Genomic DNA, 57,671 nt, shown 5'->3' with positions numbered 1-57,671 from the left:
GGTGGCGGCGTCGATGGCGCCGCGGTAGGCGTTCCACCAGGTCGTGTTGGCCACGGTGTGAGTGTTGATGGGCAGCCGGACGGTGTTGACTCCCATGGTGTAGGCCACGTGGTCGTAGAACGCGTTGGCCTTGGCTCGAACTGTCGCGTTGCTGTCGGACTGGCTCAGGCCCTGCACGACGAGCGGGCCGGTGCTGAAGTTGTCACCCAGCACGGCCCAGTTCATGCCTCGGAATTGGCCGGTGTCGGCATTGGCCGACGGCGCGGAGACGACGATGCTTGTCGCTGTGATGAGCGCGGTCACCACAAGGGTGATCAGTAATCGGCGCAACGACCGAGTGCTCCGCGATGGTCCTGATGAGTGACCATCAGGCGCCGTGATCAGTGCCATGAAATGTCCAATCACTAGATCTGAATTCCTGGGTCGGGCCCTCGGCCGGCGTGACGACCGGGTCGTTCTGGTTCAGGGGCATCCAGATGGGGCCATCGGAGTTCACCGCCAGGTGGAGGGCGTGGTCGTCACCGGACCGGTTCGGCGACCCTTCGAAGTAGCCCATGACGTGGACCGAATACGTGGCCGCCGACGCTGACGGCGCCGCGGCGATGTGGACGACACTGCCCAGCACGGCCGTCGACTACCTGACGGTGGCGACGATCTTTTGACGCGGGGACACCGCGGGCGTCCTTTCCGGGAATCGGTGAGGAGACGGCGAGGGGCGACGCCACAGCTGCGCACTCACGGCGAGGCCTCAGGGGCAATAAGGGTGGCATCGACGGGCGCACGAAGAACTGTTAACGCTAACGTTTATGCACAAACCTCGTCCCTGTGAGCTTTTCAATGGGGCGATTGATTCCCGATGGAGGGCCGACGATCAGGTCACATTAACGTTTCTATTGCATTTCCGTAAAGTGTTAGGGTTCGCAGGCGGGATGTCAACATCTCGCTACAAATACGGCTGCGTAATCCCGGGAATCTGGACATGCTGCGGATCTGCGAGAAGCTCGTCGCAGAGGAACCGATCAGGCAAATGACCGTGCACCATCCGTAAGCGAGGCGGCGCCCCGCGTGCGTTTGAGAGGTGAGGGCCCATGGCCCGTGTGGGACGCGACCGGGAACCGACGCCACTGCGCCGGGCCCGCCAGGCGCGGAACTGGACGCTGGAAGACGTCGTCGAGCAGATGGATCTCCACACCTGCGGCGGGCACTCGGGGGTGACGCCGGCCCGAGCGGCGGGGGTTTTCTACGGCGGTCCGGGCAAGGCGAGGCAGAGGGCTTCCAGGGCGGCCGTGATCGCGTGCTCGGGTGGTGTGCCGTATCCGAGGACCAGGCCGTCGCGTGGCGGCATCATGCTGTCGGGGTGCAGATACGAGCCCAAGCCGTCCAGGGCGAGGCCGAGGCGGCGTGCGGCGCGGAGGGTGGCTTGCTCAGTGTCCGGGGGAAGCTCGAGCACGGCGTGCAGGCCCGCGGCGATGCCGTTGACGCTGACGTGCGGGGCGCGTTCGGCGAGCGTGGCCGTGAGCAGGTCACGGCGGCGCTGGTAGATCCTGCGCATGCGGCGCAACTGGCGGTCGTAGGCGCCGCCGGTGACGAAGTCGGCGAGGGTGAGCTGGTCCATGACGCCCGACCAGAGTTCGCGCGGGCCCTTGGCGGCGACGATGTCGTCCACCAGCCGGCCGGGTACTGCCATCCAGCCGAGCCGGAGCGCGGGGGACAGACTCTTGCTCGTCGATCCGAAGTAGACGACGCGGTCCGGATCGAGACCCTGCACGGCGCCGACCGGTTCGCGGTCGTAGCGGAACTCGCCGTCGTAGTCGTCCTCAAGCAGCAGGCCGCCTGTGGCGCGTGCCCAGTCGATCACCGCGGCCCGGCGCTGTGGGTGCAGTGCGCCTCCAGTGGGGTATTGATGCGCGGGTGTCAGCAGGACGGCTTGCGCGCCTGTGGCCGGAAGTTCCCTGATTCGTGCGCCGTGGGTGTCCACGGTGAGCGGCACGGTCTTCAGGCCCGCCTCGGTGATGATGGAGCGGTGGAAGTCGAGTCCGTAGGACTCGACAGCGACGAGGCCGCGCAGCACATGACACACCAGCCGCAGCCCGTGCGCGAAGCCCGAGCAGATCACGATGTGGTCCGCCTTGGTGCGCACACCTCTGGTACGAGCCAAGTACTCCACCAGCGCCTGGCGTAACTCCGGCCGGCCACGGGGGTCGCCGACGCCGAAGGCGTCGTTGGGTGCGGCGGCCAGCGCGCGCCGGGCCGAGGCGATCCAGGACGAGCGCGGGAAGGCGGCGGCGTCAGGGGAACTGGGCATCAGGTCGTAGATGATCCGTTGGCGGGACGGGCGCGCGGGTGAGCGCCGACGGCTGGGTTCCAGAGGCGCGGCGCGGTGTGCGACGTGCGTGCCGGAACCTTGACGAGACGTGAGCCAGCCCTCCTCGGCGAGCTCCGAATACGCGGCGGCGACGGTGTTGCGGGCGATTCCCAGGTCGAGGGCGAGGGTGCGATAGGGCGGAAGCCGGGTACCGGGTGCCAGCCGTCCCGAGTGGATCGCCTCGCGCAGGGCCCGCATCAACCGCACGCGCGCGCCGCCGCCACCGGTGAGATCCAGGTGCAGGTCGCTGCCGCTTTCCGGACGGAGGCCGCTCATCGCCTCGCCCTGCGCCGGCCCTGGCCGTCGTGCCCGAAATTGGCCCACAGAATATCCACGAGAATGCACCATATCTTGGGTCGATCGTGTCCTTAGGGTCATGAGCATGACGAACGTTGCTATTCCCGCACGTATGAACTTGTCGCTTGTCGCTCCCAAGGTTTTCAAGGCCGTGCTGGCTCTGGACGCTGTGGCCCGCGAGGGACTGGACCCGGTCCTGATCGAGCTGGTGCAGATCCGCGCCTCCCAGATCAACCGGTGTGCGTACTGCATCGACTATCACACCGGCGACGCCCGCCGGACGGGTGAGAGCGAGGCGCGCATCTACCAGCTGAGCGCCTGGCAGGAGTCCAGCCTCTACACCGCCAAGGAGCGCGCGGCCCTCGCCCTGACCGAGGCGATGACCCTGCTTCCCCAGGGGGTCGCCGACGTGGTGTACGACGAGGCCACGCGGTACTTCGACGACGAAGAACTCGCCCAGCTCATCGCGATGATCTTCACGGTCAACGCCTGGAACCGCATGAACGTGACCACGCGCAAGACCCCCGGAACCGAGTAGCCACACCTGCGCCCTCGTTCTCCTCCACCCACGGGCGGTGGCCCGCGTCCCCGCGGCCACCGCCCTTCGCATGACTTCCAGGAAAGGCCGACAGCGTGACATCCGTCGACTTCCCGCCACCGGACGTGGCCCAGGACGCGAGCCCCTCACCGGTCCGGGGCTGGCTCGCGATCCTCGCCGTGACGCTGGGAATCTTCGCCCTGATGACCTCCGAACTGCTGCCCGTCGGACTCCTCACCCCGATCGGCACCGCGCTGGACGTCTCCGAGGGCACCACCGCGCTCATGGTCACCGTGCCTGGGCTGGTCGCCGCCGTCGCGGCACCATTGGTCACCGTGGCCACCGCCAGGATCGACCGCCGGCTGGTGCTGGCCGTGCTGATCGGGATGATGGGCGCGGCCAACCTAGCCTCCGCCTTCGCCACGAGTTTCGCAGTCGTCCTGCTGGCCCGCTTTCTGATCGGCATCAGCGTCGGCGGCTTCTGGTCCCTGGCCGGCGCCATCGCCCTGCGTCTGGTCCCGAAGCACCACGTCGTGCGGGCCACCGCCGTCGTCTTCGGCGGCGTCGAGACCGCCTCCGTGCTGGGTGTGCCTGCGGGCACCCTGGTCGGCGGCCTCAGCGGCTGGCGAACCGCGTTCGCGGTCGTGGGTGTGCTCGGTCTGATCTCGTTGGTCTGCATGGTCGTCGTGATGCCGAAGGTGGCGCCGGAGCGCACGATGACCTTCGGGGACCTGCCGCGGGTGTTCCGGACGCACATCGCGGTACGCGTCGGCATCGCCATGACCTTCCTGGTTATCACCGGGCACTTCACCGCCTACACCTTCGTCCGGCCGATCCTCCAGCACGACGGTGTGGCGGACGGCATGATCAGTGTGCTGCTGCTGGTCTTCGGCATCGCCGGCATCTGCGGCAACTTCATCGCAGGTGCCCTGATCACCAAGCGTCTCCGGCAGACCGTGTGCGGCATCTCCGTACTCCTCACCGCGGCCATGGCCGCCCTCGCGGTGACCGACCACAACACCTTCTCGGTGGCCGCGATACTCATCGTCTGGGGGCTGGGCTACGGCGCCGTCCCGGTCACCTTCCAGACCTGGATCCTGAACGCCGCGCCGACGGCCACCGAGGCCGCGTCCTCCCTGTACGTGTCGATGTTCAACCTGTCCATCGCCCTGGGCGCCCTCGTCGGCGGCCTGGTGGTCGACACCGCCTCAACGGTGAGCGTGTTGTGGATCGGTGGCGTGCTGGCCATTCTGGTGCTCCCGATCGTCGGTGCCATGCCTCGCCACAGGGTTCCCCGCCCGGGTCTGCCCGAGTAAGCGCCGCGTCTACCGTGAGATCCCCGGCGATGGCGTGCACGATGCGCAGCCGCCGTACCAAGTGCAGCAGGTTGAGGGTGAGGTGGACCTCGTGGGTGTCGGGGTCGCCGTCGACGATCTCGCACCAGCTGGGGGTGCCGTCCAGACTGAGGACACGCAGCTCGTACTACGTCAACAGCTACGATCCTCCCAAGCAATCACGTGAGGCTGCTGCTGGATGAGAACGTGTCCCGGCCCCTCCACCAGGCCATCACCGCCTTCGTTCTGGGGCATGAGATCGTCCATTGGTTGGCGGTAAGACGTACATCACCATGTGGACGTCTTGGTCATCACTGTCTATCGGTCTGAGGCGCGGAATGACGACTACCGGGCGATCATGGTGAAGGCCCTCGCCGACCGGCTGGCGGAGGCGTTCGCCGAGTACATCCACCTGGAGGCGCGGCGGGCTGATCTTCGCCCACCCGGCGTCGCGGTACTTCACCGTGGGGCGCCTCGACAGGGACCAGGTCGAGGACTACGCCCTGCGGCGCGGCCTGGACCTCGCCGAGGTCGAGCGCTGGCTGCGCCCCAACCTGGCCTACGACCCGGAGTGATCTGATCCGTCGGCCGGTGCCGAGGGCCGCTGACGGCCCCGGCCGACGGGATTCACAAGGTTCAACGGATCGGCCCGGTGCCTCCACCTGAGTGGCGGGACGCTCGCCGGGACGGTTCCTGGCTGGAGCGGATGAGTGGCCCTTTACCAGGGGCGGCGCGACGAGCCCGGAGTGGTCCCGCGAGACGGCCGTAACGGCAGGCGGTTCTCCTTGATGACGGCCGTCTGCGGCCAGGCCGTCCCATGACTTACAAGTCGTTCTCCAGCGCCGGTCTCTAGCGTCATCGTCGACCCTCCTGTCCGAAGCGGCCGAGGAAGGGCCGGAGACCGGTATGGCGCAGGGGCGAGCCCAGGCGCGTGAGCGACAGGGAGAAGAGAGATCATGCTGGACTCCGAGGCAGGCCAGGCGATCGCCGTCACCCGGATCGCCGAGTGCTTGGAGGATGGATCGACCTACCTCGACCTGTCCCGTCTCCGGCTGAGCAGGGTGCCCGGGTCACTCACCCAGCTCACCGCCCTCAAACGGCTCGACCTGCGCGGCAATCGGTTGACCGCGCTGCCCGAGTGCCTGAGGAACCTCACCGCCCTCGAAAAGCTAGACCTGTTCTGCAACCAGTTGACCGTGCTGCCCGAGTGGCTGGGGAACCTCACTGCTCTCGCCTGGCTTGACCTGGGCGGCAATCGGTTGACCGTGCTGCCCGAGTGCCTGGGGAACCTCACCGCCCTCACCTGGCTCGACCTGTATGACAACGGGCTGACCGCTCTACCCGAGTCGCTGGGGAACCTCACCGCCCTCGAAGAGCTCGACCTGGGCGGCAATGAGTTGACCGTGCTGCCCGAGTCCTTGAGGAACCTCACCGCCCTCACCTGGCTCGACCTGGGCCGTAACCAGTTGACCGCGCTACCCGAGTCCTTGAGGAACCTCACCGATGCTGCCTGGCTCGGCCCCGGTCGTTAACCGATTGCGGTCCCGCACTTCCTGTGCGCCTTAGAACTCCTGGTGTCTCGCTCGCCGCCGAGAGCATGGGACGTCGTGGTCGCCTGTCCGGAATCTGCTGGGCGCCTCAGGGCCCGATGCCGGGCGGATACGGGAGTGTGTCCGCACTGCGGCGTTGTCTCGGGCCGGGTGCATGACCGCTACGTTCGGCGACTGGCCGACGCCGCGGTCGGCGGTGTGAAGACGGTGCCGGCGGTGACGGTACGGCGTTTCAAGTGCGCGAACGCCACGTGTGCGGCGGCGACGTTCGTCGAGCAGGTGGACGGGTTGACCCGTCCGCACACCCGCTACACGCCGCTGCTGCGGAGAATGCTGACCTCGGTCGCGGTAGGGATGGCGGCTCGGGCAGGTGCTCGCCTGGCGGCTCGGCTCGGGATGCCGGTCGCCAAGGACACCCTGTTGCGGCTGGTGCGGTCGGTCCCTGAACCGCCGGTCGGCGCGGTGCGGGCCGTCACGGTGGACGACTTCGCCCTGAGGCACCTCAACACAAGGCGCCGACCCGTGTCTCCTTCCTCATGCCGGGCGTCGTGCAGCCGGGCGTCTCCGAGCCCTGCCGCCGCGAGTAGAACTTTCCATTGGTGGTAGTCGGTGTTCGGATTGAGCGGCCCGCCCGTCGCGGTCGCGAACACCCATCCCCCGTCTTCCCAAAGCTGCCGGGCGTTCGCCCGGTCCGCTTCCCGTTCCTCGCGATGCCTGCGGGCAGGGTCACGAGCCGGCTGGGCAGGCTGATGCTGCGCCATCCGGCCCTGAATCTGGTATCCGCGGTTTCCTGGTTGCTCCGCCTGCGCTCCGAGCACTCTCGATTGACCACGGCGGCGCTGCGGGGTCTGCTACATGCTCGCTGCAAGGGCAGGCCGAGTGACCCACAAGTGCGACCGGGCACGATCGGCGGCGGAAATTCCCTGGCCGTGCCCGGAAGGCACGGCCATAGTCATGGAGTCACTCCCTTGCACTGGTTATTCAGTCGTGCCTCTGCTCCTCTGATCGCCGTGGTGACCGGCTTGGCCACCGTGGTGGCCGGCTCCCTCGCCATGCCCTTGCCCGCGCTGGCCGCGTCCGGCTCGGCACCGTCTCGGGACGCGAAACCAGCGGCCGCGGAGCCCGAAGTCGAGCTCATCCACCTGGCCGACCTTCAGAGCTCCTCGGGCCTACTTCGCAAGTTGAACAACAGGGGGCAGGTCATTGGGACGCTCCCGAACCCTGCTTCCCCCAGCGGGAAAAATCCCAAAGCTGTGCTGTTTGCTCGTGAATCCGTCACGGATCTTCACGCGAGCCTCGGCGGCGACTTCCACGTGAGCGATCCCAGGGACATCAACAACCACGGCGCCGTGCTTGTCGGTACTGACGACACGAGCAGCTTCCTCGTCAAAGATGGCAAAGCGACTCGCCTAAACTCTACGGCAACGGCTATCAACGACAGCGGTCAAATCGCGGGCCCCGGCGGGGTACACGATCCCGACGGTTCTGTATTGAAGCTCCAAGCGTTCGAGGATCAGTACTTGGAGCCTACCGCGCTGGCCAATGACGGTACGGTCGTCGGTTTCGCCGACATGGACCCTGGTCCGCTCAACGGTTTTTCCGCCTTCCGGACCAAGCCCGGCGAGCCCCTCATCATGAGCCGAGACCGTCTGACGTTCGGCACTGCCAAAACCCAGGCCACCGACGTCAATGACCATGGCCAGGTCGCCGGCTACGTGGACAACCCGGGGAACACCAATGACATCCCCATCATCTGGGATAGGAGTGGCACACCCCAGGAACAGGGCACCACCCCTTCCGGGGAGACGGTGTACGGCAAGGTGGCTGCGATCAACAACTCCGGCATCGGCGTGGGAGTGATGTATGACGCTAATGACGCGCCACAAGCCGCTATGTATTTGCCGGGTGAGGCAATCAACCTGAGCACCCTGGTGCGGGCGGAGGGCTGGGACGTGAACCTCAGCCGTGCCACCGGCATCAACGACCACGGCCAGGTCGCCGTTATCGGCCGCTACCCCGCCGACGAGAACGATCACGCCTTCCTGCTCGACCTGGGTTTCGCCGAACCCGAGATCCGCTCGATCGACTTGTTGACGCAGCTTCCTCCTTCCACGGCGTGGGTCCCGGTGCCGGAGGGAGGGGTATACGAGGGCAACAAGATCCGCGTCAACCTCCAGGCCAGCAACCCCGGTGACCTGCCTCAGCGTAGGACGCTACAGGTGATCGAGGAAGGGACCGGTAAACCCCTGCCGGGTGGGACGTTCAATCTGACCATCCAACCTGGCGAGACGGTCGAGCGGTCATTTATCTGGGATACCAAGGGCTACTCCTGGCTTGATCACAGGCCGCGCTCGAATCGCTCCTTGAGCGTCCGGCTCTTCAGCGGCAACACATATATCGCTACTGTGGACAAAGAATTGAAGCGGCCGATCATGGTCAAGCCGATGCCCCTGGTTCTGGTTCACGGCTTCAGAAGCACAGCGGATCGATGGGACGCGTTCGAAGCGATCGCGAAGGGCGAAAACCCGCTGCAGGAGGTATACCGGGTCAACACCATGAACACTGGCGATCCGGATGACCGGACAAAGCCGACCAAACCCATGCTGGAGAACTCCTCCGCGCTGCACCATTTTGTTCAGGGGTTGCGTGAAGAAAAGGGCTTCGACAAGGTCGTGGTGGTCGCCCATTCCATGGGCGGAAACATAATCAAATACTATATGTCTCACTTTATGGCGACCGGGCTGGACCGCAAGCCCGTGGTGCATCGCGTTCTGCAGATGGGCACTCCCAACACGGGATCTAAATGCGCGGACTTGGCGGCCAGGGCCTCAACGGCCCTTAATTGGTGGGCGCCGGCGTTGCGTGAGAACACCAGCGCCTTCGTGGGGGGGTTGAACCGCATATTAGAAAAGGACGGCTATTCACATGGCAACTTCAGGGGTGTGCGGATCTCCAACCTGGTAGGTGTGGGCCGAAAACTGGTGTGCTCCCTCTCCCCGGCTCCGGTTCACTACTTCGAAGACAGCAGTGACGGAGTCGTTGAAACCCTTAGTGCCCGCTGGAAAACCGATAGTGGCTGGAACTTGCGGGACATTGTGCTCACCAAAAGCGAACACACCGCGATGACCGAGAAGACTTCGGATTACCGCAACTACATCGCGCCGCGACTTTCGGCTGATTCTTCCACCAGCCCCGAGTACGAGGGGCCCTCACCGGTCGCGCCTGAATCGGCGCCGGAAAAGCCGCTGGCCGGTGAAGCGAGTGGGCCGGGTAAGTCCGGTGTGAGCGCCGAGACCGCGGCCGAGGCCGAGGCTGTGGCTGATTCGGTGTTCGCGTTTCCTTCGGCGACGGTGGGTGCGGGCGCGACGGTGACCGTGCCGGTGGAGGTGCCGCAGGGTGCGGCGTTCGGCGTCGTGACGGCGCTGCCGTCGACGGTGGGGATGCTGCTGCGTGACCCGTCGGGTGCTGTGGCCGCTTCCTACGCCCCGGGCAGTGACGCGGCCAAGGAGCCGTTCCAGGGACTGCGTGTGGACAACCCGCAGACGGGGGGGTGGAAGCTGGAGATCACCAACGCCGGGTCCGGGCCGGTCGAGGCTCTTGCGAGCGCGTGGATCGCGGGCAACCCGCTGACCGTGACGGCCAAGTCCGAGCAGTCGTCGGCGGATGGCAGGGTGACGGTGTCGGCCACGGTGACCGATGCCGGTCGGCCGGTTACCGGGGCGCAGGTGCGGGCCACCGTGACCGGTGACGACGGCGTTGCGCGCGAGCTGACCCTGAACGACGATGGCGCCGGCGAGGCCGGTGACGGTGTGTACGGCGCCACCAGCGAGGCGCTGGCCGATGGCTTCTACATCGTCACGGTCACGGCCGATACCGCTCAGGGCATGCGGGTCACGGGTGCCGACATCACGGTCGAGCAGATCGACACCCGTGAGTTCGCGTTGACGTTGTCGGCCGGGCCGGGGGGTTCGGTGGCGGCATCGCCGGCGCGGGAGGTCTACCGGGCCGGCAGCACGGTGAAGGTGATCGCGACGCCGGAGGCCGGGCGTGTCCCGATCGGCTGGACGGTCGACGGCAAGGAGCGGGGCCCGGGTCCGCTGACGCTGACCATGAACGAGGCGCACACGGTGCAGGCCCGGTTCGGCACCTACACGGTGACCGAGATCGGCGCGCTGTCCGGCGGGGACGCCTCGAAAACCGTGGCGCACACGCTGAACGATCGCGGTCAGGTCGCGGCCACGATGACCGGCCAGGACGGCAAGGCGCACGCGGTGCGCTGGCAGGACGGGACCATCACCGAGCTGGGCGGCCTGGCCTGCACCGACGGCGAGACCAAGTGCGAGACCGGCGCATACGGCATCAACGAGGCCGGGGAGGTGGCCGGCTCTGCTGTGGCGTCGGTGAACGGCGGCAACTCCCGGCACGCCGTCATCTGGCGCAACGACGGTTCGGTCACCGATCTGCACGCGGGCGACAGCTCGGCGAACCTGTGGGGCGACGCTTTTGCGGTGAACGACAACGGTCAGGTGCTCGGGGAGACGGCTGGGCCCAGGTACGTGATGTGGGATCGGGGGGCCGCGGTTGCGATGCCCGCCGACTACGACCCGGGCTGGAGCGGCTACGACAACGAGTGGCACCAGCTCCGGTACTCGCGGATCAACGGTCACGGCGCGGTCACGGGCGGCTACGAGCTGGGCGGCCGGGACGGCAACGGTCTTCCCCGGGACACGGGTCCGGCGGTCTACGCCGATGGAGTGCTCACCAAACTGGCGGGCACGGTCGAGGGCTGCGCCCGAACGGCCGGCAGAACCTCCGACCTCAACAACACCGGCCTGGTGGTCGGCACTCTGCGGTGCGGCCGCTACGAGAACACAACGACCAAGCGCGCCTATGTGTGGAAGGACGGCAAGCCGACCGATCTGGGGGCGGGTGAGGCGACCGCGGTCAACGACAACGAGCTGATCGTCGGTTCCGAGCCGGGATCTTATCTCAACGTGTATAAGCCGCCGGTGATGTGGGTGGACGGCACCAAGCACCCACTGGCCAATGCGCTGTCTCGGCCGTGGTGCCCGGAGGACGCCGCGAAGACGACCCAGCCGTGCGTGGGCATAGGGCACGTGCTGGACGTCAACGCCTCGGGCCAGATCCTGGTGAAGGGTTTCCTGCGTGACCGCGCGCCGGACCGCGACGGCTTCATCCAGCAGGACCGGGCGCTGCTGCTGAGCCCGACCACGGCGCGGGCTGATCTGGCGGTCACCACAGAGGTGTCGGCGAGTGAGCCGGGGCCGGGTTCGACGGTGACCTGGACGGCCACGGTGACCAACAAGGGCGACGACGCGGCCACCGATGTGCGGCTGGACGTGTTCATCCCTCAGAGCGTCACCGGGGCGACCTGTGACACCTGGCGGGGCCAGTGCGCGCCGATCAAGGGCGGGTTCCGCAACACGGTCAAGGTGTTGGAGCCGGGCTGGAGCGCCACGGTGGAGGTGAGTGCGACCGTGCCGGCCGGCACCGCCGGCGGCACCGAGCTGAAGGCCTCGGCGCACGGCTACAGCCTGGCGGTGACCGATCCCGAACCGGCCAACAACACCGCCTCGGCCACCGCGACGGTTCGTCCGCTGTTGAGTACCACCGGGATCGTCTGGCCGGACCCGGTGCAGGTCGGTCAGGTCAGCTACGCGAGTACGGTGACGTTGACCAACCGGCTCAACGCGCCGATCCCGTTGAGGGTGATCGCGGTCAGTGGGGCGTTCACCCAGGCCAACGACTGCCCCGTCGAACTCGCCGTGGGGAAGGTGTGCACGGTCCAGGTGAGGTTCGCTCCGACTGGTGAGGGTCCGGCCAGCGGTGCGCTGACGTTCACCACCGCCGACGGCGCCGAGCCGGCGTTCACCGTGTCGTTGACGGGTCAGGGCGCTAAGGCCGGCGGCACGCCGGTCGTGCAGGCGCCGGCCGCGCCGGTGCGGGGCACGGTGGGCAAGCCGTTCACCCTGAAGATCCCCTTCACCGACGGCGACGCCGGTGACACCCACACCGCGAAAGTGGCCTGGGGCGACGGGCCCCCGGTGGAGGCCGTGGTGACCCAGCGGCCCGGTGGCGGCACCCTCGAAGTGACCCGCACGTTCACCGCCCCGCGCACCGGCACCGCGCTGGTGATGGTCTACGACAGCGGCGGCGCCCTCGGGACGGCCAGCGTGCCGTATGTCATCGAGGAGGCGGCGCCGAACACCGCCCCGGTGCTGAGCGCCGGAGGCGACGTCGAGCTGACCGCAGGGGAGAGGCTGCGGCGCATCGTGACCTTCGCCGACCCCGATTCCACCTCCTGGACCGCGAGCGTGGACTACGGCGACGGGGCCGGCCCTCGGCCGGTCACCCCTGACACGGCCAGGCAGATCACGCTGGAGCATCAGTGGGCCACTGCGGGGACGTATCCGGTCACCGTGACGGTCAAGGACGACGGCGCCCTGGAGGCCACGGCCACCTTCACCGCCACCGTGGTGACCGCCGACACCCCCAACCAGGCGCCGATCGTGACACTGGAGACGCCTTTCGACACCATCGAGACCGGAACCGGCTGGGTCGGCATCGGTTCCTTCACCGACCCCGACTCCACCTCCTGGACCTACACCGCCGACTACGGGGACGGGGCCGGCCCACAACCGCTGCCCCTGACCGCGGGGCAGTTGAAGCTCCAGCACGTGTATCAGTCGGCCGGTGACCACACCGTCGTGCTCACCGTCACCGACGACAAGGGCGCCACGGGCAGCGCCCAGGTCACCGTCCATGTCACCAACGCCGCCCCCGAGGTGACCCTGACCGCGCCGGCGGTGGCCAAGGTCGTGCCGGTGGGCAAGGCGGTGGCGCTCAGCGCCACCTTCACCGATGCGGGCAGCACCGACACTCACACCGCCACCTGGAGCATCGGCGGCAAGCCGGTGCCCGGAGCGGTGACCGGACACCGCGGCAAGGGCACCGTCACCGGGTGGCACACCTTCACCGAGGCCGGGCTGTACCCGATCGCGGTGACCGTCACCGACAACCACAACGCCACCACCACCGCCACCACCGGCGGCGGTGGCAAGCAGGCCTACGTACTGGTCTACGACCCGGCCGACACACTGGTCGGCGCCGGACAGAGCACCACCCCCGCCGGGGCGTGCACGCTGAACACCAAGTGCGCCCCGCGGGGCAAGGCGACCCTGGACGTCACCGCCGGTTACCACGGCAAGGACACCACCCCCACCGGGGAACTGCGTTACACCGCCCCCGGGTTCGACCTGCGTGATACCTCCCCCGCGGTGCTGGCCATCGCCGGCGGCACCGCGATCCTGCGTGGCACCGGGAAGGTCAACAAGACCATCGAGGTCAACTACGAGATCACCACGATCGATTCCGGCCAGGCGGCCGACGGCACCGACCGGCTGGCGGTCCGGGTCTGGACAAAGAAGAACGGAGAACTGATCTACGACACCAGTGCCTCACCGGTACCGGTGACCGGCGTCATCCGCGTCAGCGGCTGAACCTGACCCATCACACGTCCGCGGGCCGCAGTCACCCTGGTCGTGGCCCGCGGACACCCGGCTCACACGCAGGTCACCGGCAGCCGCTTGAGCAGGCGCGGAAACGGAGCGCAGATCCCGCCCGTTCCCCGAACGGGCGGGATCTGTCGTACGTGTGGTGAATCGGCGCCTGCGGCGGCGATGGGCGTGGGTGCCGTCATGAGAGGGCCCTTGGCCACCGCGTAGCCGCCGGGCAGGGCGAACATGCGGGCGGTCCCGTGCGGGAACGCACTCGCGTCGGAGTCTGCCTCGCGTTGGTACACACCGCACGACCGGCCTTCGACAAGTTCGCTGCAATCGCAGGCCAAGCGACCTACAAGCGCGACCGATCACCATCTCGTGATCGATCTCACGTTCGGGGGGTTAACACCTGACGGAGGGGTGCCTATGTCGGTTAATGCATGACATGCGCGTTGGCGCCGCAAACGGGCAGAAACGAGTCACTTCGCAGGAGAGGACGGCTCCCTCCACGCACACCCTACCCGGAGGTGGCGCGCATGCCCGGCCCGCAGATCCATGGGACCGTGCTCGGGAGATCCCGACTCCGGCATCACTAGACATTCCCATCCCGTGCGGATGCACGGACCCCATTCAGGAGAAGATCTTCATTGAACTTGTTACGCAGCCGCGCTTTCGCGCGGCGGGTAGCATTTCCCCTGCTCGCCGTGGTGGTCGGCTCCCTGTTCGCGCCGACACCGACGATGGCGGCGGCGCAGCCGGAGCAACAGGCAGGCGTTGCAGCGGCAGTCGCGCCCACGCTTACCGATCTTGGTAGCACCAATATGGGCCTTGACTCGTTTCGCTACGCCGGAGGGATCAACACCCACGGCCAGGTCGCGGCCCAGATCGCGGACACCCTTAACTCGAACCGTAGAGCCGTGCTGCTCGCCCCTGGGCGACCCGCTCAAAGGTTCCACGAGAGCCTGGGGCTTGGGGGGGACGGTTACAGCTACGCGCTAGACGTCAACGATCGCGGCGACGTGGTCGGCGGTTATGGTTCAGGAAAGCCCTTTGTCGTCCACGGCGGCGCGGTGACCAAGCCGAATCTCCAGGGCGCCGCGGTGGCCATCAACAACGTAGGTCAGGTTCTTGGGGGGGACTGGGTATACGACCCCCTCAGCGCTGAGACGCTGAAGCTTGCTCCAGCCGGCGTGTCCGTCGCGACCATGGCCAGTTCGCTGAACGTTTACGGTCAGGTGGTCGGTGTCATCGACGCGGACCCTGATCCGAAGGTGACCAGATCCACCGCGTTCCGGACCAGAGCCGATGAGCCCGTCAACCTGAAACGAGATCTTCTTCGGTACACGGGCGACACCCACGCCTACGACATCAACAACAGCGGCCAGGTGGCCGGCTATGGGAGGGATCTTGACGGCGTGGGCTATGTCCCCCTGATCTGGGGGGAGGACGGCCAGCCCCTGCGGATGAACACCCCGCTCGGCGGTCAGGTGCTGGCGATCAACGAAGCCGGCCTCGGGGCGGGCTGGATGTGGCACAAAGCCTCCTCTGACGCATCCGCTCACCAGCGGGCCGCGCTGTATGCGAACGGTCAGGGGGTCGACCTGAACACCCTGCTGCCGGAGAACACCTCCTTCACCTTGACCCAGGCTACCGGCATCAATGATCGCGGCCAGATCGCCGGCCTCATGCTGAACAATGCCAGCCGACTGTTCCACGTCTTCGTACTCGATCTGAAAATTGCCCGACCCAAGATCGAATCGATGACGCTTGAGACGCGGCTGTACCCCTCTGAGGCGTGGGTCCCGGTGCCGGAGAGCGGCACGGTCGATGGCAACGAGGTCCGCGTCACCGTCACCATCACCAACCCGAGCAACTACCCCGAGCGGGTGAGCTGCGTGCTGCAAGAGGAGGTGTTTGAAGGCTCGCTGCCCAATTGCGGGCGCAACCTCACCCTCGCCCCCCACGAGACCGTCACCAAGCGAGTGGTCTGGGACACGACTGGTTTCGCCTGGCACGAGGGGAAAGGGTGGTCAGACCGATCCTTGACCGCAGAACTCCGTGTCAGCCACACCCCAACCTCGTTGGATGTCTCCCTGGGTGCACCGATAACCATTCGGCCGAAGCCCGTGGTACTGGTGCACGGTTACAGGAGCAACAGGGAAACGGCGTGGGATGGCTACACGTCTGTTTTGGCGTCCGTGCACCCGCTGCTGAATGGATACCCCGTCGATACGCTCAACACCGGTGATCCGAAGGACCCGTCCAAGCCCACTTTCACCATCGAGCGGAACGCCGGGGAGTTGGGGGACTACATCGACGGCGTGCGCGAAGTGGAGGGTGCGTTCCAGGTCGATGTCGTCGCCCACGACTCGGGCGGTGTGATCGCCCGGCACTACATCCAAGCCGAGATGCCAAGCAAGCCGGCGGTGAGCCGGATGCTGCAGATGGGCACCCCGAACAGGGGAACTCCCTGTGCGGACATGCTCTTGGCCGGGACGATCGGGATGGGCGGTTCTCCCCCCGCCATGCCGGCCACCAAGCACAGCACCGTGGCCTACATGGACGGTGTCTTCAACAAGAACGTCACCAACATCAAGGGTGTGAAGGTATCCAGCCTTGTCGGTGTGGGGCACGGCGTCTCCTGCCTCGACCCGGAAGGCGGCGTAGCCGGGGACGGAATGGTTCCGAAGTCGAGCGCGCGGTACGTTTACACCGACACCCCTGTCACCCGTACGCGTCACGACGCGATGACCCATTCGGCGGCGGATTTCCTGTCGTATGTCCAGCCGCGGCTGGCCTCGGTGCTGGCCGGCGCCGACAACCCCGATGGTGCGCAGTTCGCGCCCGGCAAGGGTGTCGCCCCGGCGTCCGGTCAGGAGGACGTTGCCGTGACCTCCGGGGAGGCAAGCCCGGCCGATGGTGACGGCGGCGCCGCAACCGGTGGTGCTTCGGCGTTCGTCGCGTTGTCGAGCGTGGTGGAGCCGGGGCAGACGGTGAGTGTGCCGGTGGAGGTTCCGCAGGGCACGGCGTTCGGGGTGACCGGGGCGTTGCCGTCGACCGTCGGATTGGTGTTGCGGGATCCGGCCGGGAAGCCGGCCGCGCAGTATGCGGCGGGCAGTGATGAGGCCAAGCAGCCGATCCAGGGGTTGAGTGTGGCCAAGCCGCAGGCCGGGGCGTGGAAGCTGGAGATCACCAACTCGGCGGCCGAGGCCGTCAAGGCCGACCTGGTCGCCTGGGTGGCCGGAAACGCGGTGACGGTGGCGGCCACGGCCGAGCAGTCGGCCGATGATGGCCGGGTGGCGGTGAGGAGCACCGTCACCGATGGCAGTGAACCGGTGACCGGGGTGCCGGTGCGGGCGATCCTGCTCGGGACCGACGGCACGCGCCATGAGTTGCCGTTGAGCGATGATGGCGGCAGTGGTGACGGCGCGGCCGACGACGGTGTGTACGGTGCCACCTCTGAGCCGTTGGCCGATGGGGTGTATTCGGTCACGGTGAAGGCCGATACGGCCAAGGGGGTGCGGGCTGCGCTTGATGTGGTCGAGGTCAAGAGGCCTGATACGCGGGAGTTTGAGCTGGCGTTGTCGGCGCAGCCGGGTGGTTCGGTGTCGGCGTCGCCGGCGCAGGATGTCTATCGTGTGGGGTCGGCGGTGACGCTGACCGCGGCTCCTGAGGCGGGGCGTGTCCCGATCGGGTGGACGGTGGATGGTCAGGAGCGGCCGGCTGGGAAGCTGACGTTGGTGATGGACGGTCCGCACACGGTGGTGGCGCGGTTCGGTTCCTACACGGTGACCGAGCTGGATGGCACCGGTGGCGAGGATGCGGGAAGAACACACGCGGTTGCGGTGAACGATCGTGGTCAGGTCGCGGCCACGGTAGTGGAGGACAACGGTAAGCATCGTGCGGTGCGCTGGCAGGCGGGTGAGTCCGCCGACCTGGGTGGTCTGCCGTGCACCGAAAGCTCTACAGGTCCCCATGAAGACTGCGACGCGGATGCCACGGGGATCAACGAGGCCGGAGATGTCTCGGGTTACGCGATCACCTCGGCGGAGTCCGGGAACGTGCAGCGCGCTGTGCTGTTCGGCAGGGATGGCTCGGTCACCGATCTGCAGAAGTCCGGCACGGGCGGCTTCGCGTTTGATGTGAACGACAACGGTCAGGTGTTCGGCGCCGTTGACGGCAGATACGTGATGTGGGATCGGGGGACCGCGGTCGGGCTGCCGGCCACCCCGCCGTTTCACAAGCATGGAAGCACGTTCGGCGGAATCGCGGGCGATGTGGGGACGCGGATCAACGCCCAGGGAGCTGTGGCCGGCGCTTATGTGACCGACCGGGGAGTAGACGGCACGCCCACTTCCTGGAGCCCGGCGGTCTATCAGGACGGGGTGACCGCCAAGCTCGCGATACCTGCGGATTGTCCGAATAAGGGCGGTGGTGTGTATGCGGTCAACACCACGGGTGTGGCGGTCGGTGAGCTGAAGTGCCCCATCCATGGCTCCTCCAACGCGTATATGTGGAGGGACGGCAAGCCGGTCGATCTTGGTGTGGGTAAGGCGAGCGCGGTCAACGAGCATGGGCTCGTGGTCGGTCTCGCGCTCGACCCGGACGCCTCCACCCCCGTCAAGGAGATCTACGAGCCGGTGATATGGCTGGAGGACAAGAAGTACCCGCTGGCGGACCTGCTGCCCCGGCCGCTGTGCCCGAAGGAGCCGGCCGACACCAGGATGCCGTGTATGGGCCTGAACTGGTTGCACGATGTGAATTCCTCAGGCCAGATCGTGGCGCAGGGATTCATCCGCGACAGGTCCTCCGCGGACGGTTCCTCCGACTTCGTCACCTCTCCCCGGTCGTTCCTGCTGACCCCGACCACGGCGCAAGCTGATCTGGAGGTCACCGCCGCGGTGTCGGCCACCGAGCCGGGCCCGGGTGCGAAGGTGACCTGGACGGCCACGGTGACCAACACCGGTGAGGACACCGCCACCGATGTTCGGCTGGATGTGTTCACCCCCCCGGGCGTCACCGGCGCGGCCTGTGATACCTGGCGGGGCAGGTGCACCGAGATCCAGGGCGGGTTCCGCAACACGGTCAAGGTCCTGGAGAAGGGCTGGAGCGCCACCGTCGAGGTGAGTGCGACCATCCCGGCCGACACCGCCGACGGCGCCGAGTTCAAGACCCACGCGATGGCGGACAGCCTGGCCGTATCCGACCCCAAGATCGAAAACAATGGGGCGGAGGTCACCTCCACGGTTCGTCCGTTGTTGAACACCGTCGGGGTCAACTGGGCCGATGCGGTGCAGGTCGGCCAGGTCAGCCACCCGTACACGGTGACGTTGACCAACCGGCTCAACGGTCCGATCCCGTTGAGGGTGATCGCGGCCAGCGGGCCGTTCACGCAAAGCAATGCCTGCCCGGTGGAGCTGGCGGTGGGTAAGGCGTGCACGGTGCAGGTCAGGTTCGCCCCCACCGCGGAAGGCCCGGCCAACGGTGCGCTGACCTTCACCACCGCCGAGGGCGCCGAGGCGGCGTTCACCGTGCCGCTGACGGGCCAGGGCGCCAAAGCCGGCGGCACGCCGGTGCCCCAGGTGCCGGCCGCGCCGTTGCGGGGCCAGGTGGGCAAGCCCTTCACCCTGAAGGTTTCCTTCACCGACGCCGACACCGCTGACACCCACACCGCCCAGGTCGCCTGGGGAGACGGGCCCCCGGTACCGGCCGAGGTGACCCGGCAGCCCGGTGGCGGCACCGTCGAGGTGACCCGCACCTTCACCGCCCCGCGTACCGGCACCGCGCTGGTGATGGTCACCGACAGCGGCGGCGCCCTCGGGACGGCCGGCGTGCCGTATGTCATCGAGGAGGCGGCGGCGAACACCGCTCCGGTGCTGGACGTCGGAGGCGACGTCGAGCTGAGCGCCGGGGAGAAACTGCAGCGCGTTGTGACCTTCACCGACCCCGGTTCCAGCTCCTGGAGCGCGAGGGTGGACTACGGCGACGGGGCCGGCCCCCGGCCGGTGATACCCGACGAGGCCAGGCAGATCACGCTGGAGCACCAGTGGGCCACCCCGGGCAGGTATCCGGTCACCGTGACGGTCAAGGACGACGGCGGCCTGGAAACCGCGGCCGCCTTCACCGCCACCGTGCTCTCCGCCGACACCCCCAACCAGGCCCCGGCCGTGACGTTGGAGACGCATTTCGACACCGTCGAGGCGGGCAGCGGCTGGGTGGGGATGGGCTCGTTCGTCGATCCCGATTCCAGCTCCTGGACCTACAGCGCCGACTACGGCGACGGGGCCGGGTCGCGGCCTTTGGCGCTGACCGCCGGGCAGTTGAAGCTCCAGCACGTGTATCCCTCGGCCGGTGACCACACCGTCGTGCTCGCGGTCACCGACGACAAGGGCGCCACGGGTACCGCCCGGCTCACCGTCCATGTCACCAACGCCGCACCCGAGGTGGCCCTCACACAGCCGGTCACGGCCGTGGCGGTGGGCACCGAGGTCAGGCTGAACGCCTCGTTCACCGACCCCGGTGGCGCCGACGTCCACACCGCCGTGTGGACCATCGGCGGCACGCCGGTGCCCGCGGCCGTGGCCGAAAGCACCGGCCCCGCCAAGAGCACAGCCAAGAACGCGGGCACGGTCACCGGGTCGCACGTGTTCACCAAGGCCGGGCGATACCCGATCTCGGTCACGGTCACCGACGACAAGGGCGCGACCGGCACCGATACCATCGACGGGCAGACCGCCTACGTGCTGGTCTACGACCCGGCCGGCTCGCTGGTCGGGGCCGGGCAGATGCTCTCACCCGCCGGGGCGTGCACGCTCGCCGGCCAGTGCGCCAAGGAGGGCAAGGCGACCTTGGAGGTCACCGCCCGCTACCGCGGCAAGGACACCACTCCCGCAGGTGAGCTGCGCTACAACGCCCCGGGGTTCGATCTGCGAGACGGCTCCCACACCGTGCTCGCCGCCTCCGGCGGCACCGCGATCCTGCGCGGAACCGGGAAGGTCAACAAGAGCGTCGATGTCACCTACGAGATCACCGCGGTCGATTCCGGCAAGCCGGCCGACCGCACAGACCGACTGCTGGTCAGGGTCTGGAAGAAGAACGGAGAACTCATCTACGACAACAGCGCCTCGCCCTCACCGGTGAGCGGCGTCATCCGCGTCAGCGGCTGACCCCGACATGTTCGCGGGCCGCGGTCATCCCGGCTGAGGCCCGCGGACACCCGGCTGACCCGCCGGCCACCGGCAATCGCTTGAGCAGGTGCGGAAAAGATCAGCACCCGCGTCCGAGTCCGCCCTCACCCTGGCCCGCGAGATCAAGGCCCCCCGCACTGCCGCGTGCTGTTCACCGTCTATGAGATGAAGCGGCTGGGCCGAGACGCCGCTGAACCTGCCGCCGTGAGCGCTACCGGAACTTGAGCGCGACGACATCTCGTATCCGGGAGGAGTCCACCGCGCTGATCTTAAGGGCATCCCGTACGGAATCGAGAAATCGCGTGCACCATGAGGGCCTTTTGCCGCAGGTCACCCGTGGCATCGGTGGTCACAACGATCAACTCTCCTTGGTCGCCATCATCAGAACTTGCGGGTAGGTGGCCACGGCGCGGACGGCGTGGTCCTCACGAGAGGCCTCAAACCCTTCGACCACCGTGCTGACCTCGTCATCACCGATGAGGTGAGGACTGGTCCTTTGGAACATCACCAGGGCGCTCGCGAGGAAGTCACCGAGGTCAGGACCCATTTCCACGTTGTTGCGCAGCAGGATCTCCAGGTCGTCGACCACGAACCCGGCGCCCTTGGCGAGCGCGGGGAGCTTACAGCCGATCATGCTGTCGGAGCCCCCGGCCTGCGTGACCCGCATCCAGCCGTCGGCCGCCAGGCGGAACGGCTCCCAGTCGGGCTGGACGGTCGTGAAGGACAGGTCCTCCTCGATCACGTAGATCCGGCCACCGGCGGGAAGCGCGTCGTACACGGCCCTCAGGACACGTCCGGGGTCGGAGACGTGCTGCAGCACGAACCGCAGGATGCAGGCGTCAAACCGACCCCGCGCCGTCTCCGGCAGCGGATCCTCGCCGAGCCTGCATAACTCGATGTCGTAGTTCGGCGGCGCGGTCATCGGGTCGAATCTCCTGGCGAGGTGCGGGTTGGCCTCCAGGCCGAAGATGGGGGTCTGCGGGAAGCTGCGGGCGAGGAAGCCGCCGTAGTTGCCGCCGGCGCTGCCGAGGTCTGCGCGTCCACGGCCGAAAGGACTTCTGTGGCCCCGCGGCCGATCTGGACCCGCTCCAGATCATCATCGACGTCAGCGCCACCGGAGCCTGCGGGTACACGATGGCCGACTGGCTACGGGAGCACCACCAGATCAACATGCACCTGTCCGACCATCGCCGGATCAGCGCCCAGCTCACCCACGCCGACGGCGAGGACTCGGCGGAGCGGTTGCTCACCGCCCTCCGGGACCTGGTCGCGCACGCGGACGAACTCCCGTCGGCCCAGGTGCGGATCGCCGGCGACCTCCGCCTGGACCAGGCCATGTCCCCGCGTAAGGCGTTCTTCGCCGAGACCGAGCAGGTGCCCGTCGACGGGGCCGCGGGCCGGATCGCCGCCGAGATGCTCACCCCGTACCCGCCGGGCATTCCGGCCGCTCTGCCCGGTGAGCGATTCACCGAGGAGGTCCTGAACTACTTGCGCACCGGCGTCTGCGCTGGGATGGTCGTGCCGGATGCGCTGGACACCACGCTGCGCAGCGTCCGCGTGGTCAGAGACGGCCGGCACTGACGACAGTTCGGACCATCAGCCGCGTTCGTGGTCGGCTGGGCCGAGCTCTGTTCGCAGTCGCGCCGTCAGGTGCCGGGTCGCTTCGAAGCAGGACCTCCGCCTCGAGGAACGAATACAGCCACGAGGTCTTCGGCCGGTCGAAACGGGTGAGCCATTCCGCTTCCGGTCTCGCGACCCACTCCGCCAGCAGGCCCTGGACCAGCCGTCGAGGTCCCGCCTCCAGTGCGGAGTCCTCCGTGGTCACGACGAGCAGGTCGATGTCGGAGGTGGCCACATGCTCGCCACGGCACACCGATCCGGCAAGCAGGACGGCGAGCACATCGTCCCGTTCGGCGATCTTACGATGTGAATCCATCTCCCCGATTTTCGCCAATTCACCACGAACGTGTGAATGTTTCGCAGGAGTAGGTTCATCGGTTCCCCTGCCGTAACGACACCTGCGCCAAGAGGACCTTCGCCGAACAGGTTCCCGACCGGAGCCCCGTTACGACCGGCGCGACCTCGGGCCGGGGAGGCGGCGCGGGCGATCGCGCCGACGGTCGAGGGGCGGGGCCGGTGCGGGACGGCGAAGGTCAGGCGTTCATCGCGTGTCGCCCCGGCCGCCGCCCACCGCGACGAATGCCTCCGCAGCCGAGGCGACGCGCTTTCGACCGTCACCTACCGCGAGCGTCCGATCCGGCCGCTCCCGCGGTGAACATCAGTCGAGGGTGAGCGTGATCAGGGAGACGAGAGTAACGCAGGTGGTTTTGCAGGGATACAGCGCGGCTTCCATCTTGCTGGGGAGCATGTCCAGAGAGTTGACGTCGAGTTCCACTGCTCTTCTCCTTTTGTTGGGAGGACCTCCACCGAGACTGCGGCGGTCTCCGTAACCACCGGCTCGTCTGGCGGAGTCTGTGTGGTCGGACTCGGTGTGGTGCCTACCATGCCGCTTCGTCGGCGCGGGCGGGTTCCTCGATCAAGGTCGTACTCCGGGTCCGTACCGGTACGACGAATTCGCCGTACCGGGACAGCATCGTGCCGGGCACTTATGAACCACTTTCGATAGGAACGACAAGGCGTTCCCGACTCCCGGCCTGACTTTCGCCGATCACCGAAACGACCGGGACGGAAGACGCTGTTATCGGCGGGCCGGATGCCGTTCGCCACGAAGCGGCAGCCGGTCACGGCCATGCTCGCCCGGGCACTGGAGTCCGGGATTCCATTTCACCGGTTCACCGCCGATGGGCCCTTTCGGGCCGACGATAATCCGCGGATGCTTAAGAAGCCTTAAGCGTTCTTAACGGCCGCTTATGCTGATCTTGAAAGGCTGAGGTCGTGTTCGGGACGGTTGATCATGGCCCGCACTCGGACCGTGGATGTCAGAAGTTGCGCGGGGTCACCAGGCCGGATTCGTAGGCGAGGACCACGAGCTGGGCGCGGTCACGGGCATGGAGCTTGACCATGGCCCGGTTGACGTGGGTTTTCGCGGTCAGCGGGCTGATCACCATGCGGTCGGCGATCTGGTCGTTGGACAGACCTCGCGCGACCAGGGCGACGGCCTCGCGTTCGCGGTTGGTCAGTTCTTTCAGCCCAGTGTCGGTGCCGGGGTTGAGCGGCTGGGTGACGTACCTGTCGATGAGCTTACGGGTGATCGACGGGGCGAGCAGCGCGTCGCCGCGCGCGGCGACGCGTACGGCGTGCAGGAAGTCCTCCGGCTGGATGTCCTTGACGAGGAATCCGGCCGCGCCGGCGCGCAGCGCGTTGAAGACGTACTCGTCCAGGCCGTAGTTGGTCAGGATGACGACGTGCACCCCGGCCAGGGCCGGGTCCGCGGCGATGCGCCGGGTCGCCTCGATGCCGTCGACGACCGGCATCTGGATGTCGACGAGCGCGATGTCGGGCAGGTGTTCCCTGGCCAGGGCCAGGCCCTCCTTCCCGTCGGCGGCCTCGGCCACCACCTCGATGTCGTCTTCGAGGTCGAGGAGCGCGCGGAATCCGCTGCGGATGAGCGGCTGGTCGTCGACCAGCAGGACACGGATCATGACGTTCGGTCCACGGGAAGTTCGGCGTGGACGGTGAAGCCTCCCTCACCGCGCGGTGCCGCCCGCAGGCGCCCGCCGAGGGCGGTGACTCGTTCGCGCATCCCGAGCAGCCCGACGCCGGGCACCGGGACGGTGTCCGGTGTGGCCTTGCCGTCGTCATCGACGCGTATCGCGAGGGCGTCGGGACGGTAGTCGATCCGGACCGACGCTGTCGCGGCGGAGGCGTGACGGGCGATGTTGGTGAGCGATTCCTGGACGATCCGGTAGACGGTCCGGCTCACCGCGGCCGGCACGTCGTGTCGTTGTCCTTCGACCGTCAGTGTCGCGTCCAGGCCGACGGTGCGGGCCCGTTCCACCAGTTCCGGGACGTGGTCGAGCCCACGCGGCGGGGTCGTGTCGTCGTCGCGCAGCGCCTGCAGGGTCGCGCGCAGCTCCCGGGTCGCCTCACGACCGGCCTCCTGGATCACCAGCAGGGCCTCCGGCACCTGTTCACCACGCTTGCGGGCCACGTGGACGGCGACTTCGGCCTGCACCTTGATGACCGAGATCTGGTGGGTGAGCGAATCGTGCAACTCCCGCGCGATGCGCAGCCGCTCCTCGTTGGCGCGGCGCCGCGCGGTCTCCTCCCGGGTGTGCTCGGCCTCCTCCGCCCGCCGCTCGGCCTGCCGCAGCGCCTCACCCGCGGCACCGGCCGCGACCAGCCAGGCCAGTTCGAGGGCGCCTCGGGCCTGCGCGAGCGCCTCGCCCGTGTCGTGCAGACCCGAGGCCAGGGCCGCGAAGGGGAGAGCGGCCAGCATGATCACGCTCACCGCCACCGTGACGGTGCGGTGTCCCGCCCGTACGGCCGCGTACACCGCGCACAGGTACGCGACGGCGGGCACGTCGAAACCGGCCGCCTGGTAACCCACCGCGCACAGCCCGGTGACGGCCAGGACGGGAACCGGAGCCCGGCGGCGCGCGGCCAGCACCAGGCCGCCGGCCGCCAGCAGCGCGTAGCCGAACAGGTCGAGGTTCGTGGCGGAATTCTGCCCGGACAGCCCGGTGACCAGCAGCGTCGCCGCCACGCAGACGGCGATCGCCCAGTCTGTGACACCGGCCCGGACACCGGCCCGTCCTGTACTCATGCGCGCACCCTAGCCGGATGTCCGCGTGGGCGACTCCTGCGTGCGGATGATCGGCCGGCTACCGCACACGCGGTATCTTCGCGGCCGCTGCGGCGTCCGCGGTAGTGCGAATTGCCTGCGTCCGCCGGACGACCGGCGGTGGGCCCGGCGGACATGATCAGGCGATGTCCACTCGCAGGAAGAGAAGGAGCACCGCATGTCAGTCCGATTCGTGATCGCCGTGGCCGAAGCCGCCCTGGTCGAAGGTGTCGAGCTTGCCGCACAGCCGGATCCCGCCAGTGCCTACACCTTGACCGCCGGGCGTCTCTGGTCCTTGGTGGCCGCGCTGCTGGGGCTGGCCGGCGTGGTCATCGGCGGGCTGGCCCTGGCCCGCTCCGCCGGTCGTATCGGCACCGGCACCGGACGAAGGGGGGCCATCGTGGCCCTGGCGGCAGGGCTGGCCGGGCTGGTCGGCGGCGGGCTGGTCGTGGCCGCCGCCGACGGCGGTCCCGGCACCGGCTACGGGATAGTCGGGGGCTTCGTGGCCCTGGCGGTCGGGCTGATCGCCATGGCCCTCGGCGGGCTGGCGCTGGCCCGCTCCCGCCGCACCGGCTGACCCGAAGTCCGCCCCGCCCCATTCCCGCGTGCCGTACGCGCTTGCCTCCAGCCACAGACCTACCGGCCACCTGGCCGGACCGGCCCACACTGAAGAGTGGCAAACCGCGAGCACTACGTTCGTGACATCGCCCTCACGAAGACGCCGTGGTGGTCGCGGCGCGACAGCGCGATCGTGCGTACGGGACGACACGGCTCCGCTGTGGTCATCGTTGCCTTTTCGGGTTCGCCGAGGTGAGCAATGGGATCGTCGGCTCCCCGGCAACTTCCCGGCAACGACGTGCACGCCGGGATGGGCTTCGCCGCGACCGGTGGCCGGTCACGGCGAAGCGCGTACGGGGTCAGGTCGGCGACAGGTCGCCGGCCGTCACACGCTCGTGACGGTCCAGTGGTTGTTGGTGTTGTTGTTGGGCGCCCACATGGACACGGTGGAGCCGGCGGTGCTGCTGCCCATGCCGTCGAGGGCGGTGTTGGTACCGCAGTTGATGATCTGGTAGCGGCCGTTGCCCACGCTGTTGAGGCGCCACTGCTGGTTGTTGCCGCCGTTCCAGGCCGCCTGCCTGGCGTTGGCGCCGTTGGCGGTGTTGCCCCAGCTGTCGATGACCATGCCGTTGGTGCGGTTGACGACGCGGTACCAGCCGCCGCCCAGGTCGGCGAGCTGCCACTGCAGGTTGGCGCTGCCGTCGTAGTTCCACTGTTTGAGGTTCGATCCGGAGGCGACGTTGCCGCCGCTGTCCAGCACCAGGCCGGTGGTGACGTTGGCGATCCGCACCCAGCCGGTCGGGGTGGGGCCCGAGTCCAGGGCGGGGATCTGTCCGGAGAAGGTCAGCTTGACCACATACGCCGGGGCGCTGAACGGGGCGGTGGAGGACGGCATCGAGATGTGCAGGCCGGAACCGTCCTGGCTGCGGTCGGGCAGGTTGATGTACGACCCGGCGGTGGAGTTGAGGAGCTGTACCGAGGTCAGGCCGCTCAGGTTGATCCGGTTCGAGCCCAGGGTCGTGATGTCCAGGGTGGCACCCGGCCAGCCGAGCACGGTGGCGTACAGGACCGTGTTGTTCTTGTGGCGAGTGAAGCGGATGTCCCGGTTGGTTCCCGGCCGTGGCGTGACGAAGGAGCCGCCGCCCATCTGGGTGGGGCCTTCGCCGAAGCTCACCCAGGCCCGGGTGGAGTAGATCGACTCGCCGAAGCGCCTGAGGTAGTCCCCGATGCCCAGCAGGATCGTCCGCTGCCCGGACGGGATGGTGCCGTCGGCCATCGGGGCGATGTTCAGCAGCATGTTGCCGTTCTTGCTGACCCGGTCGATCAGCGAGTGCAGCATGGCGTTGAGCGAGTAGTAGCCGATGCCGTTGGTGTAGGACCAGCTTGAGCTGGAGATGCTGTCGTCGGTCAGCCAGTAGGGGGTCTGGATGCCCGCGGGCCCGCCGCGCTCGAAGTCGTAGACCTCGCCCCTGGTGTTGAACCCGTCCTTGTAGGTGGCGACCACCTCCCTGTTCCAGGCGATGGCCTGGTTGTAGTAGTAGGCGAGGAAGTTCAGCCGGTGTGTCTCGGGGATCTGGCTGAGGTTGAAGTCCTGCCAGATGATGTCGGGCCGGTAGCCGTCGATGACCTCCTTGAGCTTGTCGTACCAGAGCTGGTTCTCCGCGGTCCTGTCCAGCTGGCCGTAGAGCTTCCTGATGGAGGTGGTGGACTGCATGGGCGCGCGCTCGAAGAAACCGGTGAAGTTGTAGGCGTGGTGCAGGGAGACCAGCAGCTTGAGGCCCTTGGCCCGGATGGCGTCGGCGTGCAGCCGCAGCAGGTCGAGCCTCGGGCCGGTGGCGACCGAGTTCCACTCGTTCACCCTGCTGTTCCACATCGAGTAGCCGTCATGGTGCTCGGCCACCGGCCCGGCGAACTTGGCGCCGGCGTCGAGGAACAGCTGCGCCCACTCGTCGGGGTCGAAGTTGCCGCCGGCGGATCTGAGCCTGGGCGCGAACTGCACCCAGTTGCCGGCCCTGTCAGCGGCGCCGTTGATGAAGTTGTGGTACGGCCATACCGAGGGATCGCCGTAGACGTTCCTGTGGTGGTTGTTCTCGTTGGAGCCGCTGAAGTACATGTTGCGGGGGTACCACTCGTTGGCGAACGCGGGGACGCTGAACACCCCCCAGTGGTAGTAGATGCCGAACTTGGCGTCCTGGAACCATTCGGGGGCCGGCGGGTGCTGGTCGACCGATGCCCAGGTCGGGGTGTAGCTGCTCGGAGCGTTGGCGGCCCACGTGGGGCGGACCCCCAGTAGGCCGGCGGCCGCGGCACCCCCGGCTCCGGCGAGCAGTGCGCGGCGGCTGAACGGGAACGAGGACGAGGACATGGGCGGAAACCTCTCGGAAGGGGATTCTCCTGGCTGTTCTGCGGGTGGGATGAACGCGCGGCCGTGTGCCGGGTGGACGTCTTGCGCGTCGTCTCACCCGGTACACGAGCCGCCGGAGCCACCTGGAGATCCGGATGATCGCGGGGGACGACACCCCGCGGGATCGACGCCGCGTCCCGTCATCGGGGAACACACACCACTCGGGCGTCGTGGTCGACGGCCCCTGCCGCGCACCACCGACTTGGCATAGGGGCCGTCTCGGGGACTCAGTGTGGAAACTATTACAAAATGTGTCAAGCTCATTCAGGAAGGTTCTGTCTCATCGCTTGATACACACGTTGCACGCCTGCTTCGACGCCTGCCGGATCCTTGAAAGTCGCAGTTTCGCCATCCGGGACGAGATGTTGGCCGTGAAATTTTCATCACATCGCCCCGGCCCGCTCGGTGCGGCGACCCGTGAAACACCAGATGGGCCGTCTCCGGCTCCCGCCCCTGCCTGCCTCGCCGTGCTTCAGGCTCTTGACAGTCTCTCCTCGCCTCGTGTTTGCTCCGCTCCACCACCGCAATTGTTCGGCACGGGAAGAAGCCACAATCGACAGAAAAATGTTAACGCTCACATCTATCTGTCCCTCGAAAAGACATGCTCGACGACCGTGAATCCCGGACAGACACCACATCCGCGATTCACCCTCACGGTCGACGATCTCTTGACGGGAGGATTCTCCGCACGGCGAGAACTTCAGATCAGCCTGATACATCGGACCTCATAACCCTGTGACCGGCGGGCACCTGCGATGTGCCCAAGCCGCCACTCTCGCCACCACACGACATTCGTTGGCGAGTGCTCCGAATACAGATTGTTAGCGCTATCCGAGCTGTCAGCAGTAACCGCCCCCGGCTTCAGGAAAGAGGTTGAGCATGCGTAGGTGGAGACGGTGGTTCACCGCGGCGTTTCTGGCTGTGATCATGGTCGCGCTGGGCGCGGTGACGCGGACGAGCGTCGCCGGCGCGGAGTCCAACGGCGGCGTGCGGGTCATGCCGCTGGGCGACTCGATCACCGAGGGCACGCAGGTCCCGGGCGGATACCGCATCGGCCTGTGGCAGCGACTGGCCTCCGGCCGGTACACGGTGGATTTCGTCGGGTCGCAGTTCAACGGACCGGCCGCCCTGGGTGATCACGACCACCAGGGGCACCCCGGCTGGCGCATCGACCAGATCGACGCGAACATCGCCGGCTGGGCGCGGACCTACAATCCGCGCACGGTGCTGCTGCACATCGGCACCAACGACATCCTGCAGAACTACAACGTGGCCGGTGCGCCCCAGCGACTGTCCACCCTGATCGACCACATAACCGCGACCGTGCCGGACGCGGACGTGTTCGTCGCCACCATCATCCCGCTGTCGTCGGCGAGCCAGGAGGCCGCCGCCCGCACCTTCAACGCGGCCATCCCCGGCATCGTGCAGAACAAGGTGAACAGCGGCAAGCGCGTCCATCTGGTCGACATGCACAGCAAGCTGACCACGTCCGACCTGATCGACGGCATCCACCCCACCGCCGGCGGCTACGACAAGATGGCCGCCGCCTGGTACGCGGCACTCCAGTCGGTCTCCGGCAGCATCGGCCAGCCCGGCGTCCCCAGCCCGACGCCCTCGTCCGCGCCGGTGAGCGCGATCCGCGGCGTGGGTTCCGGCAGATGCCTGGACGTCGCCAACGTCTCACAGGCCAACGGCGCGCAGGTGCAGATCTGGGACTGCAACGGGCAGACCAACCAGCGCTGGACACAGACCGACGCGGGTGAGTTGCGGGTGTACGGAAACAAGTGCCTGGACGTGGCCAACCTGGGCACCGCCGATGGCGCGCAGGTGCAGATCTGGGACTGCAACGGGCAGAGCAACCAGAAGTGGCGCTTCAACAGCGACGGCAGCATCACCGCCGTCGGCGCGAACAAGTGCCTGGACGTCCCCAACTACTCCACCGCCAACGGGGTCAAACTCCAGATCTGGTCCTGCAACGGCGCCGCCAACCAGCGCTGGACCCGCGTCTGATCCGCATCCCTGGCGCATGGGCCTGCTCATCGTGAGGGCGACCAGAGCCTGGTTGAAAGCCTCTTCTGGACCAGGGTCTGGTCGCCGGCCGTGGTGTCGGACCGCCGCCTCATTCGTGGCTCTCGGCCCCGCGGTGGCCTCGTGCCGGGCCTCTGGCCTGCCCGTCACGCAGGATGAGAACCGCCGCGAGCAGGGAGAGCACGCAGGCGGACCAGAAGACGGCGGGCAGGCCGGCCAGGGTGGCGAGCAGGCCGGCGGTGGCGGCGCCCAGGGGCATGGCGCCCATGCCGATCAGGCGGCAGGTGGCGTTCACCCGGCCGAGCAGCCCTTCGGGGATGAGCCGCTGACGCAGCGAGACGGAGACGACGTTGGTGACGGCGTTGGCCGCGCCGATGCCCGCCGCGGCGGGGAAGACCGCCAGGGGAGAGGGCAGGAGAAGGGGCACCACCAGCAGCAGCGCGTTGAGCAGTGTGACGCCCACCAGGGCGCCGTTCTCGCCGGTCAGGCGGGTGAGTGAGCCGGAGAGCACCGAACCGGCCAGCGCGCCGGCGGCCAGGGTCGCCGCCAGCAGGCCGTACTGGGCGGGGGTGAGACCCACCCGGGAGCCGTCGCCGGTCACCCAGAGCACGAAGACCGCGAAGTAGGCGCCGTAGGCGAGGTTGAGCACGCCGGAGTAGGCGGCCAGGGCACGCAGAGCGCGGTGTCCCCACAGGTGGCGCATGCCGTCGGCGATGTCGGCGCGCAGCGCCTGGGCGGGGGCGGCCTCCGGGCGGAACCGGCCGCGCATGCCGAGCAGCAGCAGCGCGCCGGCCGCGTACAGCAGGGCGGCCGTGCCGAACACGGCGGTGGTGGCGACGCCGACCAGCAGGCCCGCGAGCGGGGCGCCGAGGAAGTGGTTGCCGAGGGTCTGGGTGGCGACGAGCCGCCCGTTGGCCGCGCCCAGCCGGTCGCCGGTCACGGCCATCGGCAGTGCCGACTGGGCCGAGGTGTCGGCGAACACCTCGGCGGCGCCGGCCAGCAGCACCGCCGCCACCAGCACCGGCAGGCTCAGCAGGTCCAGCCAGGCGGCGGCGGCCGTCGCGGCCAGTACGGCGGCGCGGGACCAGCCCGCCAGGACCATGATCCGGCGCCGGTCCAGGCGGTCGGCGATCGCGCCCGCGTGCAGGGCCAGCAGCAGCCACGGCAGCGTCGTCGCGGCGCTGACCAGCGCCACCTGTGCCGGTGAGCGAGTGAGGGAGACCGCGAGCAGGGGGACGCCGACGAGCAGGACGCCGTCGGCCAGGTTCGACAGGCCGGACGCCGCCCACAGGTGATGAAACGAGCGCCCCAGCCCCGGACGGCCCGCGTTTCCCCCGGCCCGCTGTTTCGGCGCTTCGTTCGCCGTGCTGCTCGTCGCCTGTCGTTCCGCGGGCCGGTCACGGTCGGAGAGGTCCGTCGCTCCCCGTCGTTCCGTCGGCTCGTCCTCGGCGGTGGCCGCCGCCCGCTGTGCCGACGTGCTGTTCCCGTCCGTTCGCATGGTCTCCCTCTCATCGGCCAGTGGGGGCGAGCAGATCGGCGAAGACCCCGATCGCCCGGTCGACGGCGTCGGTGCTGACCCCCGCGTGGGTCACCGCCCGGATCCGCCCGTGCCCCAGCTCCTCCACCCGGACGCCTCTGCGCCGGGCGGCCGCGATGAACGACCGGGTGGTGTAGCGCTCGTCGCGGACCCGGAAGAACACCATGTTCGTGATCGGCGGGCCGGGGTTCAGCCGTACGCCGGGCAGCCGTGCCAGTCCGCGGGCGAGGCGGGCGGCCTTCTCGTGGTCCTCGGCCAGCCTGCCGGTCATCTCGGTGAGGGCGATGATGCCGCAGGCCGCGATCATGCCCGCCTGCCGCATGCCGCCGCCGAGCATCTTCCGCATCCGCCTGGCCTGGGCGATGATCGCCCGATCGCCCACCAGTACCGATCCGATCGGCGCGCACAGGCCCTTGGACAGGCAGATCTGCACGGTGTCGGCGTAGAAGGCGATCTCCGCGGGGGTGATGCCCAGCGCGACCGAGGCGTTGAAGATGCGCGCCCCGTCCAGATGCAGCGCCACGCCGTGCGAGCGGGTCAGCTGGGCCACCTCGGCGAGGTAGTCGAGCTGGAGCGGCAGGCCGCCGCACCGGTTCTGCGGCGTCTCCAGGCTGACCAGCGCCGGAGGGGCGATCTGCGGGTCGGCGCGGTCGACGGTGCACGCCTCGGCGATGTCCTCCAGGCTGATAGTCCCGTCGGGCAGGTTGGCGAGCGGCTCGTAGACGATGCCGCCGCACATCGAGGCCCCCCCGGCCTCGTAGACGTACAGGTCGGACTCGTGGCCGACGATCGCCTTGCCGCCGCGCGGGCAGTGCGCGAGCAGCGCGGCGAGGTTGGCCATGGTACCGCTCGGCATCAGGCAGCCCGCGGCCTTGCCGAGCAGGTTGGCCGCCAGCCGTTCCAGCTTGGCCACCGTCGGGTCCTCGCCGTAGACGTCGTCGCCCAGCGGCGCGTTCGCGGCGGCCTCCAGCATCGCGGGGGTGGGCAGCGTGAAGGTGTCGCTGCGCAGCTCGATCTCGCCGCCGTCGTTCTCTCCGGCGACCAGGTGGGGGGTGTCCAGCACGCTCGTCATGGGATTTCCAATCGGGGGAGTTCTGGGTACGAAGGCAGGGGCCGCTCGGGAAAGCCGGTGAACGCCCGGAAGCCGAGGACGGACAGGGACAGCCAGGGACGACCGGGGGCGGAGGTTCAGGAGAACGAGGTCCGGTACTGCTGGCGGGGAATCTCGATCGGCGGAAACTCGTGGAACAGCACCGGCCGCAGGTGGCCGAGCGCGGTCTTCAGCGCCTCGTCCAGCTCGCGATGGCCGGGCGCGTGCGCGATCACATAGCCCAGCCGGTCATAGCTGCTGCGGGCCGGCCGCACCTCGGAACCCCGCGGCGCGGTGACGGCCACCGTGTCGACACCCGGCACGGCACCGGCCTCCCGCATCCCGGCCACCTCCCGCAGGACGGTCCTCCCCCGCCCGGCCACGGCGTGGTCGGGGGGCAGCAGGAAGGCGATCCCCGCCGGGGCGAACCGCTCGGGCAGCGGCAACTGGTCCAGGCCGACCGCGGCCCGCAGGTGGGCGTCGAGCAGGTCGAAGTCACCCGCCCGCGCGATGACCTCGGGGATCATGCCCCCCGCGGGGCGGGCGTTGATCTCCACCACGTACGCGTGGCCGTCGATGAGTTTCATCTCGATGTGGGCGGCACCGTGGGTGACACCGACGGCGGCCAGCGCGCGGAACGCGGTCTCGACGAGGATTCGGGTCTCGTCCGCCGGAAGCGGCGCGGGGAAGACGTGCCCGCGCTCCACGAAGTGCGGCGGCGCCGTCACCCGTTTGGCGGTGACGCCGACACAGCGGTGCGACCCGCCGGAGCCGACCGTCTCGACGCTGTACTCAGGGCCTGCCAGATAGCCCTCGATCAGCGCGGTCCTCGCGGTGGCCTGGCCCCGTACGTTGACGGCGGCCGAGGTGATCCGGCGGCAGTGGGCCGCCACCTCCCCGGGCGTGTGACAGAGCACCACGCTCAGCGAGCCGGTGTCGTCGACGGGCTTGACGACGCAGGGCAGCGCGATCCGCGACAGCGCGACCACGACCCGGGCGTCGATGTCGTCGCGGGGGCCGACCAGTTCGAAGGCGGGGGAGGGCAGCCGGGCTGCGGCCAGGATCCGGCGGGTCCGCCCCTTGTCCCGGCAGGCGGCCACGGCCTCCGGCGGGCTGCCGGGCAGCCCGAGGTCGGCGGCCAGCCGGGCGACCGCGACGGTGTAGAACTCACTGGTCGTGGTGACCCCGGCGATCTTTCCCAGGGCGCGGCGCAGCTCTGTCGCCAGGGTGGCGGGAGAGTCCGTGTCGCAGGTGACGACCCGCACTCCGGTGGCCGCCAGCCCGGTGTAGCGGGACGGGTCGGCGGTGGCCAGTACCGGGGTGAACCCCAGCGCGGCGGCCCTGGCGAAGGCCAGCATCCCGGAGCCGGTGGTGTTGGACTCGACGAAGACGAGGACGGGGTTCATGCGTACTCCCAGGCCGGGTGGAGCGTCGCGTAGGACCAGCTCACGGCGGTGTCGGTGAGCCGGATCGGTTCGGGGGCGAGCGGCGGGCGAAGGTCGGTCAGGCCGTGCGCCGCCCGGTACTCGGTGCTGTAGATGGTGTTGACGTACCGGTCGCCCCGGTCGGGGAAGATCACCACCACCGACACGTCCGGGTCGAGCCGCGAGCCGAGCCAGCGCGCCACCTGGTAGGCGGAGCCGGAGCTGTTGCCCGCGAAGACCTTCTCGTGCGAGGCGAGCTCCAGGGTGGCGGCGAAGGCCTCCCGGTCCGACAGCCAGTGGACCTCGTCGATGACCGAGAAGTCGACGTTGGCCGGGACCAGGCTGTTGCCCAGTCCGCTCTGCAGCCGCTTCGGCACGTCGGGCTGGCCGAAGATGGCGCTGCCGACGGCGTCCACGGCGACCACCCGCAGCGCGGGGTTGGTCCGGCGCAGCGCCCGCGCCGTCCCGCACAGCGAGCCGCCGCTGCCCACCGCGCCCACCAGCACGTCGACCCGGCCGATCTCCGAGATCACCTCCTCGGCGAGGCGGTCGTAGGCGGCGGGGTTGGCCGGGTTGTCGTACTGCCTGGGCCAGAACGCGCCGGGGTTGGCGGCCAGCACGGCCCGCAGCCGCTCCAGCCTGGCGCTCTGCCAGCCGTTGCCGGTCATGGCGGGCACGATGTCCAGGGTGGCGCCCAGCGCCTCCAGTTTGGCCATGGTGATCGGGTCGATCCGGGGGTCGGTGACGATGTGCACCTGGTGGCCGAGGTACGTGCCGACCAGCGCGACCCCCATGGCCAGGGTGCCCGAGGAGCTCTCCACGATCAGGCCGCCGTCGGCCAGCACCCCCTCGGCCCTGGCGGTCAGGATCGCCTGCCGGGCGACGCGGTCCTTCATTCCGTACGGGTTGGCCAGCTCCAGCTTCGCGTGGACGGTCGCCCCGCCGGTCGCGCGCAGGCGCATCAGCGGAGTACGGCCGATGGCGTCGATGGCATCAGTTCTGAGTGTCATGTCCGGCTCGTGCTCCTACAGACGATGAGGGGCCGCCCCAGCCGCTCCAGTTCCGTGAGGGCGCGGGCCAGCCGGGGACCGTGCTCGGGATCGTGCCGGGCCAGCAGGATGCCCAGGCAGGTACCGCTGTGACCGACGACCGTGCCGAGCCCGCCGACGTCGTGGCAGATCTCCTCCACCGCCGCCAGGTGGGGTTTGGGGTTGAAGGTCTGGAACAGCCGCGCGCTGGCGGTGGCGACCTGGCCCACGGCGGTCAGGTCGTGGTCGCGTACGGCGCGGGTGAGCTGGTCGAGCAGCTCGCCGTAGCGCACCGCCCAGTGAGCGGGGATCGGCTTTCTCGACCGGTTGAAGGCGACGGTGTCGACGCTCTCCCCGTCGTCGATCCCGGCGATGGTCAGCTGGGGGAGCGTGCCCATTCGCCGGTGCAGCCGCACCTGCCGGTGGAAGAACGCGGTGATTCCCGGATGCATGACCCCGTCGGACGGCTCGATCTCGGCCATCATCTGTTTCAGCAGCCGGTTGGGGAGCTTGAGGCGGAAGGCCGAGTCCACCGCGCGCGCGGTGGCGACCAGGTCGGCGGTGGAGCTGGCCATGCCCTTGCCCTCGGGGAGCGCGCTGTTGAGCATCAGCCAGCCGCCGGTGTGCACCCCGTAGTGGGACATGATCCCGGTGGCGAGGCGCCGTGCCTTGTTCTTGTGCGGCGGTGAAACGATCACCTGGTCCAGCTGGGGGTCGGGTTCGAAGGCGGCCTCCACGTACAGGTCGACGGGGAAGGTCACCAGGAAGTCCGTACCGGACCCCAGGATCCCCTGCAGCAGTTCGCCGAAGGTGCCGGGGGCGCGCCCCCGGCCGACCCCTCCGCTGCGGCCGTCGCTCTCCCGGATCGGCATCTGGATGGTCATGTCAGCTCGCCCGCCTTCGTGCCGGTGGTGTGCTCCCAGGCGTCTCGCAGCCATCGGGACCGCTCCGCGGCTCCCTGGTCGACGGCGGCCAGCCGGTCGCCGACCTGCTCCAGGAGGAGAAGGACCTGCTCGGGGCGGGTCGAGCCGGCGGTCTGCCTGCGCCACACGCCCGCCTCCGGATCCAGCAGCTCGCGTACCTCGTCCTCCGTGAGGGCCAGGGTGAAGCCGAGTCGTTCGCCCGCGGCGACCAGGTCCGCCGCCGAGAGCAGGTCGGGGGTGAGGGTGCCGGTGGGGCCGAGCCGCTCCAGGGCGGCCGAGATCCACGCGCCGACGAGCACCTGCGCGTCCCTGGCCGGCACGCGGTGCTCCAGGGTGAGGTGGTTGGCGACGGTCGAGGCGGCCATCAGCTCGTCCCGCACCACCCGGCGGGCCCGCTCCGGGTGGAACCGCACGTCCGTGACCACCCGTTCGAACAGCGCCAGCATCGTGTGACAGGTCGCGAAGAGGTCCTCCAGGAAGCGGGTGCTCTCCTTGGAGACCTCCACGAGGTTGGTGTAGCCGGTGTTGCGCTGGCCGATCATGAGGTCGTACGAGAGCCCGACCAGGTGGCCGCTCATCCCGCGGACCCGTTCCAGGATCGGGAAGTTGCGCTTGTGCGGCATCGCCGAGGAGATGCCGGCGAGCTCGTCCGGCAGGTCGATGAAGCGGCAGCTCGACCCGCTCCACCAGATCAGGTCGGTCAGGAAGCGGCTCAGCGTGGTGCCGAGCACCGACAGCTCCCCGGCCGTGCGCAGCACCCAGGCGCGGGAGGCGACCGAGGTCAGCGCGTGCGGCTGCGGGCCGTCGAAACCCAGCGCGACCGCGATCCGCCCCCGGTCCCACGGCAGCTCCAGACCGGCCATCGCCCCGGCGCCCAGCGGGCAGAGGTTGACCGCGTCGAACAGCGCCTGCAGTGACTCGGCGGCACCGGTAACCGCCTCGGCGAGCGCGGCCAGGTAGAAGCCGAAGGTCATGGTCTGCGCGGTCTGGTGCTGGGTGTACCCCGGCATGATCGACTCGGTGTGCCCGGCCGCGGTCTCCAGCGCGGCGCGGGCCAGCCTGCTCACCGCGGCCACGGTCTCCAGCAGACGTTCCCTGCCGAGCATGAGCTGGGCGCACGCCTGGATGTCGTTGCGGCTGCGGTCGACGTGCCAGGCGTGCGCGCGCTCGGGTACGTGCGCCTGGACGCACCGTTCCAGGGCGAACAGCGGATCCGACATGGCCGCCGCACGCTCGGCGCCGACCTGCTCGGGCGTCAGGTCCAGTACCGCCCGGCGGATCCGCTCGGCCGCGTCCCGGTCGAGCAGTCCCATGCGGACGTACTCACCGGTGTGGGTCAGCTCGATCCAGCGGTAGTGCCGCAGCAGGGTGCGCGTCTCCCAGTCGAACCGCTGGGTCAGGACCGCGTCGTCCAGTAGCGGCGCCGGGCCCTGTCGTATCCGTCCTGTCGGAAGCATGCATCTCACGCTGCCAGCGCGTATGGGGGGTGACCAGGAGGAATGACCGGCGATATCGGGGCGATATCCGACGATAGTCGGCATTTCCTACGTTGACGGCATCTGGTCGTCACCGGGAGGATTCACGTGAGGTCTGCACTGTTGTCCGACAGCCTGGGATTCGCTCAGCTACTGCGCACCCATCGCGACAAGGCGCGGCTGACCCAGGAGGAGCTGGCCGAACGCGCCCGCCTGAGCGTGCGCACGCTGCGCGACCTTGAGCGGGGCCGCACCCGATACCCGCACCGTACCTCGGTGCGCCGCCTGGCCGCCGCCCTTGAACTGACCGGTGAGGACCGGGTGACCTTCGAGGCGGCGCCGCCCCGCTCGCTCGGCGCCCCCGCCGTGGCACCGCCTCCGGAGTGGGGCCTGCCCTCGGTGAGCGGCACCGTCGCGCTGAGCCGGCTCCCGCTGCTGCGGGAGGTCGAGGAGGTGGTGTCGGTCGCCTCCGGTGGCGGGGAACCCGCGCTGGTGACCGTCACGGGCCCGGCCGGAGTCGGCAAGACGACCCTCGCCGTCCAGTGCGCCCACGTGCTGCGCCAGCGGATGGCGCTGGACGTGCTCTTCCTCGACCTCGGCCGGGACCGGCGCGACCCCGGCGGGCTGCGCGCCGCCGTGCGGCTGGCGCGCATCGATCGCATGACCTCCCCGGCCTCGGGCGGGCGGTGCCTGCTGCTGGTCGACGACGCCGACGGCGCGCGGGACGCCGACCGCCTGCCGCCGCTGCTGACGCTCGGCTTCACCGCCGTCGTCGTCACCGGCAGGGAACCGCTCGCGGGGCTCGCCCCGTCCAGGCACCTCACCCTCGCGCGTCTGAGGTGAGACGGTGACGAACAGCTCGACCACGGATATCCGGGTTCTGATCTGCTACTCGGAGAGGCTGCTGCGCACGGCGCTGTGCTCGATCCTCGCGGCCGAACCGGGGCTGCGCGTCGTGGGGGACGCCGGTGACGGATTCGAGGCGGTCTCCAAGGCCCGCGGCCTGCGGCCCGACGTGGCACTCGTCGACGAGCGGCTCACCGGACTCGACGGCATCCAGGTCACCGAGCGGCTCCGCGCCGACTCGCTGGCCGGCCCGGTGCGGAGCGTCATCCTGACCGAGCAGCCGGAGACCATGTTCGACGCGGTACGCGCCGGAGCCCGTGGCTTCCTGCTGCGCTCCAGCGACCAGGACGAGCTGGTGGGGGCGATCAGGGCGATCGCGCGGGGTGAGGCGTTCTTCGCGCCGCAGGTCGCCAGCAGTTTCCTGCGGCGGTTCGAGAACGGGCTGCCCTACCGCCCGCCCGAGGCCGTCAAGTCGCTCACCGAGCGCGAGCACGAGGTGCTGGTCCTGGTCGCCGACGGGCTGAACAACACCGAGATCGCGAGCAGGCTGTACGTGAGCCCGGCGACCGTCAAGTTCCACGTCTCCAACCTGCTGTGCAAGCTCAACCTCCGCGACCGCCTGCAGATGGCCGTCTTCGCACACAAGGCAGGAGTCGTGTGACCCGCCCGCCGCGCCGGGCCCGGGCAAGGGGGCCGCGTTCCCGTGGAAGGAGGAACGGCTGACCACCCGACCGGAGCCGCTGCTGGTCGTCGAGGCGGCGCCGCTGGCCCACTACGACCGGCTGGCCGTGCTGGAACGACTGGCGGACAAGGTGACCACCAGGCCCGCGGCCAGGTGGCTGCTACTGCCGGTCGAGCGGGGCGGCGCACCGCACATCGAGGACCTGCCCGCCCCCGGCATCCTCAACGCGTTGAAGGTCCCCACAAAGTGGATCGAGACGCACCGCCGTTCCAGGGCGTCGTAGTTGTTGGCCCCCCGGCAAGCGGTTCATCGGTGAGGCTCAAACCGGAGGCGCGAGTTTTTCAACGAGCGGGGTAAGCGTCTCCGCGACGCGCCGACGCCGGGCCAGGTCCACGGTCTCCTCTAGCCGGGCCGTCGGTGAGCGTGCCGTCGCGACCTTGAAGGGCTGGAAGGTGCTGACCAGGCTGCGCTGTTGCCCGCATCGAGCGACCGCGCTCGTGCAGGCGATCCTTGTGCTGCAGCTCGTGGAAGAAGGCCGCTGTTCAGGATGAAATGGCTCTTATTGTGTCGGTGGGTGCTGCGAGCATGACGGGATGATCGCGACTCCTGACGACTATTCCTGGTTCTCCCCCGAGCGCTTCCCCGGCCTGGCCGATGCCTACTGCTTCACCTACGTCCGCGGCCTGACGCCTGAGGAAGTGGTGACCCGGCTCGGCGTCCGGGTTGAAGACTGCTCTCGCGTGACGCTCGACGAGCTGATCCGGCGGCAAACCTTCGGTGCCGTCGCCGTTGGAGACTGGGTGCTCCTCGTCGAGGCCTACGGCGGGCTTGGCGTCACCGAAGAGATCATTATGCCGCTGTCAGCGGGCACTCGTCTCGTCTCCCACTTCTACCTCGACATCGATGGCATGGACTACTTCCACTGGATCGACGACGGAAAGATCCGGTTCGAGTTCGTGTACCAGGAAGGCTATTCCCACTGGATCAAGGACGGGAAGATCCAGTTCATGTTCAGGCACCATGAAAGCTACTCGGAGGAGATGCCGGACGAACTCGCAGAGACCCTGGAGCGGATCGACTCCCCCGTCTACCCGATCGCCGAACCCCACGAAGGGCCGGCGTTCCTCCTGGCCGAGCGCCTCACCGGGATCACGATGACGCCGCGACTGCTGGAGGAGTCCACTTACCTGTGCGGAGTCGTTCCCGGATCGAGATGAGCAGAACCCACCGTCCACGCCCCGCAAGTTGGCTGCGGCCGGTGGATCACTTCGCTGCAGGCTCCACCGGGGCACCGTTCTCCACGGGCCTGCCGTACCAGGCCATCAGCATGAAAAACTTCCTTCTACCAGGGGCTTCTTTATTTGTCGATCAGGTACCGCACACCACACCGCGCCCGTGACCTGCGACTTCAGGTTGAAAAAGGCTCAGTGGACTGACGAGCAACGATGCTTCTGCGTTGAGGCCGGGTCACAAGTGGCAGGAGCGAGCCAGTGGTTGGAGCTGTGGGTATTGGGCGAGGGGAGGGGATTTCCAGCTGTCCTCCCAGGTGATCTCGCTCGCCGCCGAGAGCATCTGGGACGTCGTGGGCGCCTGCCTGGAATGGTTGCGGGCCACCATGGCTCGGGGGGGTGTCCCTATGGGATTCGTCAAGCGGCCACGGGCTTTCGGGTGCCGTTCTTCCGGCGGGGTTGGTAGGGCTTGCGGTCGCGGAGCATGGCGTAGATGACGTCTGAACGGCGACGGGCGAGGCGGATCAGGGCGGCGTTGTGCTTCTTGCCCTCGGCGCGCTTCTTGTCGTAGTACTCCCTGCTTTCGGGGTCGGACAAGGACGCGAACGCGGCGAGGAACATGGCCCGTTTCAGCGCCTTGTTGCCACCTTTGGGCGGGTGTTCACCCTTGATCGAAGAACCGGAGCGGCGGGTCACCGGGGCGAGCCCGGCGTAGGCGGCGAGGTGCCCGGGGGTGGCGAAGGCGGAGATGTCGCCGATCTCCAGTAGGAGCCGTGCGGTGGTCCTGATCCCGAGCCCGGGCATGGTGATCAGGACCTTGGCGAGAGGGTGGGCATCAAGCATCGCTTCTACCTCGGCTGCGACCTGTTTGCGCTGGTCGAGCACGCTTCGTAGCGATCGCGACAGGCGCGGCAGGACGGTCTCGGCCGCGCTGGTTCCGGGAACGACGACTGTCTGGGCTTCTAGCGCGACCAGGACGTCGTCGACCATACGGCCCGCCATGCGCGGAGCCAGTGGCTGGGCGACTGTCAGGAACTGCTCGCGTCCGGCGTCCCGCGGGCCGTTCGGGCCGCCGAAGCGTGCCAGGAGCTCCAGGGCGGCGGGATGGTGCAGGCGTGGTCCAAGCGCACGCTCCAGCGCCGGGTGGATGGTGACAAGCAGTCCGCGGATCCTGTTGGTCACCCGGGTCGCCTCGGCGGCCAGGTCATCGTCGAATCCGACGAGAACCTCCAGCTCGGTGAGGGCTTCGTCGCCGGCGTCGACACGTCGAAGCGTGTGCGGCAAGGTGCGAGCGGCGTCGGCGATGATGAACGCGTCACGGGCGTCGGTCTTGGCGTTGCCGGGGTGCAGGTCAGCCAGGCGGCGCATGGTCAGGCCGGGTAGGTAGGCGACCTGGCAGCCTTCGGCGCGAGCCACAGCGACGGGCAGCGCGCCGATGGAGGCGGGTTGGTCGACCACGACGAGCACTGGCCCGTGGGTCTTGAGCTTGCCGAACAGCGCGCGCAGGCGCTGCTCGTCGGTGGGCAGGGGCCTATCGTGGAGTTTCTTGCCACGAGGGTCTAGGGCGCAGGCGTGATGTTCGCCCTTGCCCACGTCTAAGCCGACAAACACCGCATAGTCGATGCTCATGCCGATGCTCCGGTTCGGGGAGTGTTTGGCCTGGTCACAGATCTGGCGACGGCAGCCGGCATCCACGTTACGGCGAGACGATCTTCTTCGTCACAAGACAGCGCCTCGTCCCTATTAGCGGTCCACCGACGCCACCGGGCCCGGTGACAACACCCCCCGGATCATCGAAACGACAGGGGCAATCAGTCATGCCGGGCCAGGTGACCTGGCTCCCCGACTCTCATCGGGGACGATCAAAAAGGTAACGGGGACTCCGGTGAAGTTGAGGGGTATGTGACGCTAGACGCACTTGAGTCCGGATTCAATACGAGTCTCTCGAATCCGAGACAACCGCGAGCAGCCCTTGACGTCCGTACTTGAATATGAGTTCATGTTTGAGCCCGGTGGCCCACGACACATGGTGAGGGCTCGGCATCAGTCTTAGCTGCACCCCACAGGTGCCCCGGAAGGAACCCCATGTTGAGAAATCCCAAGCATCGCCTCGCGCCGCTCGTCGTCGCGGGTTCACTGGCACTCGCCGCATGCGGTGGAGAAGCCGACAGTGCCGACCGGACCCCGAGCGGGGAGGCGCAGCAGGGCGGCGCGCTGACGGTGGCCACCGAGATCGCCTGGACGACTGATCCGAACGATGCCACCACTCTCAGCAGTTGGACCGCGAGTCAGGCGATCTATGACAGGCTCGTGTACGCCCGCCCCGACGGCACTGTTGAGCCCGGGCTCGCGGAGTCCGTCGAGATGTCCGACGACGGCCGGCGCTATACGGTCAAGATGCGTCCTGGCACCACGTTCCACGACGGAACCCCTGTCGACGCGGAGGCTGTCAAGGTCAGTCTCGACCGTGTCCGGGATCCCAAGGCGCCCTCCACCAGCGCGGTCTACTTCGCATCTGTGGACACCGTCGAGGTGGTCGATGGCCGCACCGTCCAGATCAACATGAAGCGCCCGGACGTCGCCTTTCTCCGGCTCGGGCTCGGCGGCGTGGCGTCCGGGATCGTCTCGCCGACCGCTCTGAAGAAGTACGGCGACAAGATCGACCAGAATCCGGTGGGTGCTGGGCCCTTCAAGTTCGTGCGCGAGAACCCGGGCGACGAGCTGCAGCTGGAGCGGTTCGACGACTACTACGACCCCGCGCGGCCCTACCTCGACAAGGTGACCTTGAAGTTCATTCCTGACGCGCAGGCGCGGTACGCAAGCCTCACGTCGGGCGCCGTGGACGTCATCCACAACATCGACCCGAAGAGCATCAAGAGCGCCAAGGCCAACAATTCCGTCGTGATCAGCCATCCGTCGGGCTTCGGCAACAGCCTGATCTCGCTGAACAACACGCGCGCTCCGTTCGACGATGTCCGAGCACGTGAGGCGGTGTGTGCCGCCACTGACGCTGACGCGATCAATCAGGCCGTGTATCTCGGGGTCTACCGGACCGACATCAGTTCGCCGTTCGGGCCGGAGCATCCCTTCGGCCCTGCGGAGACTCCCGAGGGGCATGTGTCCTACGACCTCGACCGCGCCAAGAAGCTGGTCGAGGAACTTGGAGGACTCGATGTCACGCTGACCATCGCGTCCGTCTACAAGTCTCTAGGGGACGCCATCATGGCGCAGTGGCAAGCCGCCGGGATCGACGTCACGGGCGAGGCAGTTGAGTCGACGACGGCCATCGAGCGGGCGACGAGTCGGGAGTACGAGGCGATGCCGTATCGCTACCAGGGCGATGTCGAGCCAGATCGCAACGTCGCGAACTTCTTCGTTGAGGGCGCGTTCCTCAACACCACCGGCTATGCGGACCCGGAGGTCGGAAGGCTCGTCGCCGAGGGGCGTCAGGCGACGGACGAGTCTCGACGCAAGGAGATCTATACCCAGATCTCGGACAAGCTGGCGGAGGCGACCCCGATGTGCTGGCTCTTCTCCAACGACCTTCCCCAGGCGTGGCGCTCCTACGTCGGTGGCATCCCGGACGCCCCTGACGGCCGCACCGTGTTGCGCGATGCCTACGTGACCCAGTGACATCCCGAGCTGACCTGGAGGGCACATGGTGCGCTATCTCGTTCTGAGAGCTGGCCAGCTGATCATTGTGGTGTTCGGAGTCACGGTCGTCTCCTTCGTGGTCCTCCACCTCCTCCCCGGAGACGTCACGACGACGGTCCTCGGGGAGGGGGCCAGCCCCGAGGCCAAGGCGGCGTTGCGAGCCGAGCTCGGCCTGGATGCCCCGCTGCTTTCTCGGTATTGGGAGTGGCTCTCGAGCGCTGTGCGAGGCGATCTGGGGGATTCGCTCACGCTGGGCTACCCGGTGACCGAGTTGATCCGGCTCCGCCTGCCGGTCACGTTGGAGTTGGCTGTCGCGACCCTGTCGGCCGCGGTTCTGCTGGCCATCCCGACTGCGTTGGTGGCTGCTCGTTTCCGGAACAGGTGGCAGGACAAGGTCTTGAGCATGGGCGCCTACGCCGGCATCGCGGCGCCGCCGTTCTTGGCAGGAATCGTGCTCATCTACGTCTTCTCCGTGAAGCTGGGCTGGCTGCCGGCGACGGGATGGAACTCATGGTCGGAGGGGCTTGTGGCCCATGTGCAGACGCTGGTCATGCCGGTGGCGTCATTGCTGTTCGTCGAGGCAGCCGTCTTTATGCGAGTCCTCAGGTCGGATCTCGTGGCCCAGTTGAGTGACGAGGAGTACCCCCTCGTGGCTCGGGCCAAGGGGGCGCCCATGCGGTCGGTGATGATCAGGCACGTCCTGCGCAACTCGCTCCTGCCGTTCGTGACGATCGTCGGCCTCCAGTTCGGCGTGCTGCTCGGTGGCGCCGTGATCGTGGAGCACCTGTTCGCTCTGCCAGGACTGGGCGAGTTGCTGGTGACCTCGATCTACCAGCGAGACGCCACGACCGTTCAGGGAATCGTGATGTTCATTGCGGTCTCCTTCGTGCTGATCAATGCGCTGGTCGACCTCCTCTACCGATTCATCGACCCGCGAGTGAGGCAGCATGGGTGACACCACGATGGCGATGCCGGCACGATCCACCGGCGTCTTCGCGATGCTTGCCCAGAACCGTGCGATGCTCGTGCCGTCGGGAGCGCTGGTACTTCTTGTCCTTGCCGTCGTTCTCGGCCCCTTCTTGTTCAATCTCCCGGACCCTGATCGCCAGACGCTCGCTGATGCACGCCTCGCTCCGCTGAGCCCGGGTCACCTGCTGGGGACCGACGGTCTGGGGAGGGACGTCCTCTCCCGAGCGCTCGACGGCGGACGGGTCTCACTGCTCGTCGGGTTCTCCGCCGTTGCGATCGGGTTCATCGTCGGGGGCCTGCTCGGAGTGACTGCCGGCTTCCTCGGTGGGAAGGTGGACGCGGTCATCAGCAGGCTCACGGAGATCTTCTTGGCGTTCCCCTCGCTGATCCTGGCACTCGCGATCGCGACATTCCTCGGCCCGAGCGTGCGGAACATCGTGCTGGCGATCTGCTGTCACACCGTTCCCGCCTACGTTCGACTGGCTCGCGCCAACGCCATCAAGATCCGCAACAGTGACTTCGTCGTCGCTGCGTCCTTGGCGGGAGCCAACGTGCGTTACACGCTCAGACGACACATCGTTCCTCTGGTGCTCCAGTCCCTGTTGGCCTACGGCCTCCTGGCGACAGGCACCGCGATCGTCATCGAGTCGAGCCTGTCGTTCCTGGGTCTGGGTGTGCGTCCTCCGCAGTCGACGTGGGGCAACATGCTCGCGGACGGCAAGACCGAGCTGGCGATGGCCTCCCACGTTGCTTTCGTGCCCGCGATCCTGTTGTTCCTGACCGTTCTCAACCTGAACCTCGTGGGAGAGGGACTGCGCACGCGCGCCGACCGGAAGGTGGGCGCCGCATGAGTGACGTGGTGGTCGCGATCGAGGACCTGCACGTGACCTTCTCGACTCCGCGGGGGGAGGTTCGGGCACTGCGTGGGGTGAGCCTCGAGGTGCGCGCCGGCCGGATGGTGTGCCTCATCGGAGAGTCCGGGTCGGGCAAGTCGGTCACTGGTCGCGCACTGATGGGGCTGCTCCCGGCTCATAGTGCGCGCATCGGTCCGGGATCGATGCGGTTGCACCAGGAGGAGCTTCTGGGCAAGTCCGAGTCGGCCATGCGGAGCATCAGGGGACGGAGGATCGCGATGATCTTCCAGGACCCGAGCAGAGCGCTCAATCCCACGAGACGCATCGGCGACCAGGTCGGTGAGGCCATCAAGATCCACTTTCCCGAGCGCCGTCCTTCAGCCGTGCGGTCCAAGGTGCTGGAACACCTGGACTCGGTCAAGCTGCCTGACGCGGCACGTGTCGCGAAGAAGTATCCGCACGAGCTCTCGGGAGGGATGCGTCAGCGGGTCGCGATCGCCATGGCCCTCTCCGCCGAGCCGGAGGTGCTTGTGGCGGATGAACCGACGACGGCGCTCGACGTGACGACCCAGGTCCAGATCCTCGATCTGCTCCGGAGCCTTCAGCGCTCCCGTGGCATGTCCGTGCTGCTCATCACCCACGACATGGGCGTCGCGGCCCACTACGCCGACGATGTCGCGGTCATGTACGCCGGACGGGTGGTGGAGCGAGCACCGGCAGCCGAGCTGTTCGCAGACGTCGAGATGCCGTACACGCAGGCCCTGCTGGAGTCCTTGCCGTCGGCACGCGCAGGCAGGGGAGCGTTGCGGACGATCCCTGGCGGTCCTCCGGACCTCGCGCTTGGTATCAGCGGATGTGCCTTCGCCCCACGGTGTCGATTCGTCACGAGTCAGTGCAAGCAGCAGCCAGCCACGCGCGAGGTTGCCGGGGACCACGTCTTCGAGTGCTGGCACCCCGTCGGGAAGGAGTCGAGATGAGCGCCCGGGCGGGCCACCAGGAGCTTGGTGAGGTGGTCCTGCAGGTCAAGGACCTGCGACAGCTCTACGGCCATGGGAAGCGAGCCTTCCACGCGGTGGACGGGGTCTCGTTCACAGTGTTCCGTGGGGAGACATTGGGGCTCGTGGGAGAGAGCGGGTGCGGCAAGTCAACGACTGCGCGTGCCGTCCTCGGTATCAGGCCTCCGACCGCAGGCAGCATCGCGTTGAGCGGTGCGGAGCTCACCACCCTCCGCGGCCGTGCGCTGCGAGAAGCACGCTCGTCGATGCAGCTGGTCTTCCAGGACCCCTACAACTCTGTCAATCCTCGGTGGACTGTGCGGCAGGTGGTGGCCGAGCCGCTGCGTCTGGCCCGCTGGACCAGCTCCAAGGCCCGCACGCGGGTGGATGAGCTCTTGGACCTGGTCGGCCTCGACCCGGCACGGTTCGGCGACCGGTCGGCCCGGCAGCTCTCAGGGGGACAGGCTCAGCGCGTCGGGATCGCCCGGGCGCTCACCACGGACCCGGAGCTCCTCGTCTGTGACGAGGCGGTCTCTGCCCTCGATGTGTCGGTGCAGGCCCAGATCCTCAACCTGCTGGACCAACTGAAGCGGGAGCTCTCCCTCACCACGCTGTTCATCTCCCACGACCTCGGTGTCGTCCGTCACGTCAGTGACCGGGTGGCCGTGATGTACAAGGGACGGATCGTCGAGACGGGGGAGTCCGACCAGATCTTCCAGAACCCCCAGCACCACTACACCTCCCTCTTGTTGCACTCGGTCCTGGAGGTTGGTGTGGAGCCCGGCTCGGCGACTCGGCGCCCGATCGAAGTCCAGGCGTCCCAAGGCGACCCTGCTGCTGGGTGCCTGTTCGCGCCGCGTTGCCCGGGCGCGGGCGACATCTGCAGAACCACGAAGCCCGAGCTGACTCCGATTTCCCTCAGCCACGCCGCTGCTTGCCACTTTCCGACAGGCGTCGCCGGCCCGACGAGAAGGAGTACATCCCAGTGACCAAGTTCGACCGCACGGTTCTCCCCATTCCGGACGAGGTGCTGCAACAGCTCCCGGCTCGCTCTGGCGCCTTGAACCTCGAGTCGGTTGCGGCACCGGAGGGCGCTCCCAACGTGGTGATCGTGCTGATCGACGACATGGGTTTCGGTGCCACATCGGCATTCGGTGGACCTTCCCACTCACCGACTGCTGAGGAGCTGGCCGACTCAGGGCTCCGGTACACGCGATTCCACACCACGGCTCTCTGCAGTCCGACCCGTCAGGCTCTGATGACGGGTCGCAACCATCACGCCGTCAACATGGCCTCGATCACCAACCTCGCCACGCCGGTCCCTGGCTACACCTCAGTGCGACCGAGGAGTGCCGCGACCCTGGCCGAGGTCCTCCGCCTGAACGGCTACAACACCGGGGCGTTCGGCAAGATGCACCAAACACCGCCGTGGGAGATCAGCCCGGTAGGACCATTCGACCGCTGGCCCACCGGTGAGGGGTTCGAGCGGTTCTACGGCATCGTCGCGGGGGAGGCCAACCAATATGCCCCGCTGCTGTACGACGGCACCACGCCGGTCTCGCCGCCGAAGGACGCGAGCTACCACTTCAGTGAAGACATCGTGGACAAGTCGATCGAATGGGTCCAGACCCAGAAGGTGTTGGCGCCGCAGAAGCCGTTCTTCCTCTATCTCTCGTTCGGCGCGACACATGCTCCGCATCATGTGCCCCGCGAGTGGATCGAGAAGTACCGCGGTCGGTTCGACGAAGGGTGGGACGCCGAGCGCGAGCGCATCGTCGCGCACCAGCGGGAGCTCGGAGTCATCCCGCCCGACTGTCCGCTGACCTCACGTCATGACGAGATCCCCGCATGGAAGGACCTGACGGACGACGAGCGGACGGTCGCGGCTCGGCTGATGGAGGCGTTCGCCGGTTTCGCCGAGCACACGGATGCACAGGTCGGGCGGCTGGTCCGGGCGGTGAAGGAGGTGGATGCCTTCGACAACACCTTGTTCATCTACATCATGGGCGACAACGGCGCGTCCGCCGAGGGCGGCATCCACGGCACCCTCAATGAGATCGCCAGCCTCAACGGGATCCACGACTCCCCCGACGCGATGCTCGACATGCTGGACGAGGTCGGAGGGCCACGCGCCTACAATCACTTCTCGGCCGGATGGGCGCACGCCACGAACACGCCGTACCAGTGGACCAAGCAGGTCGCCTCGCACTGGGGCGGCACCAGAGTCGGCACCATCGTCCACTGGCCCCGAGGCATCAAGGAGACAGGCGAGGTGCGCACACAGTGGCACCATGTCATCGACGTGATGCCTACCGTGCTGGAGGCAGCAGGGCTCCCGCTGCCCGAGAGCGTGAACGGCACGACTCAACAGCGGACCGACGGCGTCAGCATGCTCTACTCGTTCAACGACCCTCAGGCCGCGGAGCGGCACACCACGCAGTACTTCGAGATGTTCGGGAACCGTGGGATCTATCATGAGGGCTGGACCGCCTGCACCAAGCACGTGACCCCGTGGGATCACTCTAAGGCGATCCCCCTCGCCGAGGATCGGTGGGAGCTGTACAGCCCCGAGGACTGGAGCCAGGCACACGACCTCGCCGAGGAGATGCCGGAGAAGCTCGCGGAGCTGCAGGCGGTCTTCGAGCGAGAGGCGAAGGCCAACAATGTGCTCCCGCTGGACGACCGCCGGGTGGAGCGGTTCAACTCCGACATCGCGGGTCGCCCCGACCTGCTCAAGGGACGCACAGAGATGGTCCTGCGGCGGGGAATGCGTCGGCTGCACGAAGCGGCCGTGCCCAACGTCAAGAACAAGTCGCATGTCGTCCACGCCTCGATCACTGTCGGTGAGGACGGTGGAGAGGGCGCCATCCTCTCGCAAGGCGGGCGGTTCGGCGGATGGACGCTGTGGCTCAACGAGGGCATTCCGCAGTACTCGTACAACTGGTTCGCCCGCGAACGCTACGACGTGTGCGCCCAGGATCAGCTGGGGCCCGGTGTGCACGAGGTCCGCTACGAGTTCGAGTGCGACGACGCGCCTGGTTTCGGACGGGGGGGAACGGGCCGCCTCATCGTGGACGGCCACGAGGTCGCGAACGGCCGCATCGAGCGGACGGTGCCGTTCCACACCGGATCCAGCGGCAGCACAGACGTCGGTGGCGACCTCGAGGGTTCACCTGTGATCGATGACTACCGGGAGCCGGACGGCTCGTTCTCCGGGGAGATCCATTGGGTGCGGATCTCGATCAGCGGTGACGCCGCACCCACGCCTCCCGCGGTGAACGCGCAGATCGAGGCGGCGCTTCAGTGAGCGGGATCCGCACGGATCCACAGGGAGGCCAGTTCTCGGGGCATGTGCGATGAACGACCGGAACAGCGACTCGGGACGACCCGCCTGCTGTGCCCCAGCGGTCGGCGATGTCGTCGAGCGACGATCGGGCGCCGGTGCTCCCGCTGTACGGCCTGGTCCTCGCTCCCACCGCCGCCAGGTGCTCATCCCCGGTGGACGGTTCTGGATGGGGGACGAGCACGGCGAAGGCTACGTGGCTGACGGTGAGGTTCCTGTGCACGAGGTCGTCCTGGACGACTTCTACCTCGACGAGAGCACTGTCACGGTCAGTCAGTTCGCGACGTTCGTCAAGTCCACCGGCTATGTCACAGACGCCGAGGATCTCGGAGTCTCGGCGGTCTTCCACGCGGCGGTTCGGGCAGATCCGCAGGATGTCCTGCACCGTCTCGCCGAGGCCCCCTGGTGGGTCGCTGTGAGGGGGGCCTCATGGAGGCATCCCCAAGGGCGCGGTTCGGTGGCGGTGGCGAACCATCCCGCTGTTCACGTCACGTGGAACGACGCACATGCGTTCGCGATCTGGGCCGGGAAGCGGCTGCCCACCGAGGCGGAGTGGGAGTACGCCGCACGAGGTGGGCTGTCCGCCTCGCGATTCCCATGGGGGGACGTCCTGAAGCCCGGTGCTCGATGGCAGTGCAACATCTTCCAAGGCGACTTCCCGCACGTGAACACGGCGGAGGACGGCTACGAGACAACTGCTCCAGCCAAGTCGTTCCGGCCCAACGGCTACGGGCTCTACAACATGGTCGGGAACGTCTGGGAGTGGTGCGCCGACTGGTTCCAGCCTGACTACTACCAGCACTCGCCGACCACGGCCCCGCCAGGCCCCTCGGCAGGGGACCGCAAGGTGTTCCGAGGTGGCTCCTACCTGTGCCACGACAGCTACTGCTACCGGTACCGCGTCTCTGCGCGCTCGTCGAACTTCCCGGACTCGACATCCGCGAACGTCGGCTTCAGGTGTGCCAACGACGCCTCGACTGCGGACACGCCGAGGGGTCCACAAAGTCCGCCCTCGCAAGGAGTTCGAACATGAACGCTGCTACTCACATCTGGCGACACGCCATGACCTCACCCGACAGTCTCGCGCTCAGGGAGGCTCAGCGCAGCTGGACTTACGCCCAGTTGCGCGACGACATCGCCAAGACGGCCTACGAGCTCACCGATCGCGGGGTCGGCCGCGGCGACCGCGTCCTCATAGTCGTGCCGACCAGCGCCGAGTTCGTCCACGTCTACTACGCGGTGCTCTCCCTCGGAGCCACCGCGGTCACGGTCAACACCCTCAGCACTTCCCGCGAGCTGGGGTACTTCATCGACGACGCGGGTTGCACGCTGGCCGTCGGCTGGAGCGAGACGGCCGAGCCGATCACGAGCGCCGCAGAGCGCAACGGGATCCCGGTGTGGGTCCTCGCGCCCGGCGACGCCGACCCACGCGAGCCAGCAGCGGGGGTGCCGGACCCCGCCGAGGTCGAACCCGAGCACGCCGCCGTACTGCTCTACACCTCCGGCACCACCGGCCGGCCCAAGGGTGCGGTGCTGACCCATCACAACCTGCTGGTGACCGGCGAGATGTTCACCGAGGCGCTGCCTCTCACCGGCGACGACCGGATGGGCACCGCGCTGCCGCTCTTCCACGTGTTCGGCCAGGCCGCGGTGATGGCCTCCATCTACAACGCCGGCGGGTCGTTCTCGGTGCTGCGGCCCTTCCACGGGGCCCGGCTGCTGGAGATGGCCGCGAACCACCGCCTCACGGTCTTGGCGGGGGTCCCGACCATGTGGAACGAGATGCTCCACGCCGAGACCGACCTGGGCGTCGAGGACTTCGCGGACCTCCGGGTGGCGTGCTCGGGCGGCGCGGCGATGCCGCTGCAGGTGGCTCGGGCGTTCCGTGAGCGGTTCGGTGCGACCGTGCTCGACGGTTACGGCCTGAGCGAGACCACCGGCGCGGCGACGTTCAACGAGATCGACGGCGCGCGCAAGGAGGGCAGTGTCGGCCGCGGCCTGCCGGGCGTGCTCATCACTATCCTCGATCCCGAGCGCAACCCCGTGGCCGTCGGCGAGGTCGGCGAGGTCGCGATCGACGGCCCGTGCGTGATGCGTGAGTACTGGCAGCGTCCCGACGCCACCGCGGCCGTGACGCACGGCCCGTGGTTCCTCACCGGCGACCTGGGGCGCATGGATGCCGACGGGCACCTATGGATCGTCGACCGCATGAAGGACCTGATCATCCGCGGCGGCTACAACGTCTACCCGCGCGAGGTGGAGGAGGTCCTCTACACCCACTCCGCGATCCTCGAGGCCGCGGTCGTCGGCCTGCCGGACGAGCGCCTCGGAGAGGAGGTCGCCGCCATCGTCGTGCCGCGCGCCGGGCAGGACATCGACCTTGGCGAGCTCCGCACCTGGCTGTCCGAGCAGCTCGCGGCCTACAAGGTGCCGCGGGTCTACCAGGTCGTGCCGGCGCTGCCCAAGGGCGCGACCGGGAAGATCCTCAAGCGCGAGATCAGCCGCGACGACCTGCTCCGCGGCGGAGTCCGCCCGCCCCGCTCGCCGGTGGCCGCCGACGCCACGATCACCACGTCCTGACCAACCTCACAAGACGTCGCATCGAGCTCGGCTACGCAGGCGGGGACTGTCGGATGGGTGGCGCTCCCGTCGGATCTCGGCGGCTGTGCCGGCTACCTGCGGGTGGTCGAGGTCGATGAGGCCGACCGACGCCGGCGCACGCCGCGGTGACCGAGTGGGGCGTGTGGATGCGGGTCCAGCGCGGGCTTGACCGAGAAGAGTGCGCACGTCCCGAAGAAATGTGGATTGGGGAGAGCAACGACTTGAATCTGAATTTGTGTTCAAGTATATCTGTGTGTGCCCGCTGTTCAGAGGAGCCAGTTCATGACGACGACATCGCCCGACCCGACTGAGGCCGTGGCACCCCCCGTAGGCGCCCTCCTCATCGACTTCGGGGGAGTGCTCACCGTCCCGATCGCGCGCGCCTTCCGGGCGCTCGGCGCGGGCGCCGGCCTCGATCCCGACGATGCGCTGCGGGTGCTCGCCACCCACGCAGGGGCCCGCGCCGCGCTCGTCGCGCACGAGAGGGGCCGGCTTGACGACGAAGGCTTCGAGGACGCCTTCGCCGCCGCGCTCGTCGAGTCCGGCGGTCGGGTCGAGCCGCGGGGCCTCCTCGCCGGTCTCGCCACGCATCTCGATCTCGACGAGCCGATGGTCGACCTCGTCCGGGAGGCGCGGGCCGCGAGGATCCCCGTTGCGCTTGTCTCCAACTCCCTGGGCCGCGACTGCTACGCCCGCGTCGACCTCGACGAGCTGTTCGACGTCACCGTCATCTCCGGGCAGGTGGGCGTGCGCAAGCCCTCTCGCGAGATCTACCGCATCGCCTGCGCGCGGCTCGGCGTCGACCCGCGCGAGTGCGTGCTCGTCGACGACCTCGAGCACAACCTCGTGGGTGCCGCCCGCCTGGGCATCCGGGGGATCCTGCACCGCACCGCCGACGAGTCCCTGCCCCGCATCCGCGAGGCGCTCTCCCTTCCCGCCCCCACGACCGCCTCCCGTTGCCCCCCCTTTCCTCCTACGAACCAAGGACGACGCGATGTTCGAACTCAGTGAACGCGGACAGCACTACCGCGACCGCATGCTCGCCTTCATGGACGAGCACGTCTACCCCGCGGAGAGCGTCTATCGCGAGCAGATGCGCGCGTCCGGCGACGCTAACCACCACCCACAGGTCCTCGAGGACCTCAAGACGGAGGCGCGCGTCCGCGGTCTGTGGAACCTCTTCCACCCGCACCCCGAGTGGGGTCCCGGCCTGACCAACCTCGAGTACGCCCACCTCGCCGAGATCACCGGTCGCAGCATCGAGATCGCACCCGAGGCCGTCAACTGCAATGCGCCCGACACGGGCAACATGGAGGTGCTCACGCTCTTCGGCACCGACGAGCACAAGGAGAAGTACCTGAAGCCGCTGCTCGCGGGCGAGATGGCCTCCGCCTTCGCCATGACCGAGCCGACCGTCGCGAGCTCCGACGCCACCAATGTCGAGACGCGCATGGAGCGCGATGGTGACGAGTACGTCATCAACGGCCGCAAGTGGTGGACCTCCAACGCGCTGCACAAGAACTGCAAGGTCCTCATCGTCATGGGCAAGACCGATCCGGACGCCCTGACCCACCGTCAGCAGTCGATGATGGTCGTCCCCATCGACGCTCCGGGCGTCAAGGTCGAGCGCGGCCTGCCGGTCTTCGGCTACATGGACCGCGAGGGCCACGCCGAGGTCACCTTCACCGACGTGCGCGTGCCCGTCACCGCGCTCCTCGCCGGGGAGGGGGACGGCTTCATGATCAGCCAGGCCCGCCTCGGACCGGGGCGCATCCACCACTGCATGCGCGCCATCGGCGTCGCCGAGCGCGCCCTCGACCTGATGATCGACCGGGCCCAGTCCCGGGTGACCTTCGGTGAGCCCGTCGCCAACCGGTCCAACATCATGGACTGGGTCGCCGAGGCGCGCATCGAGATCGAGATGGCGCGCCTGCTCACCCTCAAAGCCGCGCACATGATGGACACCGTGGGCAACAAGGTCGCCCGCACCGAGATCGCGGCGATCAAGGTGGCCGCACCCAATGTCGCGCTCAAGGTCATCGACCGCGCCATCCAGGTGCACGGCGGCGGGGGCGTGAGCGACGACTTCCCGTTGGCCATGTGGTACGCCCACATGCGCACCCTGCGGCTGGCCGACGGCCCCGACGAGGTGCACAAGGTGACGATCGCCCGCCGCGAGTATCGTCGGCGCAGCTCGGAGCAGGGCAGGCAGAAGTGATCGAGGGCATCAACACGGCGGCGATGACCGCATGGATCACCGAGCGCGTCGACCTCACGCCTCCGCTGGCCTACGAGAGGGTCGGACTGGGCCAGTCCAACCTCACCTACCTCGTCACGGACGCGAAGGGATCGCGCCTGGTCCTGCGACGCCCCCCGATGGGGCAGCTGCTCGCCTCCGCCCACGACGTAGCGCGGGAGCACCGGATCCTCTCGGCGCTGCAGGCGGGCGACGTCCCCCTTCCGGTCGTGCACGACCTGTGCGAGGACCCGGCGGTCGCCGACCGGCCGGTGCTCGTCGTCTCCTTCGTCGACGGGCTCGTCCTCGAGGACCGCAGCGACGCTGAGGGCTTGGCGCCGGCTGCCCGGCACGCCCTCGGCCTCTCCCTCGGCGATACCCTCACCCGCATCCATGCCACCGACCTCGAGCGGGTGGGCCTGGCCGACCTCGCGAGCCACAAGCCCTACGCGGCCCGGCAGCTCAAGCGGTGGGCGGGCCAGTGGGAGCTCTCGCGCACGCGGGACCTGGCCGACCTGGACCGTCTCACCACGAGACTGCATGAGCACGAGCCCGAGCCGGGCGAGGTCACTCTCGTCCACGGTGACAGCCACCTGAGCAATGTCATCGTCGATCCCGTCGGTGCACGGGTGCGAGCCATTCTCGACTGGGAGCTGGCCACTCTCGGTGACCCGCTCGCCGACCTCGGGACGCTCCTGGCCTATTGGCCCCAGGCCGGTGACCCGCCGACGATTCGTTCCGCCGTCTCGACGGTCGAGGGCTTCGCCTCCCGGAACGAACTCGTCGAGCACTACGCGCAGGTGTCCGGGCGAGATGTCACCTCCGTCCCCTTCTGGCATGGGCTCGGACTATGGAAGCTCGCAATCATCCTCGAGGGGATACGGCGACGCCAGCTCGACGATCCGCGCAACCTCACCGCCGTCGGGATGATCCCGGCCGAGGCGGTCGACCAGTTGGTCGCCCACGCACACGTTGCACTGAGCGAAGACCTCTGAAGCACCTCCCACGACCATCTCCACCAGAAGGGCATCTGTCATGTCGGATGTCGTACGCGTCGAGTCCCTCAAGAGCGACCTTGGCGTCGCTCGGATCGTGAGCCTTCCCCGGCCAGAACTCGAGAAGGGGTGGGTCCGGGTCGAGATCGAGCGCGTGGCCCTGACCACGAACAACATGAGTTATGCGGTGTTCGGCGACGCGCTCGGCTATTGGAACCTTTTCCCAGCCGCGGACACCGACCACGGATGCATGCCGGCATGGGGATTCGCGCACGTCACGGAATCACGCGTGGACCAGATCGTCGAAGGCACGCGTGTCTTCGGCTACTTCCCGCTGTCGAACGAGCTCGTCATGCGGCCGACCGCGATCACCACACGCAGCTTTGTCGACGCGGCTGCGCATCGAACCGGGACTCCCAAGGTCTACAACGTCTACGAAATCAAGGCTGAAGCCGCCTCGGCCCGGTCGGACAGCTTCGTGTCCATCTTCCGTCCGCTCTTCATCACCTCATACACGGCCGCGGACTTTCTGCGCGAACGGAACTACTTCGGTGCCGGCCAGATCGTCATCTCCAGCGCCTCGAGCAAGACGGCCTACGGCATCGCCCACTGCATCGCCGGCGACGCCTCGGTGGTGAAGATCGGCCTGACCTCAGCGCGCAATGGCGACTTCGTGAGGCAGCTCGGCTGCTACGAGCGGATCGCCGAGTACGGGGATCTCGCTTCCGTCGACCGCGACGTACCGACCCTCTACGTCGACTTGGCGGCGGATCCGGAGCTACGACGTCGGGTCCATGAGCATTTCGGCGACAGCCTCGTCTACGACTGCCTTGTCGGTTCGACCCAAGGTGTGCAGCTGCCCGACCCCGCTGCGCCCGACGAGAACCTTCCCGGTCCCCAACCGGAGTTCTTCTTCGCCGCCACGCAACTGGACGCGTACAAGGCGGCCGGGCAGGCGCGCGCCTTCATGGCGCAATACGAGCGTGACGAGCTCAGCTTCACCGAGCGTGTCGCTGACATCCGCAACCCGTGGATGCGTCTTGAGGAGCACCGCGGCCTGGTCGACGCCCCCAGTGTTATCGCCCAACTGCACGACGGGACCGTGGATCCGGCCGTGGGTCACATCTTCGAGATTCAACCCACCGGAGCCGGCGAGTGAAGCTGGCGTTTGGCTCGGATGGCGAGGGCCGTCGCCATTAGTGTACGAGGTATGCCCGCTCACGAGCCCGAGTCCGAGCGCGGCGTGGACGAGATCCCGGATCTCG

Annotated in this window: 41 protein-coding genes and 2 pseudogenes (1 of these 43 running past the window's edge); 27 read left to right on the top strand and 16 right to left on the bottom strand. The window is 68.2% G+C overall.

From position 1 onward, the window contains the following. A protein-coding gene (locus tag AB0J58_RS25615; RefSeq protein WP_364219767.1) for an RICIN domain-containing protein crosses the window boundary here: on the bottom strand, positions 1 to 330 show its 5' portion. The gene continues 1,125 nt to the left of window position 1, outside the view; the window shows 330 of its 1,455 coding nt (coding positions 1-330); it begins with the start codon at positions 328 to 330; the stop codon falls past the left edge of the window. A gap of 910 nt (positions 331 to 1,240) precedes the next feature. After that, positions 1,241 to 2,641 (bottom strand): PLP-dependent aminotransferase family protein, encoded by a 1,401-nt coding sequence (locus AB0J58_RS25610; RefSeq protein ID WP_364219764.1) that lies wholly within the window; start codon positions 2,639 to 2,641, stop codon positions 1,241 to 1,243. Positions 2,642 to 2,774: 133 nt separating this feature from the next. Here AB0J58_RS25610 and AB0J58_RS25605 point away from each other — a divergent pair, with 133 nt between their 5' ends. The 6 genes from AB0J58_RS25605 to AB0J58_RS25580 all read left to right on the top strand — a co-directional run bounded on the left by AB0J58_RS25605 (position 2,775) and on the right by AB0J58_RS25580 (position 13,604). After that, entirely contained in the window at positions 2,775 to 3,200 is a 426-nt protein-coding gene (locus AB0J58_RS25605; protein WP_364219762.1) for a carboxymuconolactone decarboxylase family protein, read from the top strand. Positions 3,201 to 3,295: 95 nt separating this feature from the next. Next, positions 3,296 to 4,516, top strand: a complete 1,221-nt coding sequence (locus AB0J58_RS25600; protein WP_364219759.1) for an MFS transporter — start codon at positions 3,296 to 3,298, stop codon at positions 4,514 to 4,516. A 482-nt stretch (positions 4,517 to 4,998) separates the two neighbouring features. Beyond that, positions 4,999 to 5,109: a hypothetical protein gene (locus AB0J58_RS25595; protein ID WP_364219756.1), complete on the top strand. Its 111-nt coding sequence runs from the start codon at positions 4,999 to 5,001 to the stop codon at positions 5,107 to 5,109. 381 nt (positions 5,110 to 5,490) lie between these two features. Further along, positions 5,491 to 6,066: a leucine-rich repeat domain-containing protein gene (locus AB0J58_RS25590; protein ID WP_364219753.1), complete on the top strand. Its 576-nt coding sequence runs from the start codon at positions 5,491 to 5,493 to the stop codon at positions 6,064 to 6,066. Positions 6,067 to 6,108: 42 nt separating this feature from the next. Next, on the top strand, positions 6,109 to 6,690 hold the full coding sequence (locus tag AB0J58_RS25585; RefSeq protein ID WP_364219750.1) for a transposase family protein: 582 nt from the start codon (positions 6,109 to 6,111) through the stop codon (positions 6,688 to 6,690). Positions 6,691 to 6,833: 143 nt separating this feature from the next. Next, positions 6,834 to 13,604: a PKD domain-containing protein gene (locus AB0J58_RS25580; protein WP_364219747.1), complete on the top strand. Its 6,771-nt coding sequence runs from the start codon at positions 6,834 to 6,836 to the stop codon at positions 13,602 to 13,604. Between the two features lie 62 nt (positions 13,605 to 13,666). On the opposite strand, the gene AB0J58_RS25575 is transcribed toward AB0J58_RS25580, so the two are convergent. After that, entirely contained in the window at positions 13,667 to 13,849 is a 183-nt protein-coding gene (locus tag AB0J58_RS25575) for a hypothetical protein (protein ID WP_364219744.1), read from the bottom strand. Between the two features lie 402 nt (positions 13,850 to 14,251). Between AB0J58_RS25575 and AB0J58_RS25570 the strand changes: the two genes are divergently transcribed. Then, complete coding sequence (locus tag AB0J58_RS25570; protein WP_364219741.1) at positions 14,252 to 20,770, top strand: PKD domain-containing protein; 6,519 nt, start codon at positions 14,252 to 14,254, stop codon at positions 20,768 to 20,770. Between the two features lie 379 nt (positions 20,771 to 21,149). Here AB0J58_RS25570 and AB0J58_RS25565 read toward each other — a convergent pair. Further along, positions 21,150 to 21,812: pseudogene (locus tag AB0J58_RS25565) on the bottom strand (methyltransferase); the annotation flags it as partial. Positions 21,813 to 21,925: 113 nt separating this feature from the next. Here AB0J58_RS25565 and AB0J58_RS25560 point away from each other — a divergent pair. Then, entirely contained in the window at positions 21,926 to 22,372 is a 447-nt protein-coding gene (locus tag AB0J58_RS25560) for a hypothetical protein (RefSeq protein ID WP_364219738.1), read from the top strand. On the opposite strand, the gene AB0J58_RS25555 is transcribed toward AB0J58_RS25560, so the two are convergent. The 4 genes from AB0J58_RS25555 to AB0J58_RS25540 all read right to left on the bottom strand — a co-directional run bounded on the left by AB0J58_RS25555 (position 22,353) and on the right by AB0J58_RS25540 (position 25,517). Beyond that, positions 22,353 to 22,727: a nucleotidyltransferase domain-containing protein gene (locus tag AB0J58_RS25555; protein WP_364219735.1), complete on the bottom strand. Its 375-nt coding sequence runs from the start codon at positions 22,725 to 22,727 to the stop codon at positions 22,353 to 22,355. The two genes, AB0J58_RS25560 and AB0J58_RS25555, sit on opposite strands and share 20 nt — an antisense overlap. Before the next feature lie 342 nt (positions 22,728 to 23,069). Further along, complete coding sequence (locus tag AB0J58_RS25550; protein WP_364219732.1) at positions 23,070 to 23,186, bottom strand: ALQxL family class IV lanthipeptide; 117 nt, start codon at positions 23,184 to 23,186, stop codon at positions 23,070 to 23,072. Between the two features lie 544 nt (positions 23,187 to 23,730). Continuing rightward, a complete protein-coding gene (locus tag AB0J58_RS25545; RefSeq protein ID WP_364219729.1) occupies positions 23,731 to 24,393 on the bottom strand; it encodes a response regulator transcription factor in 663 nt (220 codons plus the stop codon). After that, positions 24,390 to 25,517: a sensor histidine kinase gene (locus tag AB0J58_RS25540; protein WP_364219726.1), complete on the bottom strand. Its 1,128-nt coding sequence runs from the start codon at positions 25,515 to 25,517 to the stop codon at positions 24,390 to 24,392. Before AB0J58_RS25540 ends, AB0J58_RS25545 begins: the two co-directional genes overlap by 4 nt. A gap of 196 nt (positions 25,518 to 25,713) precedes the next feature. On the opposite strand from AB0J58_RS25540, the gene AB0J58_RS25535 reads away from it, so the two are divergent. Next, positions 25,714 to 26,112, top strand: coding sequence for a DUF6223 family protein (locus tag AB0J58_RS25535; protein WP_364219723.1), 399 nt, complete (start codon positions 25,714 to 25,716; stop codon positions 26,110 to 26,112). A 366-nt stretch (positions 26,113 to 26,478) separates the two neighbouring features. Here AB0J58_RS25535 and AB0J58_RS25530 read toward each other — a convergent pair whose 3' ends face one another. Beyond that, positions 26,479 to 28,458, bottom strand: coding sequence for an alpha-L-fucosidase (locus AB0J58_RS25530; protein WP_364219720.1), 1,980 nt, complete (start codon positions 28,456 to 28,458; stop codon positions 26,479 to 26,481). A gap of 918 nt (positions 28,459 to 29,376) precedes the next feature. Here AB0J58_RS25530 and AB0J58_RS25525 point away from each other — a divergent pair. Further along, positions 29,377 to 30,507 carry a lectin gene (locus AB0J58_RS25525; protein ID WP_364219717.1) on the top strand — a complete coding sequence of 377 codons (1,131 nt, stop codon included), beginning with the start codon at positions 29,377 to 29,379 and terminating at the stop codon, positions 30,505 to 30,507. A 109-nt stretch (positions 30,508 to 30,616) separates the two neighbouring features. Here the strand turns inward: AB0J58_RS25525 and AB0J58_RS25520 are convergent, their stop codons facing one another. The 6 genes from AB0J58_RS25520 to AB0J58_RS25495 all read right to left on the bottom strand — a co-directional run bounded on the left by AB0J58_RS25520 (position 30,617) and on the right by AB0J58_RS25495 (position 37,984). Continuing rightward, entirely contained in the window at positions 30,617 to 32,023 is a 1,407-nt protein-coding gene (locus AB0J58_RS25520) for an MFS transporter (RefSeq protein ID WP_364219714.1), read from the bottom strand. A gap of 10 nt (positions 32,024 to 32,033) precedes the next feature. After that, positions 32,034 to 33,134 (bottom strand): GntG family PLP-dependent aldolase, encoded by a 1,101-nt coding sequence (locus AB0J58_RS25515; protein WP_364219711.1) that lies wholly within the window; start codon positions 33,132 to 33,134, stop codon positions 32,034 to 32,036. Between the two features lie 116 nt (positions 33,135 to 33,250). Next, entirely contained in the window at positions 33,251 to 34,558 is a 1,308-nt protein-coding gene (locus AB0J58_RS25510; protein WP_364219708.1) for an ATP-grasp domain-containing protein, read from the bottom strand. Continuing rightward, positions 34,555 to 35,586 carry a cysteine synthase family protein gene (locus tag AB0J58_RS25505; protein WP_364219705.1) on the bottom strand — a complete coding sequence of 344 codons (1,032 nt, stop codon included), beginning with the start codon at positions 35,584 to 35,586 and terminating at the stop codon, positions 34,555 to 34,557. The genes AB0J58_RS25510 and AB0J58_RS25505 overlap by 4 nt, the downstream gene beginning before the upstream one ends. Beyond that, positions 35,583 to 36,488, bottom strand: coding sequence for a hypothetical protein (locus tag AB0J58_RS25500; protein WP_343976945.1), 906 nt, complete (start codon positions 36,486 to 36,488; stop codon positions 35,583 to 35,585). Before AB0J58_RS25500 ends, AB0J58_RS25505 begins: the two co-directional genes overlap by 4 nt. Then, on the bottom strand, positions 36,485 to 37,984 hold the full coding sequence (locus AB0J58_RS25495) for a lyase family protein (protein WP_364219702.1): 1,500 nt from the start codon (positions 37,982 to 37,984) through the stop codon (positions 36,485 to 36,487). The genes AB0J58_RS25500 and AB0J58_RS25495 overlap by 4 nt, the downstream gene beginning before the upstream one ends. Before the next feature lie 126 nt (positions 37,985 to 38,110). Here AB0J58_RS25495 and AB0J58_RS25490 point away from each other — a divergent pair, with 126 nt between their 5' ends. The 5 genes and pseudogenes from AB0J58_RS25490 to AB0J58_RS25470 all read left to right on the top strand — a co-directional run bounded on the left by AB0J58_RS25490 (position 38,111) and on the right by AB0J58_RS25470 (position 40,747). Beyond that, positions 38,111 to 38,845 (top strand): helix-turn-helix domain-containing protein, encoded by a 735-nt coding sequence (locus AB0J58_RS25490; protein WP_364219699.1) that lies wholly within the window; start codon positions 38,111 to 38,113, stop codon positions 38,843 to 38,845. 4 nt (positions 38,846 to 38,849) lie between these two features. Next, positions 38,850 to 39,509: a response regulator transcription factor gene (locus tag AB0J58_RS25485; RefSeq protein WP_364219696.1), complete on the top strand. Its 660-nt coding sequence runs from the start codon at positions 38,850 to 38,852 to the stop codon at positions 39,507 to 39,509. A gap of 127 nt (positions 39,510 to 39,636) precedes the next feature. After that, entirely contained in the window at positions 39,637 to 39,813 is a 177-nt protein-coding gene (locus tag AB0J58_RS25480) for a hypothetical protein (protein ID WP_364219693.1), read from the top strand. 124 nt (positions 39,814 to 39,937) lie between these two features. Further along, positions 39,938 to 40,081 (top strand): annotated as a pseudogene (locus AB0J58_RS25475) (IS5/IS1182 family transposase); the annotation flags it as partial. Positions 40,082 to 40,123: 42 nt separating this feature from the next. Continuing rightward, complete coding sequence (locus tag AB0J58_RS25470) at positions 40,124 to 40,747, top strand: DUF6461 domain-containing protein (protein ID WP_364219690.1); 624 nt, start codon at positions 40,124 to 40,126, stop codon at positions 40,745 to 40,747. A gap of 429 nt (positions 40,748 to 41,176) precedes the next feature. On the opposite strand, the gene AB0J58_RS25465 is transcribed toward AB0J58_RS25470, so the two are convergent. Then, positions 41,177 to 42,388, bottom strand: a complete 1,212-nt coding sequence (locus tag AB0J58_RS25465; RefSeq protein WP_364219687.1) for an IS110 family transposase — start codon at positions 42,386 to 42,388, stop codon at positions 41,177 to 41,179. A gap of 456 nt (positions 42,389 to 42,844) precedes the next feature. Here AB0J58_RS25465 and AB0J58_RS25460 point away from each other — a divergent pair, with 456 nt between their 5' ends. The 12 genes from AB0J58_RS25460 to AB0J58_RS25405 all read left to right on the top strand — a co-directional run bounded on the left by AB0J58_RS25460 (position 42,845) and on the right by AB0J58_RS25405 (position 57,565). Beyond that, positions 42,845 to 44,392 (top strand): ABC transporter substrate-binding protein, encoded by a 1,548-nt coding sequence (locus tag AB0J58_RS25460; protein ID WP_364219684.1) that lies wholly within the window; start codon positions 42,845 to 42,847, stop codon positions 44,390 to 44,392. 25 nt (positions 44,393 to 44,417) lie between these two features. Next, entirely contained in the window at positions 44,418 to 45,368 is a 951-nt protein-coding gene (locus AB0J58_RS25455) for an ABC transporter permease (protein WP_061259932.1), read from the top strand. 7 nt (positions 45,369 to 45,375) lie between these two features. Beyond that, a complete protein-coding gene (locus AB0J58_RS25450; RefSeq protein WP_364219680.1) occupies positions 45,376 to 46,233 on the top strand; it encodes an ABC transporter permease in 858 nt (285 codons plus the stop codon). Further along, positions 46,230 to 47,213, top strand: a complete 984-nt coding sequence (locus AB0J58_RS25445) for an ABC transporter ATP-binding protein (protein WP_364219677.1) — start codon at positions 46,230 to 46,232, stop codon at positions 47,211 to 47,213. Before AB0J58_RS25450 ends, AB0J58_RS25445 begins: the two co-directional genes overlap by 4 nt. Then, positions 47,210 to 48,220, top strand: a complete 1,011-nt coding sequence (locus tag AB0J58_RS25440; protein WP_364219675.1) for an ABC transporter ATP-binding protein — start codon at positions 47,210 to 47,212, stop codon at positions 48,218 to 48,220. Before AB0J58_RS25445 ends, AB0J58_RS25440 begins: the two co-directional genes overlap by 4 nt. Then, complete coding sequence (locus AB0J58_RS25435) at positions 48,217 to 50,538, top strand: arylsulfatase (RefSeq protein WP_364219672.1); 2,322 nt, start codon at positions 48,217 to 48,219, stop codon at positions 50,536 to 50,538. The genes AB0J58_RS25440 and AB0J58_RS25435 overlap by 4 nt, the downstream gene beginning before the upstream one ends. 178 nt (positions 50,539 to 50,716) lie before the next feature. Then, positions 50,717 to 51,607: a formylglycine-generating enzyme family protein gene (locus tag AB0J58_RS25430; RefSeq protein ID WP_364219669.1), complete on the top strand. Its 891-nt coding sequence runs from the start codon at positions 50,717 to 50,719 to the stop codon at positions 51,605 to 51,607. Then, complete coding sequence (locus AB0J58_RS25425) at positions 51,604 to 53,154, top strand: AMP-binding protein (RefSeq protein WP_364219666.1); 1,551 nt, start codon at positions 51,604 to 51,606, stop codon at positions 53,152 to 53,154. The genes AB0J58_RS25430 and AB0J58_RS25425 overlap by 4 nt, the downstream gene beginning before the upstream one ends. Positions 53,155 to 53,457: 303 nt before the next feature. Continuing rightward, complete coding sequence (locus tag AB0J58_RS25420; protein ID WP_364219663.1) at positions 53,458 to 54,186, top strand: HAD family phosphatase; 729 nt, start codon at positions 53,458 to 53,460, stop codon at positions 54,184 to 54,186. Beyond that, positions 54,170 to 55,393 carry an acyl-CoA dehydrogenase family protein gene (locus tag AB0J58_RS25415; RefSeq protein WP_364219660.1) on the top strand — a complete coding sequence of 408 codons (1,224 nt, stop codon included), beginning with the start codon at positions 54,170 to 54,172 and terminating at the stop codon, positions 55,391 to 55,393. The genes AB0J58_RS25420 and AB0J58_RS25415 overlap by 17 nt, the downstream gene beginning before the upstream one ends. A gap of 23 nt (positions 55,394 to 55,416) precedes the next feature. Further along, positions 55,417 to 56,406 carry a phosphotransferase family protein gene (locus AB0J58_RS25410; RefSeq protein WP_364219657.1) on the top strand — a complete coding sequence of 330 codons (990 nt, stop codon included), beginning with the start codon at positions 55,417 to 55,419 and terminating at the stop codon, positions 56,404 to 56,406. A gap of 40 nt (positions 56,407 to 56,446) precedes the next feature. Next, positions 56,447 to 57,565, top strand: a complete 1,119-nt coding sequence (locus AB0J58_RS25405) for a DUF2855 family protein (protein WP_364219654.1) — start codon at positions 56,447 to 56,449, stop codon at positions 57,563 to 57,565. The last annotated feature ends 106 nt before the right edge of the window (positions 57,566 to 57,671 follow it).

Source organism: Streptosporangium sp. NPDC049644 (genome assembly GCF_040675205.1).
Lineage (GTDB): Bacteria > Actinomycetota > Actinomycetes > Streptosporangiales > Streptosporangiaceae > Streptosporangium > Streptosporangium fukuiense.
Note: the sequence above shows the minus strand (reverse complement) of the source record. Positions and strands in the feature narration are given on the sequence as shown.

Bases quoted from the DNA above. Each gene is read 5' to 3' on its own strand.
- AB0J58_RS25410 (WP_364219657.1), top strand. From the start codon at position 55,417: ATGACCGCATGGATCACCGAGCGCGTCGACCTCACGCCTCCGCTGGCC.
- AB0J58_RS25575 (WP_364219744.1), bottom strand. From the start codon at position 13,849: ATGTTCGCCCTGCCCGGCGGCTACGCGGTGGCCAAGGGCCCTCTCATG.
- AB0J58_RS25420 (WP_364219663.1), top strand. From the start codon at position 53,458: ATGACGACGACATCGCCCGACCCGACTGAGGCCGTGGCACCCCCCGTA.
- AB0J58_RS25535 (WP_364219723.1), top strand. From the start codon at position 25,714: ATGTCAGTCCGATTCGTGATCGCCGTGGCCGAAGCCGCCCTGGTCGAA.
- AB0J58_RS25560 (WP_364219738.1), top strand. From the start codon at position 21,926: ATGGCCGACTGGCTACGGGAGCACCACCAGATCAACATGCACCTGTCC.
- AB0J58_RS25440 (WP_364219675.1), top strand. From the start codon at position 47,210: ATGAGCGCCCGGGCGGGCCACCAGGAGCTTGGTGAGGTGGTCCTGCAG.
- AB0J58_RS25530 (WP_364219720.1), bottom strand. From the start codon at position 28,458: ATGTCCTCGTCCTCGTTCCCGTTCAGCCGCCGCGCACTGCTCGCCGGA.
- AB0J58_RS25500 (WP_343976945.1), bottom strand. From the start codon at position 36,488: ATGACCATCCAGATGCCGATCCGGGAGAGCGACGGCCGCAGCGGAGGG.
- AB0J58_RS25555 (WP_364219735.1), bottom strand. From the start codon at position 22,727: ATGGATTCACATCGTAAGATCGCCGAACGGGACGATGTGCTCGCCGTC.
- AB0J58_RS25515 (WP_364219711.1), bottom strand. From the start codon at position 33,134: ATGACGAGCGTGCTGGACACCCCCCACCTGGTCGCCGGAGAGAACGAC.
- AB0J58_RS25415 (WP_364219660.1), top strand. From the start codon at position 54,170: ATGTTCGAACTCAGTGAACGCGGACAGCACTACCGCGACCGCATGCTC.
- AB0J58_RS25470 (WP_364219690.1), top strand. From the start codon at position 40,124: ATGATCGCGACTCCTGACGACTATTCCTGGTTCTCCCCCGAGCGCTTC.
- AB0J58_RS25525 (WP_364219717.1), top strand. From the start codon at position 29,377: ATGCGTAGGTGGAGACGGTGGTTCACCGCGGCGTTTCTGGCTGTGATC.
- AB0J58_RS25510 (WP_364219708.1), bottom strand. From the start codon at position 34,558: ATGAACCCCGTCCTCGTCTTCGTCGAGTCCAACACCACCGGCTCCGGG.
- AB0J58_RS25465 (WP_364219687.1), bottom strand. From the start codon at position 42,388: ATGAGCATCGACTATGCGGTGTTTGTCGGCTTAGACGTGGGCAAGGGC.
- AB0J58_RS25445 (WP_364219677.1), top strand. From the start codon at position 46,230: ATGAGTGACGTGGTGGTCGCGATCGAGGACCTGCACGTGACCTTCTCG.
- AB0J58_RS25545 (WP_364219729.1), bottom strand. From the start codon at position 24,393: ATGATCCGTGTCCTGCTGGTCGACGACCAGCCGCTCATCCGCAGCGGA.
- AB0J58_RS25590 (WP_364219753.1), top strand. From the start codon at position 5,491: ATGCTGGACTCCGAGGCAGGCCAGGCGATCGCCGTCACCCGGATCGCC.
- AB0J58_RS25540 (WP_364219726.1), bottom strand. From the start codon at position 25,517: ATGAGTACAGGACGGGCCGGTGTCCGGGCCGGTGTCACAGACTGGGCG.
- AB0J58_RS25405 (WP_364219654.1), top strand. From the start codon at position 56,447: ATGTCGGATGTCGTACGCGTCGAGTCCCTCAAGAGCGACCTTGGCGTC.
- AB0J58_RS25505 (WP_364219705.1), bottom strand. From the start codon at position 35,586: ATGACACTCAGAACTGATGCCATCGACGCCATCGGCCGTACTCCGCTG.
- AB0J58_RS25520 (WP_364219714.1), bottom strand. From the start codon at position 32,023: ATGCGAACGGACGGGAACAGCACGTCGGCACAGCGGGCGGCGGCCACC.
- AB0J58_RS25495 (WP_364219702.1), bottom strand. From the start codon at position 37,984: ATGCTTCCGACAGGACGGATACGACAGGGCCCGGCGCCGCTACTGGAC.
- AB0J58_RS25610 (WP_364219764.1), bottom strand. From the start codon at position 2,641: ATGAGCGGCCTCCGTCCGGAAAGCGGCAGCGACCTGCACCTGGATCTC.
- AB0J58_RS25455 (WP_061259932.1), top strand. From the start codon at position 44,418: ATGGTGCGCTATCTCGTTCTGAGAGCTGGCCAGCTGATCATTGTGGTG.
- AB0J58_RS25425 (WP_364219666.1), top strand. From the start codon at position 51,604: ATGAACGCTGCTACTCACATCTGGCGACACGCCATGACCTCACCCGAC.
- AB0J58_RS25605 (WP_364219762.1), top strand. From the start codon at position 2,775: ATGAACTTGTCGCTTGTCGCTCCCAAGGTTTTCAAGGCCGTGCTGGCT.
- AB0J58_RS25450 (WP_364219680.1), top strand. From the start codon at position 45,376: ATGGCGATGCCGGCACGATCCACCGGCGTCTTCGCGATGCTTGCCCAG.
- AB0J58_RS25460 (WP_364219684.1), top strand. From the start codon at position 42,845: ATGTTGAGAAATCCCAAGCATCGCCTCGCGCCGCTCGTCGTCGCGGGT.
- AB0J58_RS25580 (WP_364219747.1), top strand. From the start codon at position 6,834: ATGCTGCGCCATCCGGCCCTGAATCTGGTATCCGCGGTTTCCTGGTTG.